We start from the raw sequence: 57,671 nt of genomic DNA on the forward strand, positions 1-57,671 counted from the left end.
AATTCCTGCCAGGTCAGGGCGTCGACCTGGGCCATGGACAACTCGCGCGCCCGGGCCCGGACGTCAGTGATATTGGAGGTAGATTTCCGGTGAATGGCACAAAGCCATCGGAGATGGCCGAATACCGCATACAGGAACGGCTCGCGTCGCCCAGGCCGTCGAATCCGGGCACACAGTGAGTTGGCCGGAGTCGGGGTCGTACGACACGGCGGCGTGCCCGGCGAGTTCGGGGGTGACAGCCGCCCACCGATCCCGCAGCGTCGCGCCGGCGGCCGGGAGCTCCCAGGCCCGCTCGGTGACCAGCGCGCCGAGCCCGAGCGGCTCGCGCCCGTCACGACGTACGGAGGTGCCGGTGCGCCGCTTGGGCTTCTTCGTCTGGAGGGCGCCGTTCTTCTCCGCCGCCTCCCGGGCCGCGATGAGAGCCTGGCAGGCGAGGTCGACGCCGCTCAGCTCGGTGCTTATGCGATCACCGCCCCGGCCGCGTCGCCGTCCAGCGGACGCGCGGCGAGCCGGTCCGGCTACGGTGCGGGGTACTTTCTCGAATCGGTTCACATGTAGGGGACTTGCGCTGCTGATCATGATTGCAGCCGACTGCCCCGCTCCGGAGGAGCGGATCGCGCCGCGCCACCCGCCGGTGTTCGCGCAGGCCTACTGTATGAAGGGGTACCGCCCTCCGTCCGACACGCAAGGAGCATCAGGCCGTGAAGGTCGAGATCCAGCCGGACGTACGTGACACCGCAGCCCGCCTCGGGACAGACGTTTCCTACGCGCTGAAGGCCCTTGCAGGTCAGCTGGCCGGCGATCCTGATATGGGCCGGCCCTCAGGACTGCCCGGCATCCTGACTGTCATGATCGACGATGACATGTTCGATGACTGCCCCGACCTGTCCGTCGGCTACATCCGCGAGCCGGACCGGATCGAGATCCGGTTCCTGAAGGCGCTGCCCGCTGCCGTCGAGCCCTCCGGGAACATCCATGGCCAGGAGCAGGCACAGGGTCAGAGCGGGGATCGGCCCGGCGGCCCTGCTGCTGCCACCGCGGTCACTGTGCGGGAGGTCACCGATGCCTGGCGGCGCATTACCGGCCGGCTGGAGCATCATGCCCCCGTTTCCTATGCTGCCCTCCGCCCCGGCGCCGGCCCTGCTTCCATCGCCGCCCTGGAAGACGCTCTCGGCATCCCGGTACCCGTCGAGCTGCACGTCCTGTGGCTGCTGACCGCAGGCGATGAGGGGGGCAACGGCTGGGGATGTCTTCCAGGCAACAAGGCTCTGATGACCCTGGAGGCCGTGGCGGCCGCCTACCGGCTGAAGATGGACGCTCAGGCCCACGAGGACACCCTCAACGCCGGCCGCCCCGAAGAGGAGCAGATCACTGTGTGGAAGGCCACCTGGATCCCGGTGGTTTCCCTGGGCCCGGCCGACAGCACCTCGGGGCTGTATCTGGACGTGGAGAGCGGCCACCTGGGCCGGTGGTCCCGCTACAACGAAGGTCCTGGTGAAGTGCTCGACACGTTGGTCACCTACCTGGAAGAGGCCGCCGACCTGCTCGAAGCCCCCGACCTGGCGACGGGAGACAGACCTGGCCTGATCGATGGGGCACTGGTGTGGCTCAGCAGCATCGACCCGGCGCAGGAAGACCGGTGGCGGCCCTGGACCGGCTGACCGCACGCGGGAAAGGAGGACCGGCCAGCTCCGCGGCCGGTCCTCCCTTCCCCGGTTCGGTTTTCAGGTGTCGGTGCTCAGGGCCATGTCAGCCGATCTTGCGCCAGGTGCAGGTAGCGGTGGTTGACGTGCAGTGCTCGAACCCTGGAAGGGTGACGAAGAACCCGTCACCGTCCAACATCCACCACGCCGGTACCGGGAACCCGTTGAACGCCCGCTGGTTCTGCGTGCTCGAAATGGCTGCGCGTCCGTACCGCTCGGACCGTTCGTTGCGGCGCGCGTGTCTGCGAGGAGGCCGAAGTTCGCTGAGCCGTCGCCCATCTTGTCGGTGAGAACTGGGCGCATTTGGTGCCTGATGTCACAAGGTTGACGCTCTTGGGGTAGCCGCCGGACTCATGGGTGTGCGACTGCCACAGCTCCAGTGCTCGCTCCAGGTCGAACCGGCCGCCGCTCTCACGGTGCCGGTCGGCCAGCACCCGCGGCACTTCGTCCCACACGTGAACCGGGATCAGGCACCGCACCGTCCCGGCCCGCGCCCCGGCGACGAACGACGACGGTTCCCGCCGCGTGGTGGCCGCGATGACGTCCGAGGTCAGTACAGAGGTGTCCAATAGCGCGCGGCGCAGCGGCCCGCGCTGGTACAGGGTGCGCCGTCCGGCCGGCACCAGTTCACTCATCCGCGCATCGTGGTGCGGGCGTTGACCGGCTTGTGCGGAATTCCGGTGCTGTGCGGGGACTGCACCGACCGCGCTCGACTTCTACCTAGAACCTGCTGCTGAAGAAGGCATACCAGGCGTTCTCCGTCGGCGCTCTCCCCACCACCCGTATTTCGCTCGCGACGTCCGCCCTGGCGCATCTACGGTTTCAGCATGTCCGCTGCAACAGCGCTGCCGCCGGCGATGGCCGAGGAACTCCTGTATCCCGTCCTTCCCGCTGCGTCCGTCGGGGAGATCGTTCTGCGTACTGGTGGGGAGCTGAGCACGATCTTCGAGGTCCGGTTCGTCGGGGCGGCCGAGCCGGTCGTAATCAAGATCTATGACGATCAATGGCGCTGGAAACAGGAGAAGGAGATCTACGTCTACCAGCTGCTTCAGCAGCACGGTGTCGGGCCGGTGCCGGCCGTGTTGCACCATGGGGACGCCGACAACGCGCTCGGGCGCTGCTACACGGTGATGACGATGCTCAGGGGCCAGCCGTTGTCCGCCGTCAGCCACGCCCTCGACAGGGCATCGCTGCGGGAGATCTACCGCCAGATCGGGGGCTGCATGGCTGCGGTCCACCAGATCCCGCAGGGCGCCTACGGATACCTCACCACGCGGGTTTTGGATCCCGAGCCGACGAACACCGCCTATATGACAAGGCAGTTCCACAAGAAGCTCAGGGAGTACGCCGATCACAGGGGCGATGCGGCGCTCGCGACGGCCATCGAAGCGAAGGTCGCTCGGCAGGCTGACCTGCTCGGCGCGTGCCGGCATGCCGTGTTGTGCCACAACGACTTCCACGAGGGCAACGTCCTGGTCGCCGAGGAGGGCAGCGGATGGCAGGTCAGCGGCTTCATCGACGTGGAGAACGCGATCGCCGCGGATCCGCTGATGGACGTGGCCAAGACCGACTACTACTCCGTCCACGACGACCAGGACAAGCGCGAAGCGCTCTGCGACGGCTACGGCACGCTGCCCGCCGACTGGAGCGAACGGGTCAGCCTCTACCGCCTCTACCACGCTCTGGAGCTGTGGGACTGGTTCGCCTCCATCGGCAACACGGCGCCGTTGGAGAGCATCACCGACGACATCCGGCGGATGACGGCCTGATCTTGAGTACCGAATACAGGTGGTGAACCACCGGCACCTCGCCGAAGAAAACGACACCTTGCCGGCGACGCCCTACCTGAACACCCAACGGCGGGGCGTCGCCGTCGGAGTCCATGGGCATCGTGAACGTCGCCTTCGTCGGCATTTTCAACACCGGGCACGAAACTGGTCGGTGACCTCACCTGCATCCCCACCGGCGAGGGCTGGCTGTGTCTGGCGACCCGCGAGATCGTCGGCTACTCGATGGCCGACCACCACCGTGCCTCCCTGGTGGTCGACGCACTGACGATGGCCGCCGGCCGCAGCGACCTCCAGCCCGGCTGCGTCGTGCACTCGGACCGCGGAGCGGAGTACACCGCTGACGAACTCCGCCGGGAAGCAGGCCGGTTGGGGCTGCGGCAGAGCATGGGACGAACTGGCGCGTGCTACGACAATGCCGCCGCGGAGAGCTTCTTCGCGCTGCTGAAAGCGGAGATCGGCACCCGCCGCTGGCCCGACCGGATTACCGACCGCGCTGAGATCTTCACCTCCATCGAGACCTTCTACAACCGCAAGCGGCTGCGGAGGCATCCAGTCTGGGGCTACCTCACCCCGCTGGAGACCCGGCAGCGACACGAGCAAGAACACGCCCTCGTAACGTAAGCATCGAGTGTCCAACATCACGGGGAAACTTCAGAGAGGGGCACGTCACGTCATGCGTTTGGCCGGGAAATAGATCGGCACCGGTGCTTCTCGGGGTACGGCCGTTGGGCTGAGTAAGGGCTCGCGGTGGCGCGCCCTCATCTCGGCTGTGGCGAAAGTGCGTTGACGTTCCTCGGACGGTGGTCAATCATCGTTACTCATGCTTCAAAGTGAGATTTGGGATGACCAGGCCGCTCAGGGCTATGACTCCCCTGGGACCGGCATGTTCGCACCGGAGGTGCTGGGGCCGACGGTGGACCGCCTGGTGGAGTTGACCGAGGGTGGGAGGGCGCTGGAGTTCGCCATCGGGACCGGCCGGGTGGCAGTGCCGCTCGCGAAGCGGGGAGTCCCGGTCAGTGGCATCGAACTGTCGAAGCCGATGATAGATCAGCTCCGCACCAAAGCAGACGAGGCGACCATCCCGGTTGTTGTCGGAGACATGGCCACTGCGCGAGTCCCGGGTGAGTTCCAACTCGTCTACCTCGTCTACAACACCATCTCGAACCTGCTCACGCAGGCCGAGCAGGTCGCTTGTTTCCGAAACGCCGCACGCCACCTCGCGCCAGGCGGGCGGTTCGTCGTCGAGCTGTGGGTACCCGAGGTTCGCAAGTTGCCTCCGGGCCAGCAGGCCGTGGTCTGGGAGTCGGCCACGGGCTATATCGGGCTCCACACCTACGACGTCCTGCGCCAGCAGGTCGTCTCGCACCATTTCCGGTTCGACGCCGAGGCCGGCCGTGAGGCCCGGCTGTTCCGCAGCCCACACCGTTACATCTGGCCGAGCGAACTTGACCTGATGGCCGAGCTGGCCGGAATGACGCTGGAGTCCAGGCACGCCGACTGGACCGGGGAGGAATTCACAGCAGAGTCGCGTTCTCACGTCTCCGTCTACCGGACGGCCGCCTCGCTCTGACCGGGCAAGTCTGCGATGTCAGCGGCTCGTGACTGTCAGGTCACGCGCGTGTATCGGGCTGTACTGACTGAGGGTGCGGGTGAGGTCTTTGATCCAGATCATCGAAGCGCGCAGGTACAGCCCTGCGAGGTAGCTGCGAGGAGTCTTGTCGTACCAGGGGGGCGATGCCCCGCCAGACTTTGAGCTTGTTGATCAGGCGCTCGACGGTGTTCCTCTCTTCGTAGAGCTCAGCATCGTGGCCGACGGGGCGACCGCCTCTGGAATCTGTCTTCTTCCGGTTGGCGGCCTGGTCCTTCTTCTCCGGGATGACCGCCTTGATGCCGCGTTGCCGCAGGTGGGCCCGGTTGCCGCGCGATGAGTGGGCTTTGTCCCCGGCGGCCGCGTCCGGCCGGGTGAGGGGGCGGCCGACGGGCCCGCGGACTCTGATCTTCCTCAGTACGGGGATGAACTGTGGGCTGTCCGCGGCCTGCCCCGCGGTCAGGACGGACGCCAGCGGGCGACACTTGCAGTCGGCAGCGAGGTGGACCTTGCTGGTCTGCCCACCCCTGGAGCGTCCCAGGAGGGCGGCCTTCAGTCGGAGCTTCCGCCGCCGCCGGATCCGCCGTCGCTCCTTCCGCTCGGGATCGCTCTCAACGGCCTGCCCGTTATGTTCTTCGAGGCCACTCCGTTTGGCCTGGCCTTCTCCTCCTCGGCGCCGGCTTTCCCCAGGGTGATGAGGACGTCCTCGTCCAGATGCATCCCGGCAGCGTCGTGGTGAGCCCGCACGGTGGTGGAGTCGATACTGACCAACGACAGGTCCATCTCGCCCCGCATCCCGGCTTCGGCGATCAGCTTGCCATTCATGGTCTGAGTTGTTCTCGTTCAGTGATGCTCTCGGGTCGTCGCACGGTCTTTCCCACGTCGTAGCGGGTGGCGGGCCGCTGGTTCTTCGAGCCAAGTGGCCTGCCGGGACCGGGTGTTGATGGTTCCGGTGCACGGGCCGGACAGCGCAGGTGCGGACGGAGGTTCCGAAACCCCCGGCGGACTCGGGCCGGGGTGAGTCGGCCAGGCACTGCGGGCTTCTCCCACGGTCTCCGTAAATCGGCGGCGGCCTCTCGCAGGAGGCGGATCTGGGTATGCGCGGCGATGATCATCCAGGTCCAGCGTTCGCCGGCCTCGGGGGTCCGCAGCTTCGGACGGGTCCACCCGAGGGTCTGTTCCATCAGCCTGAAGAGGTGCTCGATGTCGAATCTCCTCAGGAACGCCTGCCAGCGCACGTCGACGTCCTCGCTGCTTAGACCGGTGGCGGACGACCAGAGCCAGAGCGGGAGCGGCTCGCCCCCGCTGGGCAGACGGTCGGCCTGGAGGCGGATCAGCGTGCCCTCGATGATGAGGAGTTCACCGACATGGTCGATCCAGGCGGAACGGGTGGTCGGGCGGGGGTGGAGGCGGTCCCAGGACATCGCGCGGGCGGTGCCGTACCGGTCGGTGACCTGCACGGTGGCCTCGTCCGGCTCGCCCCAGGTGTCCGGCTTGGCGAAGCGGAACTCTTTGCCGTGCTTCGGCCGTCGACCGCCCTGGGGATAGGCCAGGGCGTACTCCTTGAGCGTGGGTGTCGGCCGTCGCATGACGCGGTCGGAGCGCATCCGTCCGAGTACTTCGACCGGGAGGCCGGTCAGGAGGTGGGCCATGCGCGGTGCGTCGTAGCCGGCATCGAAGACGACGAGGATGTCGCGGTCGCCGACGTGCCAGCGGCCCATCTCGATCAGGTCCGTGACCACTCGCCGGAGCTGGGCGGCGGTCACTGCGGCGACATCGTCCTCGGGCCCGAGACGGACGGCGTCGAGAAACTGGCACCAGGACGTCCGGCCCGACTCCAGGACGGCGACGAAGGAGTACGGCCAGCCGGCGATCACGGTTCCGCAATGTCGAGGGTGACCTTCGACAGGGGGCAGCTCACGCACGTCAGGATATAGCCGTCGGCTTGCTGCTCTGGCGTGAGGCAGTTTGGCTCGTTCTGCGCGACTTCTCCGCTGCGAAGTCGCACCATGCAGTCGCCGCAGTTCCCGACCGTGCAGGAGTACGGCATCGGCAGCCCCGCGTCGAGTCCCGCGTCAAGCAGTGTCTGGCCGGGCTCGACCACCACCGTGCCGACGGCGTGCCCGCCCTCTTCGACGGTCATCTCCCACGGCGCCGTCACCGCGGTCCCGGTGCCCGCTCCACCGGCGAAGCGCTCCTGGTGCACCAGCTCGACCGGGACTCCCAGTCCGGTCACGACGCTCTGGACGGCATCCATCAGCGGTTCGGGACCGCAGGTGTAGTAGTGAGCGTCCCTGGCCGGGACCAGGCCGGTGATCCAGCGGCGTATGCCGTCGGCGTCGAGCCGCCCGTCGCGGCGGGTCAGGACGTGGGTGACCTTGAGCCGGTCGGGATGGTCCTTCGCCAGCCGGGTCAGCTCATCGGCGAAGATGATCTCGTCCGTGCTGCGGCTGCTGTAGAGGAGCGCGATCCGGTCGCGGCCCTGCCGGTCGGCGAGCCGGGTGCGGATCATGCTCATCATCGGTGTCACGCCGCTGCCCGCCGCGACGAGCACGATCTCGTCCGGGGGCTGTGGCTCGGTGTGGAAGGACCCCGACGGGCCGCGCACCGCGAGGCGGTCCCCGGCCCGCAGGCTCCGGTGTACGTGGGTGGAGAACCGGCCGCCGTCGATGTGCTTGACGGTGACCTCCAGTTGAGACGCCCCGGGTGCCGACGAGGCCGAATAGGCCCGTCGTACCGGGCGTCCGTCGATGTCGGCGACAAGGGTGAAGAACTGGCCGGGCCGGAAGTCGAACGATCCCGGGTTCCGGTCGGCGTCCTCAAGCACGAGGGTGACCGCGGTCGGTGTCTCTGTGCGCACCTCGGTAACGCGCACCTCCCGCAGCGAGCTCCCCGTCCCTGCGTTCTTCGTCCCGCCGTCGTCGGCGGGACGTCGGCGCAGGAAGCCACGGCGCCGCCCTTCCTTGCTGGGCTCGACGTCCTCGTAGCCCTCCTTGCGCAGCCCCGAGCGGTAGAGGCGGTTTGTCGCCAGCCGTAGCAGCCGGGCCACCCCGGGGATCGCCCCGACGAGCTTCAGCAGCAAGGCAGGTGGACCGTCCTCGGCGTTGGCCGAACCGACGGCGAGGTGTTCTCCCGCAAGCGCTATCAGATCCGGCGTCGTGCTCCGGTCGAGGTGCGCGCCGGGGGTCCACAGCCGTGAGCGGGCCACGGCGTCGTTGCCGGTCACCTCGGCGTGCTCGACGTCGATGAGCAGCGCCAGGTGCGGGGGCATCCCGCGCAGCGCCATCGTCTCCAGCAGCGCGGGATCGTCCGTGATCGCGCCACGGCCGCGGACGTGCAGCACACCGCTGCGCCCCGGTACGAGCGCGGCGAACGAGAGCCGGTCGTCCTGCAACAGGTTGTGGAGCGTGTCGGCGCGTTTGTTGCCCTTGCGGTCCGGGATGACGAGCGTGCGGCTGTCCAGGATCCGCGCCACCGTCTGCCGGTCCCCGCGCGGACTCGTGTCGCTCCCACCGGAGCGGTCCCACGTGGACAACGCGAGGAACGGTGCTGCGGCCAGGAACTCGACGACGCCGGGCCGGCACAGGGGACCGTCTTCCGCGATCTCGGTGGCCGGCCCGGCCGGGGCGGGCGGCTGCCACAGGCGGGACCGGAGTACCGCCTGCGCGCAGTGCACGTACGCCTCCGCGATGTCGACGGTCGTCTCCGCACCCTTCCGCGCGGCCACCGAGCCGTTGACACGCAGGATCTCCCCGATGCCCGGCAGGAGGAAGAAGAAGGAGACAGGCCCGTGCGGGTCGCCGGGCCCGGGCAGGGAGAACGAGATCCGCTTGGGCGAGTGGACGCGTACGAAGCCCGGCGTGCCGCCGATGAAGGTCGTCCTGCTGGTGCCGTCGGCATCCCGGTAACCGAGGGCCGCGACCGGGCACAGGGCGAGGACGGTCCGGCAGCCCTCGTCGAGGGCACTGATCTGCTTGAGCAGGACCGCCGACGCCGGGCGGCCGACGGTGGCCTCGACCTCGTCCACCGTCGTCAGCCGACCCAGGATGCTCAACTGGTTTTCTTGCTGCACAAGGGTTCCTTTCAGCCGGGGGTCGACCGGCCCAGGCGCCAGTAGCCGATGAACGAGATGTCCCGCTTGGGCACGCCACGGTCGTTGACCAGATGCCGCCGCACCGTCGTGGCCAGCCGGGACTCGCCCGCGACCCAGGTGTAGAAGCGCCCGGACGGCAGCGACGCGCGGCGCACCGCGTCCAGCGCCAGGGTGCCGGGCCGCAGGTCTTCGTCGTCGCGGCTGAGCCAGTGGACGCGGACGCCGGCGGGAGCGTCGACGGACCGGATGTCGGCCGCGGCCGCCACTTCCAGGTAGACCTCCGTGGCCAGCGAGGGCGGTGTTCCGTCGAGGATCGACAGGACAGCGGGCAGCGCGGTCTCGTCGCCGACCAGCAGCTGCCCCTCCGCGTGCTCCGGCAGCCGGTACACGGTGCCGATGTCGAAGATGCCCGCCGGGTCGCCCGGCTCGGCCCGGCGCACCCAGGACGACATGGGCGAGTCACCGTGCACGGCGAACTCGATGTCGATCTCGGCAGCCGCAGGACGCGCGCGCCGGATCGTCAGGTTGCGGACCCACGGACGCACGGACTTCGGCAGCAGCATCAGCTGGGCGATCCATGCCTCGTTCGAGACGGTCGGCATCCGCAACGCGGTCTGCCCCTCGCGTGGGAAGAACAGGCGAACCGCCTGGTCGTTTCCGGCGACGACCAGGTCCCGTACGGCCGGGCCGCCGAGGGTGAGGCTCGCGAAGCCCGGCGTGAGGAACTCACGGCGGCGCACCTCCAGCGTGATCATCGTGCGTGACTCGGGCAGGTACACCTTAGGGATCACGGCCTGCCCTCCACGTCTGGCATGGCCTTGTTTTCGCAGCTCATGGCACTATTGTGAGTAATAGCTCAGCTGTTTGGCTACTCGCTTTCCGCGCCTTGAGGAGGCCCCCGGATGCCGTCAACCGACCGCCGTCTTCAGCCACGTCGCAAGCCCCGTCAGGTGCGCGCAGAACTCACTCGCGACCGCGTCCTCACCGCGGCTGCTCACGTTTTCGCCGAGCACGGTTACGCCTCGGGGACCACCAACCGCATCGCCGAGCGCGCCCGTATCTCCATCGGCTCGCTCTACCAGTACTTCCCGAACAAGGACGCCATCCTGGCCGAGCTGCTGGTGCGGCACATCGACCGCGGCACGTGGACGCAGGCCGAGCAGCTCGACCTCTCCCCCGGGAGCCTGGAGGCCACGGTGCGGGCCCTGGTCGGCGACGCGATCGCCAACCACCGCGACGATCCGCAGCTGCTGCGGATCATGATCGAGGAGGCGCCGGTCTCGCAGGAACTGCTCGACACGATCGCCCGACACGAAAGGAAGCGCGTCGATCAGGTGCGCGACCTCCTCGCCCGCCATCCCGACGTCCACATACAAGACCTCGACCCCGCTGCCGAGTTGATCGTGTTCACCGTGGAGACGAACACGCACAAGCTCATGGCCTACCCGCGGACCACCCCGGTCGAGACGTTCGAGAACGAACTGGTGGCCATGGTCACTCGCTATCTGCGCGGCGATCAGTAGCCGATCACGCGCAGCGCCGACGAGGTCAAGGGAGAGCCAAAGCGGTCCCGGCAACAAGCATCTGCTGTCGAGACCCCGCGCTCTTCAGAACACTCGCCGAACGGGAACCCGTAGCTCTTGCGCCCTGTACGGGTACCACCCGGATCCTTGGCCTTGTCCAAGATTCCCGACAGCGTCAGGCACTAATTGGGTTTCAACAAGCAGCCCGATCTGCTCCGGATGCCCGCCTTTCGGTCTGGCGACGGTATGCCCGGAGCGCAGGCGCACGCAGTCCGAACGGGTACCGCCGCCGACACCGTTCGGACGAGGTGCACCCGGGCGCGCTGCGGTCTTGGCCATGGCGGACAGCAGCCCGTCGGCCGGGGGCGGACATGTGGCGGGTGACGTACGGATGGCCGCTGAGATCGACGGTGCCCGTGTGCCGCAGCACGTTGTCGCCGGCTCGTGGAAGACATGCTCAACCGCCAGGCAGACCCGGTCGGTCATGGTCGTCACCGCAGCGAGCGCGGCGGGACGCGGGAGGGGCCGTCCCCGGGCAACTCGGTCCGCTCCCTGTCGCACGGCACAAGAGTGTCAGTGGTGCAGTACTGGCCGAGGGTGCGGTTGTAGGCGCTCCTTGAGTTCGGACAGGGCACCACGGTCGCTCTGACAGGACGTTCAGCTGCCCCCGGGTGCGCCGACGAAGGTGGCGCCGGTCTCCACCATCCGCTCGACTGCGTAGGCGGGGTCGAGCAGCGACTCAGGGGTGTGGATGCCGGGCGGGGCGGCTTTGCCGCGCAGACCGAGCAGGCGCTCTACACCGAGGGCGATGGAGAGCGCGGTCAGGGGGCGCTGCCCTGCCGGGTGGACCAGGTAGCGACTCGTGCTGAGCGGCGCACCTTCTGGACCCACTCCTTCGAGGTCGATCCGGACCTCGAAGGAGGCAGGTCCGCCGCGGTGCCGACCCGTGGATTCACCGACGGCGAAGTCGAAGCGGACATTCGGTGCCCCCGTCGCGAGGGCGAGACTCGGTACGTCGAGGACGGCGATGCTCCGGCCGGGCAGGACGGTGCCGTTGGCACCGGACACATCCGCCTGCGCGTCGGGGCCTGTGACCCAGGCGAAGACGCCGTCACGGCGAACAAGACCCGCCGAGGTGGCGGTGGACCAGCGTTCCAGATCCGCTGTTCCGGCGGGCCCGCCGATGTCCTGCTCGTCCAGTACGGCGCCGATCCGGACGGCATCGATCCGGTCGAACTCCCGGGCCGAGTGCAGGACCGAGAGGACGACGGCACCGGCGCAGAAGTGGCTGGCCACCAAGACCGGTGAGGCACTCGCCCGCTGGGCGCTCGCGATGACCTCCGGTGCGATCTCCACCAGGCCGCTGGAGATGCTGAGGTACGGCACCGCGTGGTCCTGCGCGTATCGCAGCCCGTGCAGTCGGTCGTCCCACAGTGCGGCGACCACCGCCGAGTAGCCGTGACCGGCCGGCAGGCCGAGATCGTTGCGTCCCAGATCGACGGTCACGGCCGTTGCGGCGCCGAGCTCGTCGGCCACCCGCTGTGCGCGGTCGATGTCGCGCCCCGCGATCGTCAGCGGCAGCGCCGGATGCCATCGGCGCAGGAAGGCGGCGGTCCCCGCGCCCGCCTGGCCCGAGCCGCCCAAGATCAGTACTGATTCCGGCTGTCCCACGATGGGTTCTCCTCACATCCATGAAGCTACATTTTGTAGCCTACTTTTTGTAGCCTAAACTGCGATGTGACACAAGGGAGGACCATGGCCACCACATCGACCCGCCTGTCCAAGCAGGCCAGGCGGGAGCAGCTGCTCGACACCGCCGTCGCGCTCGTGCGCACCCGGGGCGCCGACGGTCTGACTCTGGTCACCCTCGCGGAGGCGGCCGGGGTGAGCAGGCCGATCGCGTACGACCACTTCGGCACGCGTCCCGGCCTGCTGCTCGCGCTCTACCGACGGCTCGACGAACGCCACCGGGCCGCGATCGCACAGACGTTGCAGGATGCCGCACCCACCGCCGGCGAGGTCGCCCGCGCCATCAGCACCGCATACTTCGCCTGCGCCACCGATATGCCGGAACTCAACGCCGTTTCCGGCGCGTTGAAGGGAAATCCGGAGATGGAGACGGTCCAGCACGAGCTGATGGACAGCTACACGGACCTGATGACCGCCGCGCTGCTGCCGTACTCCCGCCTCTCCCCCGAAGCCCTGCGGCTGCGCTGTGCCGGTGTGCTGGGGGCGGCCGAGGCAATCGCCGTCCAGTTGAACCGGGAGCGGGCGACCGCCGACGACTCGGTCGCCGCACTGACCGACCTGATCGTGGGCAGCCTGGCCGCCACTGCCGACCGCTAGTGTGGCGCGCCTGAAATCATGAGCTTAAGTCTGTCGCTGGTCATCGGTGGCTGGAGGGGTGACCTTGGTGAGGTAGTCGGCGAGGGATTCGAGGATCCCGTCGGCGGTCTTGGTCCAGGTGAAGGGCCTGGGGTTCTCGTTCCACGAGGCGATCCAAGCCCTTATGTCATCCCATCCTCCAGCGCCTTCACCGAGGTGTGGACGCCGCGGCGGATGAGCTTGTCGGTCAGCAGGCCGAACCATGTCCGGGACGTCCTGGACAGCTCCCTCGACGACGTGATCCATATCAGCCCCAGGACTCTGGAGGAGTCCCAGGCCATATTGCAGCACCGGGTCCCCGGGCTGTCCGTGCCGTTCATCGCGCTGGCGCACTGCCTGTCGGGAGGCATCACCAGGGATCTGATCCGCTATACACGCCGCATCGTCATGGTTCCCGGCGTCACAGGGTGGCGGCTGCGTGAGCTGGCCCGGGAACTGCTGTTACAGGAACTGCAGGAGACTCTCTCGGGCTTCCGGGTGCGGCTCAGCGAAACTCGCACAGACCACCGCCTGGAGGAACTCCGTTCCGCTGTGTCCCAGCTGAGGGAGCGCCGTGAGGGCGGCCAGACCCCGCTCCTGTACGAGACCGTGCAACACCTGCTCGACATCACGACTATGCCCCCGGGCACCCCCAGAAGCACATGCGGAAAACACCCGGCGGACGTGGAACGAGCTGGGCGCCTACACCGACTTCGTCCTGACTCTCCTTGCGTTCTTCGCTGACAAGGAAACCTTTCCGGCCCCGCGCATGTTCACCGAGGTGGGATACGACGGAATGCTGCAACGGCTAACTGAGGCACGTCTCGAACCGGCCGTCTCACCGGCAGGGGCCCAACTGTTGCTCAACCGGTTGCACCGCCTGGGACCTGCCGCCCCGCATCTCCCGCGACACCACCGCGTGACTCCCTCGCAGTAGCGCGCCGTGCTGGTGACCGAAGCCGCCGCCATGGTGCAGCGACAGTTCAGACGGCTGGAGCTGGGCGACCGCGGCTGCGACCACGACAAGTACCGCCGCATGGTCCGCAGCCTCGGAGTGAAGCCACTGATCGCTCGACGCGGCACCGAGCACGGCTCCGGAGTGGGCACCCAGCGCCGGGGCGTCGAGCGCGCCTTCGCCCGCCTGCACGGCTTCCGACGCCTGCGCATCCGCTGGGAGATACGCGACGACATCCACGAAACGTTCCTCACCCTCGGATGCGCGCTCATCTGCTGGCGAGGGAGTGTCCGATAGACGGCGGATCCGATGATCAAGGAGACGCCTGAAATGAGTTCGTGGATGCGATCAACGTGAAGATCCGTGATGGCAAGGTCGCCAACCGGCCCGTCTGCGTCGTGATGGCCGTCACCGTCGAGGGTACCTGCGACATCTTCGGCATCTGGGCCGGTGATGTCGGTGAGGGCGCCGAACACTGGCTCCAGGTCTTCACCGAGCTGAAGAATCGCGGGATTGAGGACGTCTCCTCATGCTCGTCCGCGACGCACTGAAGGGCCTGCCCGACGCCGTCGGGACAGTCTGGCCCCGAACTGTCGCCCAGACATGCATCGTTCACCTGATTCGCAACAGCATCCGCTACTGCGCCCGCCAGGACCGGGACAAGGTCTCCAAGAACCTCAAGCCCGTCTGCACCGCGCCGGGCGAGGCCGCCGCGACCGAACGGTTCCTGGAGTTCTCCAAGAAGTGGGGAGCCAAGTATCCGGCCGTGATCAAGCCGTGGTCGGACGCCTGGGCCGAGATGGTGCCCTTCCTCTCCTTCGACGTCGAGATCCGCAAGGTCATCTGCAGCACGAACGCGATCGAGAGCGTGAACGCCCGCATCCGCAAGGCGGTCCGAGCACGCGGGCACTTCCCGAACGAGGCCGCCGCGTTGAAGTGCGTCTACATGGCGCTGACGAGCCTGGACCCGACCGGCAAGGGCCCGCGCCGCTGGACGATGCGCTGGAAGGCGCCACTGAACACCTTCCAGATCGCCTTCGAAGGACGCCTCACCCCCACCACCAGCCACTGACCCCCAACAACCAAGATCAGCCATTGACTGGACACACCCCTTTCACGCAAACCCCGGAGCCCTTGAACGTGACATCGCGGAAGGTCCGGAAAGGGCGTAGCGGGCCCTGCTCGTCGCGTCGGACACTTTCGTAGTCGCCACGGAGGCGGCGGCCGGGACTGCCACCGCAGCGGAGGGTGTCTCTGTTGCGTGACAGGGGGCTGTGGTGCTGCGCATACATTTCACTGCGGAGGATCTGGCCCGCACCAGGGTGGCCGCTACCCTCGGGGCCGCCGCGGAGACGTATTACGGCCTGGAGATGCTGTGCCTGCGTTCTCTCCCGCTGCCCTTTCAGCGGTGGCGCTCCAGCGTGACTGGTCGGCTGAGCAAGGACGCCGGGCCCCTCACAGCACTGCTGCCAATCCGGGGCCCGGGTCTTGACCTGCTGGCGCTGGCCGGCGACTCGCCTGACATCGACCACGCCGTGGAGGCTCTGCTGCGAGCACCTCGCGTCCTTGTGCGCCGCGAGCTGGAATCTGTCACTGTCGATCCCGCCCACATGCCATGGGCGCGGGCCGTCGCCGACGGGGACAGCGACGCCCGGCGGTTGTTGGCAGCCGGTCTCGTAGCCTGTCATCAAGCGATGGTCGCACCGTACTGGGCGGCCTCTCGGGCGCGGCTGGACGCCGTGCGCGCGCAGTACGCCCGCACGTTCCTGGAAGGGGGAGTCGACGCTCTGCTGGCCTCCCTGAGCCCTCAGCTGGTGCGCTGGCGCCCACCCGTGCTGGAAGTGCGCTACCCCCGCCCGGTTGAGGTCCACCTGGGTGGTAAAGGACTGATCCTGGCGCCAACCCTCTTCCTCTGGCGCCAATTCAGCTTGCTGCACGACCCGTACGATGACGCAGCGGTGCCGCGGCTGACCGTCCCCGCGGTAACCGACCCGTCCAGCAGCACTGCGCTGTGGCACCCCCGGGGCATAAGGGCTGACGAGGCCCTGGGGGCCCTGCTCGGACATACCCGGGCTGCAGCGCTGCGTGCGGCAGCCGACGGCTGCAGCACCACCGAACTGGCCGCGCGACTCGGCATCTCCCCGCCCGCCGCCAGCCAGCACACCAAGGCGCTGCGCGACGCGCTCCTGATCACCACCAGCCGGCGCGGTAGTTCCGTACTGCACACAGCCACCACCCTGGGCCGGGAACTGCTGGACGGAACCGGCGGCGCAGCGTGACCGCGGCCCCTTAAGCCCTGACTTAAAGGGATGGCTGCCCGTGCCCGCAGCCCGGAGCATTCCTAGCATTCGGCATGTCCGGGGATGCCTGGTGCCGGACTCTCAAAGGCAGGCCACCTGCGGCACGAGGGACGCGTATGACCGCTTCACCCATCTCAACGAGATCACCAGGTACAAATTTCGTCCCCACCCCTTCGCACGTCCAGTTCTTGCCATATCTCAAGTGCCCTCTGCAGCGGGTGCCGGCGATGTTGGGCTCCGCGGGGGCAGGGCCATACAGCCGAGCCGACTTCCACCTTGCGCCGATCGCGGCGGATGCTGCCGTCCGGCCGGGCAGCGGGTGACTGCGCGAGCGGCTACCTGAGGGTGCCGTCTTGCTGGCACCGCTCCTCTCGGTAGCCGAACGATGACCATGCAGCCAGACCAACAAGCGCTTCTCGCCGATGTGGCGAAGGCTCATCCCATCGAAAGACAGCTATCACCATGGGGTCCAGCTTTACTCAGTGCAACCGATCAGAGGGGAATCGCATGATCTACGCATCTCAGGAAGTACGAACGGCGTCACCTGCGCGGCGACGGCTGGCGGCGACCGCGGTCGGCCTCGCCGGGATTCTCGCCGCAGGGCTGGTCACCGCAGCACCGGCCAGCGCTGCAGTGAAGTCCACGTGCGGTAGCCACATCTGCGTGGCGACCGCCTATCAGGGCACCCGCTATGTCCAGGACATCACTGTCTGGACCAGGGATGGGCTGCCGGGAACGCTGCGGGCCTTCGCGGGCAGTTTCAGTGACCGGCGGCCGAACGATGACAGCCACCGGTTCGTGGTCAACCGCGAGCTCGGGCAGCCTGGGAGTGGGCGTCTGGCCGTCTGTGGCGGGCTGGACCGCAGTGGCAGGGTCATCGAGAATCACTGCGTTCTGATCCCTTGATCCGACCGCCCCGTTCTCTCGCAGTGCGCCGGGGCAGGCGCGCGACCATCACACAGCCGACCGGCTGCCGCCGAGGGGAATAGCGACATCGGACTGTAGACGGTGTCCCGTAAATGGGATGCGTCATGCGGGTTGACCTGTTTGTTTGCCTGTCATCCGGTGAGGGTGGGGTTGTGCAGGCGGGCGATGCCGAGCATGGCGTGGTGGACGCCGTCGCCTCTGAGGCGGCAGTCGCGCAGGATCTTCCGGCTCTTCATGCGGGCGAAGGTGTGCTCGATGCGGGCGCGGACCTTGCGGTGGGAGGCGTTGTGCTCCCCCTTCCAGGGCGGCAGTTTCTCGTCCTTGTGCCGGTGGTGGTGCGGGATGGTCAGGCCGGTGCCCCGGTAGCCGCCGTCGGCGATCACCGTGGGGGTGGTGCAGATGGCGGCCTTCGTGCCGGGGTCCTCCCGGGCCCGGCAGTCGTTGCGGTTGCCGGGCAAGGCTTGCCGACAGCGACGGCCAGGCGGGAGTCGGCGTCGATGACGTCCTGATGAGTCGTGGAGTGGCGGTAGTTCTTGCTGGAGGCGGCCACGGCCCGGTCGCGGGTGGGTACCGGCGTGCCGTCCACGATCAGCACGGTGGCCTTGCGGAACCTGCGCCGGGGCTGGAGGGCGAGAGCCGGCCCGAGGTGGCCGACGATCCGGTCGGCCGCCGCCTTCGAGACGCCGAACAGCGGGACGAGCCGGCGCAGGGTGAGGTTGGTGCGCCAGTACGCGGCCACCAGCAGCACCCGGTCCTCAAGCGGCAGCGACCACGGCCGGCCTTTGCGCACCGGATCGGCTCCCTCACGCCGCAGCGCAGTGATCAGCTTGTTGAACTGCCACGGGCTCAGCCCGGTGAACGGGGGTTGTCCAGGAAGGCTCTGACGCCGTGATCACATCAGCCACGGCGAGATCATCTCACCTCTGACCAGCAGTTACGGGACAACCTCTAGGGGGCACCGGTCCGGGTCCGCCACCGTATGCCGTCCATGAGCTGCCGCCGCGTCCACACCGGCGGACGGCCCGGCTTGATGCCTTGCGGCAGCAACGGCTCCATCTGGGCCCACTGGCCGTTCGTCAGATCGCCACGTCCCACAGGACGTGATCATCAACGAACAAGATCCACTTTCGCAACAGGCCCTACTGAGGTTTTCGTCAGTTCTGTGGGTGCAGGGGCTTGGGTGGTGTGAGGATCCGGCTGTGCCTTTGCAGTCCGAGTCTGAGGCTTGTGCAGGAGCCGTTTCGCCGTTGACGCGGCCGCAGTTGGCCGAGGCGCGTCGTATGCGTGCGGCCGAGATGTTCGAGCGGGGGTGTACGCAGCCCGAGGTCGCGCGGGCGGTGGGGGTCTGTCTGGAGAGCGTGCGGCGGTGGAGACGCGTGTGGGAGCAGGAGGGAACTGCAGCTCTGCGGCGGCGCCCGGCCGGTGGTCGGCCGCCCAAGCTGGATGACGCGCAGGCCGCTGCGGTCCGCCAGGCTTTGGAGCAGGGCGCCCAGGCGCACGGGTTCGAGGCGGACCTGTGGACCCTGGAACGGGTGGGCGTGGTGGTTGAGCGGGTGAGCGGGGTGACGTTGGCGCGGGCATCGGTATGGCGTCTGCTGACCGGCCGGCCGGCTGGGGTGGAGTCTGCAGCGGCCCCGGCGTCAGGCCGCCGAAGGGGACGAGTGTGAGATCGCCCGGTGGGTCGCCCACGAGTGGCCGCGCATCAAAAAAAGGGGCGGTGAACAAACGTGCCTGGATCGTGTTCTTCGACGAATCGGGCGTGTCGCTGCTGCCTCAGGTGCGCCGCACCTACGCGCCCCGCGGGCGCACTCCCCTCCTGCGGCACCGGCTGAACCGGAAACGAGCCGGAATGGCCGCCGCGCTGGGCTACCACTGCGCCGACAGTGGACGCGGCCCGCGGCTGTGCTTCCACCTCAAGCCGGGCAGCTACGACACCACTTCCTTGATCACGGTGCTGGAGCAGATCAAGATCTTCTACGCCGGTGAACCGGTGGTGTTGGTGTGGGACGGGCTGTCGGCCCACTGGAGCCGGGGCATGCGGGCCTGGGTGGCCAGGCAGGACTGGCCACCCTGGAGCGGCTGCCGGCCTATGCACCCGAACCCAACCCGGTGGAAGGACTGTGGTCGGCCATCAAGACCCGCGAGTTGGCCAACCTCGCCGGCGACCACCTCGCCGATGTCGCCGACGCCGCCGAACGCGGCGTCCGCCGGGTCTGCTCCAGCGAGCAACTCCCGTACTCCTTCCTCACCCACACCGGACCGACAATAAGCCCCCAAACACCACAGAACTAACGAAAACCTCAGTAGCGACTCGGCTCGGAACGTTGGACGACCTCCAGGAGGGTTCACGTGCTCGGAGTGTGCTCAGTTCGGCAGCTTCGCTGCGTAGATCCAATCGAAGCCGTCGTATCCAGCGCCGTCGAGGTGTTCTGCCCGGGTCAGGCCGGCACGTACCGCCACGCGCTGGGAGGCAGCGTTGGCCGGCCGGACTCGGGCAATCAGCGGGAGGTCGGGAACGTGCCGAGACGCCCAGCTGGTGACTGCGATCGCGGCCTCGCCGGCGAAGCCCTNCAGCTGGTGACTGCGATCGCGGCCTCGCCGGCGAAGCCCTGGCCCCATGCCGAGGTGGCGAAACGGTAGAAGAGGTTGAGAACCTTCATCCCATTCAGTTCCATGGGCTTGACCCCGCAGAACCCCAGTTGCAGTGCAGAGTCATGGCGTCGGACAACCCAGTACCCGTATCCGCAGCTCTGCCACTGCTTGTTCCAGCGCTGATAGAGCTCCCTGGCTTCTTCGGGCCGGGCGAGGGCGTCGGAGGAATTGTGCAGACAGGTTGCGGGGTCACTGTGGATCGCAAAGATCGCATCGATGTCGGCTTCGGTCGGACGCCGCAGTGACAGTCGGGCGGTCAGCAGCTCTTCGCCTGCCAGGCTCCCATCGCTCATACGAAGATCGTAGAGCTGTATCAGGGGGCCCTGGCGGGGTATTCGGTCCACTGACGGACGGGTGAGTCGGGCGCAAAGTTGGTTTTCGGTTCGGCACGGGCGTTGCGCCAGTGCAGGTAGGCGCCGACGGCGGCGTTCTGCCGGTTACGGCCTTCAGGCCGGCGTCGGCCAGCAGGGCGTCGAAGGCGGCTGTGAACTTCGCGTCTCGGTCCCGGATCAGGAACCTGGCCCTGCTGCCCGCGTCCTCCAGGTCCATGGCGAGGTTGCGGCCGAGCTGCACGATCCACTGTGCGGTCGGGTGCGCGGTTGCGCGGTTGCGCGGTTGCGCGGTTGCGCCCAGGATCCGGACGCGCCGGCTGGAGTGCTCGATGACGGCGAAGACGTACAAGGCGCGCCCCGGTCAGTGTGCGGGTCTCGAAGAGGTCGCAGGCCAGCAGCACGTCGGCCCGCTCCCGGTGCGTGCGGCAGCTGACCGCCCTGATCACCACCGGCGGGGTGCCGCACCCGCACTTCCGGCAGCTGGCCGGCACGGGCGAGGGTCCGGCCGCCCAGATGGCCTGGCAGCGGGCCCTCGCAGACGTCCACGCCGCCTACCGGCCCAGCCCTCCCCCACCCGGCGCCCGGCGCCCGGCGCCCGGCCGCACGGAATCAGCCCATGGGCGGGCGCCCGCCCATGGGCTCGATCTTTCCCGGGCGCCGTGTGGGGGCCGGTAAGGTGGCGATCTTCGGGCGGCTCGACTCCCGGAGTCCCGGAGACGGCTGCCTGCCGCCGACTTCCTGCGCGGACGCCGGGCCTTGTGGTGGAGTGTGGGGCCTGTCGGTGAGCTTACGGTCCTGCTGGTTCACCGGCGCTTCCTTCGCCGCAGCCGCTACCCCAGGGGGTGGCTCGGGTTGAGGCCGGACCTGCCGTTCACCGCTGAGTTGGTCATCATCAAGGGCCACGAGGAACAGCGCATCGCGGTGAAGGACATCCAGATGTGGCCCTCCCATCTGGCCCTGCTGCCGGATCGCAGGTTCTTGCTGGTGAGCAGCCGCACCTCCCGAAGTGCGGCCGAGGATCTGTGGAAGCCCAATACGGTGCTGTTCTCCCCTTCGGGTACCCCTGAGGCCGAGTTCTGCGTCGGTGATGACATTCCCGCCCTGGTCACCGACTCCGGCGGGAGCATCTGAACGGCCTAGCCTGGCTGCGCGCCGATCTCACCCGGATGCCCGGGGCCGTCGAGGAGTTCCTGCGCTACGACTCCCCCATCTGTATGGCCACCACCCGCTTCACCACCGAGCCGGTGGACGTCGGCGGGGTGGAGATCCCGCAGGACGAGCTCGTGCTGCTGTCCCTCGGCGCGGCCAACCGCGACCCGGCGCGCTTCCAGGACCCCGACCGCCTCATCCTCGACCGCCGGGACGCCGGCCATCTCGCCTTCGGCGGTGGCATCCACCGCTGCCTCGGGGCCCTGCTCGGCAAGCTGGAGACCGAGATCGCGCTCACCGCGCTCCTCACCCGCTTCCCCGGAACGACCCTGGCCTGCCAGGAGCGCGACCTGCGCTGGCGCAACACGATGATGCTGCGCGGCTTGGAGGCGCTGCCCCTCACCCTGCGCCGCTGACCCCCGCCCTGACCGTGCCGCCCTCACCGCCTCCCGCACCGTCGTGGCCTGGGCCGAGCGGTCAAGGAGAACGGGACACGGGGTGCGCAGGGTGGAACCGCGCCAGACGTACGACAGGCGAACGGGCCGCCGACCGACGCCGATCCGCCGGTCCGCCGGTCAGGCGCCCGCCCGGGACCGTGAGATCGGGTGCCCTGGGGGTGGGGTGAATATGGTGAAGCGGCGCCCTGGCACCACGCCGACGCTGGAGGAAGTGGCCGCGCTTGCCGGGGTGGGGCGGGGCACGGTCTCCCGCGTCATCAACAACGCGACCGGTGTCAAGGAGTCGACCCGGCGTGCGGTGCAGCAGGCCATCGCCGAGCTGGGCTACGTGCCCGACCTGGCGGCCCGTTCACCGGCGGGGCGGCGCGCGGACGCCGTGGCGCTGGCGATCACCGAGAAGGACTGGCGCAAGTTCGGGGAGCCGTTCTTCTCGGAGGTGGTGCGCACGGTCGGCGACGCGCTGGCGGACACCTCGGTACAGCTGCTGCTCACCCTGGTCCGCTCGGACGCCGAGCGGACCAGGTTCGTCGAGTACGCGCGCGGCGGCCGGATCGACGGGGTGCTGCTGATGTCCGTGCACGCCGAGGACCCGCGGCCCGACATGCTCGCCGACGCCGGGCTGCCCACGGTGTGCTCGGCCGCCGGATACGGCCGCGGCTTCGGCGAGTCGTTCCCGTGGCAGCGGGCGTGACGTCGGCGCCGGTGCCGGGGCGGCGTTGTGGCGGACCTGTTGCCGCCCCGGCACCGGACCGGGCTCAAGAGACCCGTCTGACGGTCCAGGCGTTGTTGTTCAGGCTGGGCACCGAGGAGTAGCGGCAGCTCTGGCTGTAGTACTCGCGGATCTGGATCCAACCCGCCGGCTGGAACGTCGAGGCGCAGATCGCGACCTCGGTGCCGATCGGGTAGCCGTCCAGCTGCTTGATCTGCTTGCGGTTGGGCTCGAAGCCGCCGCACTGGGAACTGCTCGACCACGAGACGTCGGCCCAGCCGCTCGGCGTGAGCTGGCTGTGACAGATGCTCAGAGTGTCACCCGGGGCGGCTGACGCGGGTGCCGCGGTCAGGGTGACAGCGGCACCGGCCGCGGCAAGGGCCATCAGGATGTTCCGTGCAGCACTCATGAGGTCTCCCAGTGATGATGATCGGCGATCATGGCCGTGCGGACATCATTCTCGCGTGGCATGAACGCGTCGAACAGTGACTTTCGGGTCGGCGCATATCACCGAAAAACGGCGTTTGCCGGTGTCCACCCCGCTCTCGGCCGCCCCCGCGCACCGGATCCTCCGTACAGCGGGTCGCCGCCGGGTGCGGGCGGAGGTGCCGTCGTTCTCCTCGGGCACACCGGCCGCACACCACTGCGGCAGTGGTCATCGACCCGCACAGGGCGGACGCGGTCGCGCAGCACCGGCATCGCCTACGAAGCGGTACCTCGGACAACACCGATCACGTCGGCCTCAGCCACAGCCACACAACCCGCTCCGAGGGCGAGGACCCCGGCGGCGCGGGCCCCGGTCATGTCGGCGGGGCTGTCACCGACGAGTACCGCGTGCTGCGGGCCGACGCTCAGCTGGTTCAGGGCGAGGTGCAGTCCGTCGGGAGCCGGTTTGGGTGGAGCGTCCTGCCGGGTGACGACGACCTCCAGCAGCTCGGACAGGGCCTACGGCAGCAGCCACCGCAGACGGCCGGGGTCCTGGAGCGTGACCACGCCGGTGGCCACGCCCTGAGCGCGCAGGGCCAGCAGGCCGGAGAGCACCCCGGGAAACAGCTGGACGGGAGTGGCGGACAGGGCGCCGTCCCACTAGCGGTTGCACGCGTCGTACCCGGTCAGCCGACTGCCTTGCAGACAGGCGGCCGCCGGCCGCGGGAGGCCGCACCAACGGCATCCGGAAGGTGGATGCGGTCCGCTGGGCTGCCGGCACAGCGTGCAGGGCACGCCGTCGGTGCGGTCGGTGGTGGAACGCCGTGGGTCGACGGCAGCTCCTTTGCGGAGAGGGCAGCGCAAGGGGGACACCTGGGATGAGGGGGGCGGACTGCGGCGGCGGATGGTTCTGCAGATGGACCGGCCGCCCTGCGCTTCACCCCGACCAACGCCTCCTGGGCCAACCCGACCGAGGACCCCGGTCAGCAGCCGGACCTCCAGGTCTACCCGATGTGGCGCACCCCGGTCGCGGGCGTCTGCGCCGAGCTGGACCACTGCACCCGGGGCGGGCCGGTCCCGGTCCCGAGGACGCTGCTGCGCCGTGCCTACACCTACGACGTCTTCGGCGCCCTCCGCAAAGGCCGGCACCGGGGTACGCCATGTCCTCCTGCACGCCGACTCCGACACCATCCGGGCCCTCATCGAGAGCAGCATGGAGTTCGCCGACGGTGTCGTGCCGACCGGCGAGGGCGTTCGCACGTCCGGCCCCGTGCCCTCGTCCGCGGGCTCCCCGGACTTCGTCCCGCAGAGGGGGTGAAACCGGATCAGGCGTAGGTGCACCCGCGCATCTGCACCGCGGTGTCGGACAGCCAAGCCTCGGCGCAAGTGATTGTCTGATCGTAGTAATACCTGGGGAACATACCTCCCGAAGGAGGGACAGAAATAGGGTCAACGATCAGGACGCGGACGTGAAACACGTAAGGGCCGCCGTCGTCGATGAAGGGCGTGCAGTTCTCCACCGAGCCGAGAAAAGAAGCAGGAGGGGTGGGCGGCCTGTTCAGAACCTGCGTTCTGATCTTGTCGCAGGTGATGTCGGTCGCGGCGTGGACTTCCGGGGTAGTGGTTCCGAGAGTGCCGGCCGCAGCCGCAGTCACAGCCGCAGTGGTCAGAAGGCGACGTAAACAGACTCGCATGGTCCTCCTTGCGTGAACCCGGGACGGGCTTGTGTGAACCTGGGAGGCGGCATGGTGCGGTAGCGCGTCTGGAGTCTCTTTGCCTGCCGCCGCCCGCGCCAGGCAGGAATGAGGCAACTTCCGAAGGCTGACATACCTGCTCAGCGCTCTGACGACCCTCAACGACCCCGACCTGCACCACATCGTCCTGGGCCCCAACACCCGAACCGTCTGGTGGGCCTACGACAACAGTGTCGCCGACGAGGACGGCTGGACCATCCTCCACCTCTCCCCTGGGGCCGCCGCCGAGATGGCCTCGGACCAGCCCCACCTGATCCAGGACCGCATGGACAACCCGGAGTGGTACGCCGAGGGCAACGGCGACGTCGACACGGACCAGGAAGCGCTGGACGAGTGCACGGCCATCTTGCGACTGTCCCTGCCAGAGGAGCCGGACCGGGCCGCCTCGGGGATCGAGGCCAAGCGGCGGGCGCTCGGTATGGAGGGTGCGCTGTGGCAGCGGGCGTACGCCAGCCCGGCGCGGGACCTCGTCGGCAGTGAGCGCAGGAGGGAAGACCCGTGCCACCCGCCAGTTCGGCGTGACCGACGTACGGATTGGACGGATCATCCGCGAGGACGACCAGCGCCCAACAGCCAAGCAGACCACCGAAGGCAACAAGACAGTCCGCAAGGTGCCACACGACCAGCCCGGCTCCCTCGCGATGCTCCTCGACGCGAAAGTGGGCAGCGACGACCTCTTCTTCGACCTGCTCCGGTTCTTGAGCATGAAGGGTCTGGAGCGAGATCCCGCCCGGCTCGGTGGACTGGCGCAATCCTTTACAGAACAGGTCAGGACTCAGACTGGCTGAACCTGTCGCCTCCTGTTCCCGTCCCTGGCACGCGGACGGGAACAGGCGGGAGGCCCGACCGCCGCGATTTTGGCCTGTACCCCGGGGCGCCGACCGCGTTGCGCGCCGAGTGCCAGTGCACCTGGCATGGTTCCTCCCGTCCTGTCGGCGACAGCCCGGCGGCGGCTGCAGCCGCCGTGAAGGCCGACTGGGACAAGCACATCGCGGCAGAGACCGGGGCGACGTACCCGGTGGACGTAGCCAACGCACTGGACGACCTGTTCGCCCGGCTGCACGCGCTGGCCCAGGAGCACCCGCGCGCCGCCTTGGCCGCGCCGCGCGAGCCGGAGGAGCGAACCGAGGCGTTGAGGGTGTTCGCTGTGGCTCGCGCCCGGCACCGGAAGGTGCCCTGGCAGAAGGTCGCCGACGCGCTCGGAGTCACCCGCCAGTCCGCTCAGTGTCGATGCGCCCGAGGTCGAAGCCGCCGTACAACCCGCCGTGCCCACGCCGGTGTTCGGGCAACAGTGTCAGGTCGACAGGCGACTTCACCGGACCGCCCGCGCACAACACCGCGTCACACAACTCGAACAGCTCATCGCGCCGGGCGGTCAGACACGCATAGAACTCGCGTCTGAAGCGTGACGCTTGCGCGAACGCCTCCCGCCGGGGCCCGGATAGGAGCAGACCCATCTCCACGCCCTTCGTGCTGATCAGATACCTGAACCGATACGGCACACGATGGCGCGAAGGCCGCCCGCAAGACCGGTGAACAGCACGGACCCGCCTCAAGTACGAGCCACGTTCGAGGGCCTCGGACCACGGGGTAAATCGGTGAGGTCGCAGCTCTTCCCAGATGAGATCTCCGTGACTGTGCTCGTTGGTTGATCAGCCCGGCTACATGTCGACGTCTGCGCCTTGCGTCACAGCAAGCCCTTAGTCTGCCGGGAAGAGATGACCGCGATACCGGAGGGGTGCGGATGTCGGGCCCGGACTGGATGTACGGGGCAGACTTGCCGTTGCTGAGCATCACGTTCGCGCGCGATATCACTGCGCGGGAGCTCTTGGAGCGGATGGGCGCGCACCGCGATGACATCGCCGTGCGCAGCCAGGAGGACTTCGACGAGGAGTTCGGTGACCTTGTCTTCGATGACGAGGGCTACGTGGTCAGCGCCGGCCGGTACGGCGAGTGGGCCTGGGCCTGGGAGCACAGCAGCCGGTGGTGTATGGAGTCCGAGCAGTTGGTCTGTGACGTCTCGGCGGGGACGGCGGCCCTGGTGCTGCACGCCAACGAAAAGCCCATGGTGGAGATCCGTTATGCCGAGCAGGGACATCTGGTGACCGGCGTCAGTACACTCTTCGGCCTGGCGCCGGACGGGCGCGCCGGATCGACCCCCTGGCAGTTCGACCCGGTGCTGCAGTCTTTTGGAGCAGATCCCGCGAATAACGAGTACGGTCCGCTGGGCCTTCGAGGGCTGTTCTTTCGCCTCGCTGAAGAACTCGGGATCGGTCTGCCCCACGCCGATCTCATGGAGCGTCCGGTTCTCTGCACACAGTTAAATCCCCTCGGTCGCGAGTGAACGCGAGCACCAGCACCTCGCCGGCAGGAATACGGCCTCACCGCCTGATCACGACAATCACTCCAGCGGAACCACATCCACCCGAGATTTTAACCCTACGTAACCATGGAAGAAAAAGAACAAGCTGAACTTGCCATTTAACATCCGACACCGAGCGCGTTTCATCTATGGCATATTCAGCGACGCTGAAGTGCCAGGTCACAGGTTGGTTCGAGGGTGGGCAAAGGCTTGGACCTCGGGTACTGCAACGTGATCGAATAGGGGATGACATCGTTCTGGACGGGCAAGCGGGTACGTCTGCGCGGCATCGAGCCCGACGACTGGACCGCGTTCATGCGCTTCGCTGTGGACGAGGAGCGGTTGGGAGATCTACTGCAACCGCCCCGGTCCGCCGAGGACTTCCGCGCCTGGGCGAAGGGACAGGCTGTCGCCCGGTCCGATGCAGACTGCTTCGTGTTGGCTGTCGAGGCGCTCGATACGGGGGAGACAGTCGGCAGTATCGGCTCGCACCACGCTGATCCGCGTGCGGGCTGGTTCGAGTACGGCGTCACGACAGGCGCCGATCATCGGGGCAAGGGATATGCCGCGGAAGCAGTGGTGATGCTGCTGCGCTTCATGTTTGCCGAGCGGCGCTACCACAAGTGCCAAGCGCGGATCTTCGCCCACAACGAGGCGTCGCTGGCCCTTCACCGTCGGCTCGGCTTCGTGGAGGAGGGGCGCCTTCGCGACCACGTGTTCTTCGCCGGCCGTTACCACGATCTCGTCATGACGAGCATGCTCGCTGACGAATTCGCGCAGCTGCACTCGATGAACGAGCATCTGGATTTCGCCTCGAATGCATCTCGGACTTGACCTGCATTCTTTCAGCTCAGCGGACGCGAAGGTCGAACTGGATAAATGACTTCCCAATGAAAATGTCAGGCAGCCGCCGTGACTGATGGTGCAGCCTGACAGCACGCTCCGTCGCGGATCACCGTCCACAGGACGTTGGTTCTGCGCCGGGCGAGGGACAGCACGGCCTGTTTGTGCCTCTTCCCCTCCGCACGCTTTCGCTCGTAGTACGCCCGCGACGCGGGACACGACCGCAGGCCGGCCATGGACGAGAGGTAGAAGTCCCGCAGGAGGCCGCGGTGATAGCGGCGGGATCGACGCATGTTGCCGCTGACGCGTCCGCAGTCGCGTGGAACGGGTGACAGGTCGGCGAAGGCGGCAAGCCGGTCGGCCGTGCCGAAGGGCTGCATGCCGCCACCGGTCGCGGCGACGGAGGTGGCCCCGAGCACGGCGCCCATGCCGGGCAGGCAGCGGATCACCTCGGCGTGCGGGTGTTCGTGAAACCGGGCCTCGATGCGCCTGACGCCGCTGCGGCGGATCGCGGCCGGCGTCTGGTAACCGGTCGGCAGCAGAATCGGCCCCTTGTTGGTCGGGCTGAGCGAACGCTCCAGGACCGGGAAGATCTCCAGGAGCTGCTCCCGAAGCCGGTTGATCTGGCGGGTGCGGTCGTTGACGAGGTCGGTGCGACGTCTGACCAGAATCTTGAGGTCGACGGCTATCTCGTCGCCTGGCCGGAGCACACCGAGGTCCTTGCGCATGCGGGCCCGGTCGGCGACGACGAACGCGTCCTTGGCATCGGTCTTGCCCTGAGGCATCGGTCTTGCCCTGACCTCGGTAGGCAGTCGATGCCTGGTGAACGGCGAGTCCGGTCAGACAGACCATCGGCCGGCCATGACCTACCGGCAAACCGATGAGCAAGGCGGCTCCGCCGTGGTTGATGTCCACGGCCCAGAACACGTCCTGGGACAGTGCGAGTACGTCGCCGATCAGCTCCGGCAGCGCAGTCTCGGGGGGACTTGTGTCCTACGCCACGTCACGGAGGTGAACCGGCGGTGGCGCGGCTCCGTTGCTCCGGGTGGACCGGGTGAGCACCGGGTGAGCACCGGGTTGGACAGCCAGGCGGCGAGCCCGGTCCGCCCATCGTCCCCACAGACCCGTCGGCCCGTGCGCCGGGGCGTCCGCGTGCCGCCGACACGCACCTCCTCATCCGACCGTCATCCCCCCGAGCGAGCCCGGAGTCGCCCATGTCCACGAGGCCGTCCCCTCCCCTCCTTCGCCGCGTCGTCGTCACCGGTGCCGGGGCGACCACGCCCTTGGCCGGCGACGCGCAGTCGACCTGGAAGCAACTGCTCGCGGGACGGTCGGGAGTCATCGCCCTGGAGCACGAGTGGGCCACCGGCCTGCCGGTGCGGATCGCGGCGCCGGCCGCGGTGGACCCCTCGGACGTGCTGCCCCGGCATGTGGCCCGCCGACTGGACCGGGCAAGCCAGTTCGCGTTGATCGCCGCCCGCGAGGCATGGACGGACGCCGGATTCTCGGGCGCGGCCGGCGGGACGGGTCCGGGCGCGGTGCGGGCCGACCGGCTGGCGGTGGTGATGGGCACCGGCGTCGGCGGCGTGTCCACCCTGCTGGACCAGCATGACGTGCTGCGTGAGCGGGGGGCGCGGGGGGTGTCGCCACTGACCGTGCCGATGCTGATGCCGAACAGTCCGGCGGCGCAGATCGGTCTGGACCTCGGTGCGCAGGCGGGTGTGCACACCTTGGTGAGCGCCTGCGCGTCGGGCGCGGAGGCCGTCGGCCACGCCATCGACATGGTGCGTACGGGCCGCGCGGACGTCGTCGTCGCCGGCGGCACGGAGGCGTGCGTCGTGCCGCTGAACCTCGCCGCGTTCGGGAACATGAGGGCGATGTCGCGGCGCAACGACGATCCGGCGACCGCGTCGCGCCCCTACGACAAGGGCCGGGACGGCTTCGTCCTCGGCGAAGGCGCCGGCGTGGTCGTGGTGGAGAGCGTGGAGCACGCCGAGCGGCGCGGTGCGCGGGCGTACTGCGAGGCGCTCGGTCAGGGCCTGTCCTCCGACAGCCACCACATCGCCCAGCCGGAGCCGACCGGGCGGGGTGTCGCCGCCGCGCTCCGGCAGTTGCTGGTGAGCGGCGGCATCTCGCCGTCCGAGGTGGTCCACGTCAACGCCCACGCGACGTCGACACCGCAGGGCGACCTGGCCGAGATCAGGGCGCTGGAGCAGGTGCTGGGCCGACATCTGCAGCAGGTCGCCGTGTCCGCGACGAAGTCCATGACGGGGCACCTGCTGGGCGGGGCGGGTGGTGTGGAGACGGTGGCCACCGTGTTCGCGCTGCACCACCGCACCGCGCCGCCGACCATCAACGTCACCGACCTGGAGGACGGCATCGACCCCGGTCTCCTGTCCGCGTCGCCGCGCGCCCTGCCCGACGGCCCGGTCGTCGCGCTGAACAACTCCTTCGGTTTCGGCGGCCACAACGTGGTCCTGGGCTTCCGCGCCCTCGGCGAGGTCGCGCGGGGCCCGTACCCGGCGCAGGGCGTCGAGGACTTCCTGCGCGACATCATGACCTCCACGCCCGACACCCCGCCGCCCGCCACCCCGGCACCCGACGCACCCCCGGCGCCCCCGCGACGGGCTTTCCCGCAGCAGTCCGAGAACGGAACGGATCACGCCGTGATGCGCTGAACCCGAGCGGGGAAGCGGCCGTGGAGAAGCAGCGGCGGCCTGGGCCCGACAAGCCGTGGAGAAGCAGCGGCGGTCTGGGCCCGGCAACCCGAATCCCGGGCGAAGGGGGTAGGTATACGGGCTTCTCCGAGCTGGAGACCCCGCCCCGGGCGGCACAGGGGTGCGACCGGGGCGAGCAGTCAAGTACGGCGCCGTCTTCCACCGACCGTTCGGGGAGATAGGCCATGAACAGCTTCGGCGCCCTCTCCCCCGCGCCCGGGGCGGCCGGCGCCCCCGGGCGGCGCCTGATCGTCCTGGCACTCGTGGTCCTCCTCTTCCCGTCACGGACGCCTGCCGCAGCCTGGCCGACGCCTTCCGCGCCACCGCCTCGGACGGCCCCGACCTCGCGGGACTCGCTCCCACCATGCGCCACTGGGCGCTCGAAGACTCCCGGGCCGTCGCCCGCCGACCGAGCGCCACGCGCACGGCGAGCAGGTCGCTCGCGCTCCGGTGCGTGACCGGCAGCATGCTGACGGTGCCGGACACCCCGCGCGGGCTTGCTTCCCGCGCCGCCGGTCGAGGAGCAGTTGGTCGTCACTCGCCCGTTGCCGGGCGCGGGTCCCTCTGCCCGGTGAGGTCTCAACCGCAGAAGGCGGTGTCCACGGCGGACATGACTGCCTTCGACGCCTTGGCCGCGTCACCGAAGGTTCCCGGCTGCGCGGTCACGGCGAGTCCGACGGAACGGCCGTCGTCGGTGGCACCCCCGCGGGTCTCGAAGCCGTCGATGTCTCCGCCGTGCCCCCAGTACACCCCTCCGCAGCTCAGCGGAAAGCTGACGATGCCCAGCCCGTACCGCCATCCGGGCATGACGGGCACGTCGACCGTCCTGCGCATCTCGGTGAGCTGGCCGGGCGGCAGCAACCGGCCCTCGACGAGGGCACGGCTGAACTTCGCGAGGTCGCTCGGTGTCGAGATCAACTGACCGGCGGCCCCGCCCCAGGACGGATCCATCGTGGTCGCGTCGATGACGTTGCCCTCCTCGGCATTGCCGATCGCATACCCGTGCGGGTGAGGACCCCGGATGGTCTGGTCTCCCGGCTGGGGCCAGTACGTGTGGCGCAGCCCGGCCTTCTCGATCACACGGTCGGTGATCTGCTCCTGTACCGGGCGCTCGGTCACGCGCTCGATCAGCAAGCCGGCCAACAGGTAGTTGGTGTTGCTGTACGCCCACTCGCTACCGGGCGCGAAGTCCGCAGGGTGGGCCAGCGCCGCGGAGAGCAGGTCGTGGGGCTGGAAGAACTTGTGCTGGACGTCCTCGAACTTGTCCATCCCGATATGCGCGACATAATCGGGGAGACCGCTGGTGTGCTGCAACAAGTGCCGTACGGTTATCGCCCGTGCGTCGATTCCCTCACCGCGTACCAGTCCGGGCAGGTACCTCTCGACGGGCGCGTCCAGCTCGACCTCACCCTCGGCCACCAACTGCAGCACCACGACCGCGGTGAACGTCTTCGTGTTGCTCCCCGCCCGGACCATGCCGTCATGAGGGACAGGAACCTGGGCATGAAGCCGGGACGAGCCGGCGACCAGCGACGTCGTCTCGCCGTCCTTGTGCACCCAGGCCATGGCCGCCGGGAACTTCTGCTGCGCCACCAACGCGTCGACACTCCGCTGGAGTGCCCCCTTCGCGGGCTGGTCCGCCAGTGCTCCAGTGGTCAGTACGGAACCCACCAGCCCCGCGGCCGTGAGCAGCACCGCGCTTCGGCGCGTCGTCGACCTGGTCTTGCTACGCATCGGTTCTCCTTCGTCCAGAGCAGCACCTTCAATGATGTGCAAACTCCGTGCGCAGGTCAGGGGTGGTAGCTGCCCGGTCTCGGGTAGGGCCAGCCACAGCACCGGGTGATCGGTGGAGCACCGATCCGGCGCCTGAGGACGCGGCGGCGCGGCGGCAGCCGGGGTTGCTGCCGCGCCGATGTCCGGTCACGGTTCCGGGCGGCCTCGCAGGCCCGGCTCATCGCGGCGTGCCCGATGTGCCGGGAATCGTCCTCGGTCGCGGCCCGTGCCACCAGGTCGTCGGCGCTGAGGTGAGTACGGCTGAGGTAAGTACGGTTGAGCGCCGCCATCTGGGGTGGCAGGCAGCCGGCGCGGGTGGGCCGGACACCCAGCGGGTCCACCAGGCAGGGCACCTCGACCACGCCGTGCGAGGGCAGGTCGTCGATACCCGCCCCGCGGGCCGGATCGAGGCTCCACCGTGGTCTGCCTCGACGCCAAGAAGTCGACACTGGACCCCGACGGCGGTGCAGCGGTCGCCCGGCCCGTCTCCGAAATCGAGTAGCGCCTGAGCCTCGCGGGTACGTGGCAACGCTGCCGACGCCCCGACGGAAGCCAGGGTTCCGTGGTCCAGGACGCCGCAGCGGGGCCGACGGCGGACGCTCCCTCCGGGCTTCGGTGAGCCGGCCGCCTCAACGGGCCGGAAGGCCGGTCGCCCGGCGGGGGCACCACAGGTTCGCTGTTTGGCCTGGCCGGCAGCGGTCGCCTCGCTTCGCAGGTGCCCGGCCGGACGGTCAGACGCGTACCACGCGCCACCGGTTGTCGGGGGTGCCGTTGTCCGAGTCCTGGACCGCGAGCGCGCCGACGGCGGTGGAGCCGCCCGCCACGGCGAGCAGCTTGCCGCTGTGCACGTTGCGGATCTTGACGGTTCCGTCCCCCTGGTCCAGCAGCGTCCATCTGTGGTCCGCGGTGCCGTTGTCGGACCACTGGAGGACGGGCGCGCTGTCCGCCGTGGACATGTCCTGCACGCCGAGCACCTTGCCGCTGTGGGCGTTGCGGAAGCGGACCGCGGAGCCGTCCTCGACCACCTCCCATAGGTGGTCGGCGGTGCCGGAGTCGTTCCATTGCAGGGCCCGGCCGCCGTCGGCCGTGGACATGTCCTGGATCCCCAGCACGAGGCCGCTGCCCGCGTTGACGAGGCGGACCCGGGCAACGCCGCCGGTGGTCCAGTAGACGGTGTAGTTGTGTCCGTGCGCGTCGTGGAACGGTCCCAGAGGGACGGTCGAGCCGCCCGCGGTGACGGTGAAGGCCAGTGGGCCGCCGCCGGTCCTCGTGACGGAGGAGGTGTCCAGCGTCGGCAGGGACGTCAGGGAGGTGTTGCCGTAGTTGCCGGACAGGACCACGGGTCCGTAGGTGACCGCGACGACGTTCGCGTTGTCGGGCGCCGCCCGTATGACGATCCGCATGGGCAGACGCACGGTGACCGTGTCGCCGGCGGCCCAGGTACGGGTGAGGACCGCGTAACTGCCCGGAGTCGTGGCGATGTCCTGCGCCGTGCCGTTGACGCTCACGGTGGCCCCGCTGGTCCAGCCGGGAATGCGGATGCGCAGGGTCCAGGTGCCGGCGGCGGCCCCGGTGATCCGGAGGTTCGTGGTGTCCCCCGCCGGGAACGACGTGGTCTGCGTGACCGTGATCCCGCGCTGCGACCAGTCGAGCACCGAGGGCACGAACAGGTTCACGGTCAGGGTGCTGCCGTTGTGGAAGTAGACGGAGTCCATCAGCCTGGTGTGCATCTCCAGACCGGTGCCCTGGCAGCACCAGAAGGTGCCGTAGTCGGTGCTCCAGGTGCCCCCGCCCCACGCCGGGCCCACTCCACGCCGGCCTCCGGGGTTGAGCGGGGTGAAGTAGGTGACGTGGCCGTGGGTGTCGGCCGGGTTCTGCTGGCCGATCATATGGTTCAGCCATGCCTGCTCGTAGAAGTCGAACAGGGCCGCCCGGTCCGGGGTGAGCGCGAACAGTTCACGGGTGAGGGTGAGCATGTTGAAGGTGTTGCAGCTTTCGCACGTGTCCTGTTTCAGGTGGGCTGCGATGGCGTTGGGTGCGCGGAAGTGCTCCGCCTGGCTGTTGCCGCCGATCGCATAGGTGTGCGCGCCCACGCAGATGTTCCAGGCGTTGGTGGCGATGTCCCGGTAGCGGGTGGTCCCGGTGGCCTTGTACTCCCGGACCGCCCCGATCCACTTCGGGACCTGCGTGTTGGCGTGGAGTCCGCTGAGCCGGTCCTGGCCCGCGGCCAGGGGGTCGAACACCGCGGCGTGGTCGAAGCGCCGGGCGGCGGTGAGCCACCGTGCGTCGTTCGTCTGCTGGTAGAGGTCGGTCAGGACGGTGTTCATGCCGCCGAACTCGGTTCCCAGCATGGTCTGCAGTTGCTGCTCGGTCAGCCGGCCGGTACGCCGGTCCACCCAGCCGGCCAGGGCCAGCAGCACGTCCCGGGCCTGGGTGCTCCCGATGAGCCGCCACACGTCCAACAGGCCCGCGAGGGTCTTGTGGATGGTGTAGTACGGCACGTTGCCGTTGGTCAGGGTCCGTTGTTCGAGGGCGGTGAACTCCGACTCCGGGTAGCCCGAGAGGTACCCGGCGCTGAATCCCGCGGCACTGTTGTTGGCCTGGCACCGGGCCAGTTCCGCGACCATGTAGGTGGCCTTGTCCCTGCACGTGGTGTCCCCGGTGACGGCGTACACCTGTGCCCACGCGGTGAGGAAATGGCCCTGGACATGCGTACGGAAGGGGAAGTCGGGCGCGTCCCAGCCGCCGTTGGCCGCGGCCCCGCCGGTCGGCAGCCTGTGGTTGGCGCGGAAGTTGCGCAGCAGCCGGTCGGTGTCGACGAACCGGAGGTAGTTGGCCGTGCGGTTCTGGTTGTCCAGCCACCGGCTCGCGGTGAGCCGGACCTGGCCCGCGTCGAAGGGATGGGCGGACACCCCGATGTCGGCCCGGGCCGGGGGAACGGCGGCGCGGGCGGGCGACGCGCCGGTCAGGGGACCGGTGGCGGAGACGACCGCTGTGGCACCGGCGAGCTGGAGGAGGCGCCGTCTGTTGACCGAGGAGGACATGGTGCGGCCCTTTCTGTGACCGGACGGCGCCCGCCTTCTGGTCGGCACCGCAAGTGATCCGTTCGCCGGAGGGGCCGGCGCTCCGCCCGCCTCCCTTGATCCACCTTGGTTCGCAATATCGAACATAGTCCCGTACGTCGAACACGGAGAAAGCTAGAAGGGGCATGACAAGTCGTCAACCCCTTGTGCCGGATGCGTTCGGTGGGGCGGGAATCCCTCGCGCCCCGGTGGGCGACCGGCGTCGGCTCACGGGCCGTCCCGGACGGATTTCCGAACGACCCCGGCTATGTGCGCGAATCTGCCAGAGGTAGCAGAACAGGTGGAATGGTCACCACCGAGGAGCACCGCCGGTTTCCGCCGGGCGTGGGCGGTCGCAAGTGCCGGAGAACTCAGGGTGCTCCCACGAGGGCCCCACCCCTCCTCCCCCGTCGGCGGGGCCGCCTCGCGCTCGAACGCCGTGCCCCGCACGGGCAGCCAGGACCGACTCCGGCCGTCCTGCGTTCCGCAATCCGCAAACTCGCCGCCTGTCAGCGGTCGGCCTTCCCTGGCGAAGGCCCGTTGGAGGGTACGCGGGGAGACGTTCAGCTCCCGGGCGAGAGCCGAGGGGGACAGGTCGGGGCCGGTGAGCCGGCGATCGGCCAGGTCCCGCGCGCCTTGGGCCAGGGCCGACGACAACAGGGGCTCCACGCCGTCCGGGACGTGGACGAGTTCGCCAGGGCGGAAGCGTTCACAAGGGTGGATGACCTGTCCGGTGGGTGGCGGTACAGCGTGCCAGCGTCCACAGGCCGGCGGGCCCCAGGTCGTCGACCGTGTGCTGGATGCAGCGGGCGACCGCGTCCGACAGGGGCGGGCGGGACGTGGGCGTTCAGGAGGCCGGCGCGCACCTCGGTGGCCGCGCTCACGTCGCCCGGTTGCAGCGCGCCCAGCGGCAGCGAGGTCGCTGCGTGAAGTACGCGCCCGTAGACGCGCCGTGCCGGATGAGGACCGGAGGGCGGTGCAGGGCGCCCCGACAGGGAGCACAAGGCGTCCAGCAGCTTCACCGGCGCAACCCTCAGGTTGACGCATGCCCTCGACAGGCGATCATCCATCGCGTCCCCCTCCTCTTTCAGGGATGGAGGCCGGTCTGGCGCGGCCCCGGGGACCGCGCCAGACCGGCCTTGCCCTGTAGCCGAGTCAGTCGTCCAGGACTGCCAGGGCGTCGATCTCCACGAGCAGTCCCGGAGGGAGCTGCATGTAGACGGTGGTGCGGGCGGGGAACGGTTCGCCGACGGCCGCCGCGTACGCCTCGTTCAGCTCGGGCAGGTGGGCGGGGTCGGTGAGGTGAGCGCGGAGCCCATGACGTCCTCCGGTCCGGCGCCGGCCGCCTTGAGTACGGCGGTGACGTTGCGCAGGGCCTGCGTGGTCTGCTCGGCGACCGTGGTGCCGGCGACCGCGCCGGGGGCCGGGTCGAACGGGAGTTGCCCGGAGACCTGAAGGATCGGGCCCTTGCGGATGCCCCGGGACGGCGGGGCTGCCGGAGTGGGTGCGTTCTCGGTGGTGACGGCGGTTTTCATGGTGTGTCCTTGACGGAAGGGCGCACAGAGCGATCCGTACGACGGGGTCAGGCCCAGGCATGTCGTTCCTGGCTGCGGGGGTCGTCGACCTGGGTCCACTCGGCGTCGATGTGCATCGTGGTCCGGCGTGTGGTGTCGTACTGGCCCCAGCCGGGGTTGCCGGTCCTGGCGAAGCGGATCCATGCCTCGTGCGTGCGGGTGGCGAGGTCCCCGGGGGGCTTGTCGGGGCCGAGCAGGGCGCTCTCACCCGCCAGCTGCGGGAGTTCGGCGATGTCGAAGACGAAGGGGAGCTCCATCGTGTGGGTGGCGCCGAGGTCTCCGCTCAGGGCCTGGGAGCGCCAGGCGAACTCGTAGCTGAACGTGGCGGACCGGGGGTGGGCGGCGTGGGCGCCGACCAGGGCCCAGCTGCCTGCTCCGAACAGCGCGTCGCCCATGATGGCCGACCGCAGCTCACCGAAGGACGCCTCGGGGCGGGTGGTGCGGTACGTCTCCACGAGCTGCGCGGGCTTCGGGTGCGAGCGCGCCGCCGTGTCGTCGACATCGTCGGCGGTCGAGGCGGCGTACTTGTCCACCGGGACCAGGTAGAGGTTTCCCTCCTCGGCGTTGGTCCCGATGAGCAGGTCGACATCAGCGCTCAGGCCGGCGCCGACGGAGACGGCAGGCTGTGTGTCGAGCACCAGGCTGAAGGGGCTGAGGCCGATCAGCGGATCGTGGTGTGTCTCGGTCTGCAGGTCGATGCCCGCGAGCCGGGAGGCGGCCTCCACCAGGCGCTCGTCGGAGATGTCCGCGAAGGCGTCGGTGTGCGGCTCGATGCCCAGTTCCTCGGCCGCGGCCTTGGTGACACGGGCGGCCTGCTCGGAGGTGAACGCCCCCAGACCGCTGCCGCTCTGCACGATCGCCCGGCGGAACAGGCCTGCGGCCTCAGGGGTGGCGAGGATACCGCCGACGACGGTCGCCCCGGCCGACTGGCCGAAGAGGGTGACGTCGTCCGGGTCACCGCCGAAGGCGGCGATGTTCTCCCGCACCCAGCGCAGCGCCGCGACGACATCGAGCAGGCCGCGGTTGGCGGGCGCCCCGGGGATGTCGAGGAACCCGGCGATGCCCAGCCGGTAGTTGAGTGTGACCAGGACGACGCCGTCGCGGGCGAAGGCGGAACCGTCGTACAGAGCGGACCGCGTCGATCCGGCGACGAAGCCGCCGCCGTGGACGAACACCATCACGGGCAGGCCGCTGTCCGCGGTGGTGGGCTGGAAGACGTTGACGGTGAGGTAGTCCTCGCCACGGCTCCAGCCGGCGCCGAAGTAGGGGGCCATGTCGATGCTGCCGAGCTTCCGCTCGGACTGCGGGGCGTTGGGGCCGGGCACGGTGGCGTCCCGCACGCCGTCCCAGGGCTCGTGCGGCTGCGGCGGGGCGAACCGGCCGGCGCCCATCGGAGGAGCGGCGTAGGGGATGTTCAGGAAGGTGGCGGTGCCGTTGTCCTGACGGAGACCGCGGACGGCTCCCTGGGCGGTGGTGACGACGGGCTCGGGGTCGTGGCTCACAGCTATGCCTTTCCGGGGCGTCGGCCCTGCTCGGGGTACGGGGCGAAGGGCGCCCAGCCCTTGATGTCGAACGTGTTGCCGTTACGCGCGATTTCGGCGGCACCGTGACCGCCCAGGTGCGCAGGGATCAGGAGCGCGTTGTTGTCGGCCGCCCAGCCCAGCACCTTGCGGCGGGTGGCGCGGGCGCCCGCGGGGTCCTCGCAGAAGCAGCTGTTGGCGTCCGGTTCGACGATCTGCACCGGGTTGTGCAGCAGGTCACCGACGAACACCGCGCGGTCCGTCCCGGAGCTGAGGGTCAGCACGGAGGAGCCGGGAGTGTGTCCGGGAGCCGCGTCCAGGCGCAGGTCGGCGTCGATTTGATGGCTGTTCTCCCACAGCAGCGTCTGGCCGGCCCGGTGCACCGGGGCCACGCTGTCCTCGAAGACGTTCTGGTTGCCGCGGCCGGGCAGCGGCTCGTGGCCGTTCGCCGGGTTCCAGAAGTCGAAGTCGTCCTTCGGCATCAGATAGGTGGCGTTGGGAAAGGTGGGAACCCAACTCCGCCCGTCCAGGTACGTGTTCCAGCCGACGTGATCGATGTGCAGATGCGTGTTGATCACGATGTCCACGTCCTCGGGCTGGACACCTGCCCGGGCGAGGTTGGCCAGGAAGTCCGTCTCCAGGTGGCTCCAGACCGGCGCGTACGGGCGCTCCTTGTGATTGCCCACACCGGTGTCGACGAGTATGGTCTTGCCTCCGCTGCGCAGCAGCCAGGTCTGGATCGCGGAATTCACGATGTTGGTCTCGGAGTCCAGGAAATACGGGGCCAGCCAGTGGACACCGTCCTTCCAGACTTCCTGCGAGCTTTCCGGAAAGAAGGCGTGGGGCTCCATTTCGACGGACCCGTAATACTCCCAGACGCGGGTGATGGAGACGTTGCCGAGCGTGATCTGTTCCATGTTATTTCCTTGGAGTTCGCAGGGTTCATCCAACCGTACTAGCGGCTTCAGCGGGCTCGGTATCCGTCATGCGACTGCACCGGCGTGTACGGCTCCGGACAGGGGCTTTTCCTCCTGCAGGCCAATTGAAAGGCGAGGCGGCTCCCCGTTTCCAGTTCCGTTCCCGGATGCCTCATGGATGAGCGCGTGGCCACCTTGCCGCGTTCACGAGACGGCAACCGGATCCGTATGCCCGCTTGTCGGCCGTGTCGTGTGCGGCGGCTGTCCCTGCCTTTCACGCCGACGGCTTTGATGCCTGCAAACCAGCAAAATGCAGGGGGTTGCGGTCACCCCGTGATGCGTTCTGGCGGGTGTCAGACGACTTGGGCGTTGCATTGGTCCTGGAGATCGACGCAGCGCACCGCGGCAACCGGGGCCGGCCCGTGCGGCGACGGGATGTCAACGCTCTCGGGCGGGACCATGGTGGTGCGGCCGGGGTCCGGGACGAGCGGGTCCGCAGCTCGCACCAGCGCGGTCAGGGTCGCGTCGAGACGACTGATGTGCTGCTGCGGGCGACACTCCGGCGACGGCCCGCTGCGGCTTACGCGCGGCTCCTACGAGAGCAGGGACAGTGCCCTGACGACTCTGGGGCGTGCCGTGTGCGAGGAGAATCCCGGTCGATGGCCGGTGACGCGGATCAGGTGGGCCACGGTCTCGTGTGCACGGTCGGCCGCGACAGTGCGGCGGGAGGCGCGTTCCGAAGCATGGCCCGCTGGGGGACGCTCGGCCGTGGCGGCCAGGCTCCGTGCGTGGTACGCGCCGGCCTCAAGGAGTTCCAGCAGGTGGCGGGTGTGGTGCCGTCGGCCGCGCTGCGGGTTGAGCGGATGGGTGAGAGACAGGCATGCCTTGCGGAAGGACTCCGGTGACTGGTCGAGGTCGTGTGCCGCGCGTACCCGGTTCGCCGGGGTTTCCGCGTCCGTGCTTCCTGACGCGATGGCCTGAAGGAGGCGGTCGAGGACGCGCAGGAAACCGACCAACTCCTCGTCACCGGCCCGGCGGACCGTGGCGGGAAGGACGAGGGCGGCGGCGAGGATTCCGCAGGTCACTCCCAGTGCGGTCTCCTGGACACGCAGAAGCAGCACGTGCGTCGAGAAGGTGCCATCAGCGCGAGCAGCATGCCGAGTGTGCCGGTGATGAGGAGCGTCACGGCCCAATAGGCCCATGACGGGGTACAGAAGATCCCGAACATGCACGGCAGGAGCAGGATCAGGAGGACTGGACCGTCTCCGCCGACCAGGGCGGCGAGGCCGTAGCCGGGAATCACGCCGACGACAGTGCCCGCCGGCCGCCGGGCACTTTGCAGCAGCGGTTCCCACTCGATCGCACATCGTTACTGTTCAGGCACTACTGCGTCCACTCGTACGCGTGATCAGAGACGAATTCGGCAAAGGCGCGTGGCGGACGGCCGGTCAGTTCGAGCACCGCAGTGCTGATCTGGTCTTCGCGTCCCTCATTGATTCCGCGCTCGACGGCGGCAAGGGCGTCAGCGAACTCGGTTGGCATTCCTGAGGCACGGTAGGCGTCGGCCTGTTCCTTCTCCGTAATGTGCTCCACCCGAACTTGCCTGCCGGTCTGCGCGGTGATGATCTGCGCGGCCTGTCGATAGCTCATCCCGTGCGGCCCGGTGATCAGGTAGTCGCTTCGAGCGTTCACCTCCAGGTCAGCCAGCAGCGCGGCAGCACTGGCCGCGATGTCCCGCGCATCGACCCACCCCAGTTCGCCGTCACCGGCTGCGGTGCGGATCTCACCGAGTCGATGGATGTGCTCGGCCAGTGGGTGCGGGCGCAGGAAATTTTGCATGAAGCCGGACGCGCGGAGTACGACACCTCCGGGCTGAGCCCGAACCTGAGCGGCCATCTCCACAGCGCTGGGCGCGTTCGGCAGCACGATGGCGGAGCCGAGCATCACGAGACGCCGGATACCGGCCCGCTGCGCTTGGCGCAGGAAGGGCTCGACCAGCGGCAGCGGGTCCACACTCTCCACCGGCGGAAGCAGGAAGACCCGGTCCGTCCCGTCGAGCGCAGGTCCATATGTGGTCGGGTCGTTCCAGTCGAAGCGGATCGCCTCAGGATCGGCTGCGGCCGGGTTCCGGCTGGCGACCCGAGCCTGCACATCAGCGTTACGGAGCACTTGCACCAGCGTCTTGCCGGTCTTGCCGGTCCCTCCGGTCACGAGCACTCCGGACATCAGGCGTCCTTCCTTTCGAGGGAGTCGATCAGTCCGGCGAGACCCCCGGCAGCGGCGGCGGCCGACAGCGGGCTCCAGTAATCCCGGAACAGAGCGATCAGCCCGTCGCGGACCGTGAGAACCACGATGTAGTCCAGGCGGTAGGGCTGGGAGGTGGCCACGGTGCGGCCGGTGGCCGTCCACTCAACCACGACGGTGTCCGTTTGATCCGTGGGCCGCACGGTAAGCGTGGCCACCTCCTTCATGTCCATCAGCTCCGGATAGTGAGCGAGGTAGGCGCGTACCTCCTCACGTCCGTGGAGAACGCGAGGGGAGCTCCCGGCTGCGAAAGGGAATTCCGCAATCCCGTCAGGCGCCCACAGATCTGCCACGGCATTCATGTCTTTGGCCAGCATCAGGTCGATCATGCGGCGAAAAGTTTCCTCAGGCGTGCTGGACACCATTTCTCCTCGTAGTCAACAAACCGGCCAGACCACCATGCACAGCAGATTTGTGGGCACGGAAGGGACAGCTGAGCCCCGGACCAACAGTGCGAGGCTTAGCTGTCCCTCCTATGACAGCATGGAGAAGTGAGCAGCCAGGAACTCGCAGACTTTCTCCGCCGCCGCCGCGAGGACCTGCGACCAGAAGACGTGCCGGCCGAAGCGACGCTTCCACCAAGCCAGCGCGCCCGTCGCACACCCGGACTGCGCCGCGAAGAGGTGGCCGCCCTGGCACAGGTGTCGGTGAGCTACTACGAACGACTGGAACAGGCACGGGCACCCAGGCCCTCACCGCAGGTACTGTCTGCACTGGCGACGGCTCTTCAGCTCACTGAAGCAGAACGTGACCATCTGGCCCGCCTGGCCGGACAGGTGCTGCCGGCAGAGAACGACGGCACGCCAGAGCACGTACCCGAGGATGCCCAACAGCTGCTCGGCAGACTTGACGGCATCCCCGCCTACATCGTCAACCACCGGCAGGACATCGTCGCCTGGAACGCAGCAGCCGCAGCTCTGATTACGGACTTCTCTCGTCTCACACCTGACGAGCGCAACCTCACGCGCATCTCGACGAGATTCCGTGACACCCTCTGCACCGGCGCGCCCGGCTCGGAGTCCGATTTCTCTCAGCAGGCAGCCGCTGAATTGCGCGCAGCCAGCGTTCGGCACCCCACAGATAACGTGCTCGCAGAGCTAATCAACGAGTTCGCAACCCGCGATCCAGATTTTGCGAGCAGCTGGTGCAACCACGCTGTGCGCCCCGTGCCCAGCATGCGAAAAAACCTGCACCACCCCACACTGGGCGAGCTGGAAATCGACCGGCACACCCTCAGCCTGCCCGGCTCAGGTTTCTCCTTGGTGATGTACACGGCAGAAGCCGGCAGCTCCAGCGCCGCTGCACTGAAGAGCCTTTGACCGCCGCCGCCACGGAAGCCACCGCGTCCGCCGACGTTGGGTCGCGCGGGTGGAACGTAGCCTCGGGACGGAGAACTGCCCACTCCGGAGCTTCACGCGCATGTTCCGAGTAAGCCCAGGGCAGCCGTGTGCCGGTGCCGCGCCACGCTGGCGCGACCCGATCAACGTGCTGCACCCGCGCAGGTCCATGCCTTCTCCACGGTGGAACGTACCCCCTTGCCGTCCGCGGCCCGAGGACCGGGAACGGTCGCCGCGGTGAGGCCGAGGCGGGTGTCCGTGTCGAGGTTCACCTCACCGTAGGGCCGGACCTGCGACACGGGACTCCACTGGTGAAGGCTCGACGATGTGGACGCCGACCGGGCGGCTGCCACCACCGTCTCCAGAGCGCCGTTGGGCAGCGGCTCGTCGGTGAACGCGCGCACTGAGCGGTGCGCGAGCAGCGCTTCGATCTGCTCGTTCCAGATGATGTTCTCCGGCGTCGCCTGCTGCCCGTAGCGGGCTTCCAGGAGTGCGTCCCGCTGCCACGAGTCGGTCGTGGCTGTCCTTCCGTCATCCGAGTCAGATTCGGTTTCGGCAATCACCAGCCGGCCCGGTTCATTCCCCGCTGTGGTGGCCTGTCGGCAAGAAGCTGGACAGGGCCCTGGGCCAAGAGCTGCGTACGGCTTCCGTCGAGGTGGAGGGGAGCCGTCGGACGAGTAGGTGAGCAGCCGGTGCCGGCGGAGTCGTCGGCCCGGGCCCGGGCGATCCGGAGCCGCGTGATCCACAGCTGCCAGAGCATTTCGCGGGTGGTGTCATGGCTGGTGGCGTCCGAGGGTGTCACCGTGGTCGTCACCAGGAGTCCGAGGCGGCGACCGCGATGTGTCTCTTGCGGCCGTTGATTCCCTTTCCGGCGTCGAAGCCGCAGGCTCTGGAGTCGCAGGGGCATCGTCGCGGCCGGTACGGACCCGTCGGCGGAGCTGGTCGGCCGACAGGTATCTGCAATCAGCCGTGACTTCACAGCCGCCGCCCCGGGGCGGAATCTGGTCGGTGTCGTCACCGACATCCCCACCGACGAGGGCTGGCTGTATCTGGCGACGTGGCTGGACCCGGCGACCCGCGAGATCGTCGGCTACTTGACGGCCAGCCCCCACCGTGCATCCCCCGTGGCCGACGCACTGACGATGGCACCGGCCGCAGAGGCATCCAGCCCGGCTGCATCGCGCACTCGGGTATTACGAGGAAACCGCACTCAGCCCTGGACGCCAGTACCCGACAGGATGCCTTCGACCACGTCGCGGAGTTGTGAGCGGGCGGTGATGCCCAGCTTGGGGAACACCCGGTAGAGGTGAGAACCGACCGTGCGCGGTGAGAGGAACAGCTTTTCCCCGATCTCACGATTCGTCAGGCCACGGGCCGCCAGCTGGACGATCTGCTGCTGCTGGGGGCTGAGTTCGGCGAAGGCAGTGGGTACGACGCCGCCGACCTCGATGCCGGCGGCGCGAAGTTCTGCCCGTGCCCGCTCGCCCCACGGCCGCGCGCCAAGCCGCTGGAAGGTTTCGAGGGCGGCGCTCAGCAGCGGACGGGCCTCGGTGATACGGCGCTGCCGCCGAAGCCATTCCCCGTAGTCGAGCTGTGTCTGCGCCCGTTCGAACGGCCACTGCTCACCTGCGGGTTCCTTGAGCGCGGCGCGGAAGAACAGCTCCGCGTGCTCGGGTTCCGCCAGCAGGGCGCGGCCCCGGTCGATCAGTGTCCTCACCCGTGCAGACATGCCCGTACCGAGGCGCCGCGCCGACCGCTCCAGTAGCTCTGCGGCGTCCTCCTGTCGTCCTCGGCGGACGGCCGCCGCCGCCAGTTCGGCCAGGAGGGTGTAGGAGACGTGGTAGTGGACCGGATCGCCGTCATCGGTGAACGCGGAGCGGAACTGCGTGTACGCGGTGTCGTAGTCGCCCTCGGCCACGGCCGCCATCCCCAGGGCCCGACGCGCGAAGACCGCGACGGAGCGGCTCTCCAGCGGATCGACGAGAGCCAGGGCTCGTTCGACGAGCCGACGTGCGGTGGCCGGGTCGCCCAGCAGAGCGACCACCGTGGCATCGAGTGCGTGAGCACACGCCTCGGCATGGTCGAGTCCGGCCGACGATGCCATGGCCGCGATGTCAGTCGCCACCGAGCGGGCCTCGGCCCATCGGCCCTGCTCCAGGCGGGTCCAGCCGGCCGCGCACCCCAGTCCGTCCGGCAGCCGTCCACGGGCCTGCCACTGGTCGGACGCCTCGTCGAAGGTCCTGGCGGCGAGGGTGGTCTGGTCGAGCAGCCAGGCGGCGACGGCCAGCGCGGTCAGGCGACCGGCGTCGCCCTTGGCCTTGGCGATGAGCCCGGGCAGGGCCGGTGTGAGGAAGGCTCCTGCGCTGCTGGGGTCGGAGACGGCCAGGACCCAGGCGCGCAGCGCCGCTGCGGCGGCATCGTCGGGCATGCGGGAGAGCAGGCTCTGGATCTGTCGCTGCTGGGACTCCTCGCCCGAGTAGTAACGGACCACCGCCGCCGCGGCCAGCGCGTCGAGAACGAGGGGCGACCGGGCGTCCGTCGCCTCGTCGGCGACACGCATGAGCAGAGCGAAGGCTGCTGTGTGATGGGAGCCCAGGGACATGAGCTGTCCGGTGGCCAGCGCGGCTTTGCCCAGCAGTGCCTGGTCGTCGGTGCATTGGCGGACTGCGGCGGCCAGTTGTTCCACCCAGCCGAGTTGACCGGTGAAGACGGCGGTGGTGGCGGCTTCGGTCAGAAGACGCGCCCGGTCCTCGCGGCGCGGGCTGAGTTCCGCGGCGCGCTCCTGGGCCGCGGCCGCGGCCGCGAAGCCACCCCGGCGCCGGGCCCGGTCTGCCGTCTGCTGCAGTGCGGCCGACACGTCCTGGTCGGGGCGTACGGTCGCGGCGGCGAGGTGCCAGGCGCGGCGGTCGGGCTCCTCGCGCAGCAACTCCGCGAGAGCGAGGTGGGCCCGGCGGCGTTCCTCGAACGACGCGGCATGGTAGATGGCGGAGCGGATGAGCGGGTGACGGAAGGAGATTCGGGATCCGTCCTGGCGTACGAGACCGGCCCGGTCCGCGGGTACCCATGCCTCGTCGTCCGCCTCGGGAAGTCCCACGGCCGCCGCCGGAGCGTCCGCCGCGTCGGCGGCCGCGAGCAGCAGCAGGATGCGGCGGGTCGGTTCCGGCAGGTCCGCCGTGTGCCCCGCGAAGATCCGCTCCAGTCGGTCGGTGACCGGCAGCGGGCCCTGCACGCCACTGCCCTCGGGGTGCCGGATCGCGGTGACGTGGGTCAGTTCCACCAGGGCCAGTGGGTTGCCGGCCGCCTCCTGGAGGATCCGCACCCGGGCTCGGCCGGTGGGCGGCGTGGGTTGCCGGTCCAGCAGTAGGTTGGCCGCCGCAGCGTCCAGCGGGCCGAGTTCGAGGCGCTCGTATCCCTTGTCGAATCCGGGCAGGGCGGCCGCGGTGCGGACTCCGACCAGCAGCGTGACAGGCTCGCTGTCCATGCGTCGCGCCACGAACGCGAGAACGTCCAGTGACGCGCGGTCGATCCACTGGGCGTCGTCGACCACCACCAGCAGCGGGGCGGTTTCCGCCAGGTCCGACAACAAGGTCAGGACCGCCAGACCGACGAGCATTGCGTCGGGAGTCTCCGCACGCTCTTCGAGCCCCAGGACGGCTCGGAGCGCGGAGCGCTGCCGCGACGGCAGTCCCTGCGTTTCAGCGAGTACCGGGCGCAACAGCTGGTGAAGACCGGCGAATCCGAGGTGCGCCTCGGATCCGCTCCCCACCGCCCGCAGCACTCGGCCACCCGCGCCCCGTGCGCGATCGGCCGCGAGGTCGAGCAGCGTGCTTTTTCCGGCACCGGGGTCACCCGTGACGATCAGAACGTCGCTGTGGGACCGGTCAGTGCCCACACGCCGGATGATTTCTGCGGTCTCGGCCTCTCGGCTCACCAGCGCCGGACCGGAATCACGCGTCGAGCGCTGGTCCCCACGAGCCCTTCCATCGTTCGAAAGGCGACACTCCGGTCGATCTCGGCATCCGGAATCCCTTGCTTGAGTCATATTTCCCGAAAGGGCTTGAGGTCGCGGTGTGGAACACGCAGCCCGTGTCCCTCGACGAAGTACCGAGCTCGCCGGCTCAAGCCTTCAGGCGCCTGAGGAATCACCGGCACCCGGGGGTCTGCCGTCACGGTTGCCGCCTCTCGTACGGAGAGGTTGGTACGGCCGGGCGCGGCGGTGCGGACGGCTGCGGAGCGCGGGACCAACGGACGGGGTCGCCGCCGGCGCCGCCGGTGAGCCAGGAGCCGTCGCCCAGGGGCACCAGCTCGTACGGGTTGCTCGCCTCGACGGTGAACTCGGCGCTGAGGGTGCCCGTGCGTACGTCGACCAGGTGGTGCCGGAACCACTCCTCCTCGTCCAGACTCCCACCACCCAGGGTGACGATGGCCGTGTCCTCGGTCAGGTAGCCGCCGCTCCATTCCACGAAGGACTCCTGCGGGTCGTACCCGAAGGCTTCGACGGGGAGGGTGAAGAGCACGTCCCCGTTGGGGTGGTCGTGGAAGGCGACGTCCGCCTGCCCGTGGTCCACGGTCATGAACTGGCGCCCGGACGGCGCCAGGCCGATCAGGCAGCGGTCCTGCCACGGGTACGTCACGAACTCCGGCTCGCTGCCCGCCCCGACCGTGCCCCGGAGAATGACGGAGCCGTCCTGGCCCTCACCGATGTCGAGGTAGACGCTGCCGTCCACGGGATGCAGGTGGTGGAAGGCGCCGTGCCCGACCGTCTCCAGCTCGCGGCGGGCGACGACCACGCCGCTGTCTGCGCCGTGCACGACCCACTGGTCCCCGCCCCCGCGGCCCGCCATCGCGTCCGGCCGGTAGACCCACACCGTCCGCCCGTCCAAAGACAGCGCACAGCCGGGCCGGTGGCCATGGCGTACGTCAGAGTGCGGTTCGAAGTCCGAGGCCCACAACAGGTCGCCGGCACGTGTGAGGCAGACGACTGCGTTCAGCGTCGTGTACACGACCCGCTCCAGATCCTGCCGGACCACCGACGCCACGACCTCCTCGCCGTCCCGCGGCTGGAACACCGCTGCGGGCTCCAGCGTCCCGTGGACGCCGGCGCCCACGACGTAGGCGTGGATCCGCCCGCCGCGGAGACGCGTGATGACCTTCGGTGGCGTCTCAGGAATCATCCGCTGAGGCTAACCCTCAGCTCGGGCCGCTCAGGAGCCGGGGCCGTGTGCGCCTGAGCAGGGAGTGTCCAATAGACGGCGGATCCGATGATCAGGGAGACGCCTGAAGTGAGCGAGACCATCAGCGAGCACGAGTCGGTGGAGGAGCCGGTCGTCGAGTCGGCCGCGGAGGCGGTGTCGGACGAGCAGTTGATCTCGATGCTGGTCGACCCGGTCCGTTCCGACGGGCTGCAGCTGACCGGCGAGGGAGGGCTGCTGCAGCAGTTGACCGAGCGGGTGCTGGAGTCCGCCCTGGAGGGCGGGATCACCGACCACGTCGGCTGTGACAAGTACGACGCAGCCGGCCGGAACAGCGGCAGCTCCCGTAACGGCACCCGTTCGAAGACCGTGCTGACCGACGTCGGCCCGGTCGGGGTGAAGGTGCCCCGCGACACGGCCGGCACCTTCGAGCCGCAGCTCGTGAAGAAGCGGCAGCGCCGACTGACCGGCGTGGACGAGATGGTGCTGTCGCTGTCCGCGAAGGGCCTCACACACGGAGAGATATCGGCTCATCTCGCCGAGGTGTACGGCGCGGAGGTGTCCAAGCAGACCATCTCCACGATCACCGACTCGGTGATGGAGGGCATGGCGCAATGGCAGGCCCGACCGCTCGATCGCGTCTGTCCGGTCGTCTTCGTGGACGCGGTCAACGTGAAGATTCGCGATGGCAAGGTCGCCAACCGGCCCGTCTGCGTCGCGATGGCCGTCACCGGCGAGGGCACCCGCGACATCCTCGGCATCTGGGCCGGTGACGGCTGCGAGGGCGCCAAGCACTGGCTCCAGGTCTTCACCGAGCTGAAGAATCGCGGGATTGAGGACGTCCTCATACTCGTCCGCGACGGACTGAAGGGCCTGCCCGACGCCGTCGGGACAGTCTGGCCCCGAACTGTCGTCCAGACATGCATCGTTCACCTGAGACGATGCGCTGGAAGGCGCCACTGAACGCCTTCCACATCGCCTTCGAAGGACGCCTCACCCCCACCACCAGCCACTGACCCCCAACAACCAAGATCAGCCGTTGACTGGACACACCCCCGCCAACGACTGTGGGTGCCCGGTCGGGTCGTCCGGCGCTGCGGCCAAGGCCGCGACGGAGCCCTGTGGCTGCGTGCCGGCAACACCTGGCTGCGCATCGAAGCACGAGCACCCGCCGTTCCCTCGCCGGTCGATGTTCAAGTCACTCGGCAGTGGTGGTGCCGGCCGGCGGCGCGGCCGGGCTTTCCTGCAGGATCTGTGACAGCAGTTGTGTCTGTGTCCGGGCCGGTACCCCGTTTCCCCCCAGCTCGTTCTGCCCGCTGACCGGAAAGCGCGGGGCGGGGTGACGCGCCTCCCTACGATGCCCTCGTGTGGTTCGTGAGTCGGCGGACCGTCATACGCCGGTGGTGAGTTGGAGGGCACGTGAACGCTCGGGACGCGCGAGCCGGCGCCGTGGCGCCGGGGAAGGGCCCCGGCGCCGCGACGCGTCCGGCGCACCAGCTCGGAGCCACCGCGATCGGCGCCGGGGCAGTGCTGCTGTGGGCGTCTCTGGCCCTGTTCACCACGCTGACCGGGCGGATCCCGCCTTTCCAGCTCACCGCGATGGCGTTCGCAGTCGGCGGCGTCCTCGGACTGCCCCGGGCGCTGCGCGGCGGCGGGGCGCTCGTGCGCGCCGTGCCCCGCGGGGCCTGGGTGCTCGGTGTCGGCGGTCTGTTCGGCTACCACTTCTTCTACTTCCTTGCCCTGCGCAACGCCCCCGCGGCTGACGCCGGTCTCATCGCCTATCTGTGGCCGCTGCTGATCGTCATGTTCTCCGCGCTGCTGCCGGGTGAACGGCTGCGCTGGTGGCACGCGGCGGGCGCGGCGCTGGGACTCGGCGGCACTTTCCTCCTGGTCACGGGCGGGCAGGGCGTCCAGTTGCGCGGGGAGTACCTGCTCGGATACGCGGCAGCGGCCGTATGCGCGGTGGTGTGGTCGGCGTACTCGGTGGTCAACCGGCGGTACCCGCAGGTCCCGACGGACATGGTGGCGTTCTTCTGCCTGGCCACCGCGGTGCTGGCGGTTGTCTGCCATCTGCTGTTCGAGGACACTGTCCGGCCCGACGGCGGCCAGTGGCTGGCGGTGCTCGTGCTGGGCCTCGGTCCGGTCGGCGGCGCGTTCTACGTCTGGGACCACGGCACCAAGCACGGCGACATCCGCCTCCTGGGCACCCTGTCGTATTTCGCCCCGCTGCTGTCCACCGCCCTGCTGATCGCAACGGGACGGGCCGATGCGAGCTGGCCCGTCGCCGCTGCCTGCGTGCTGATCACAGGTGGCGCCATGCTCGCCTCGGCGGACGCGCTGCGTACGGCGCGCCGCCGGGGCTGAGCAGGGCGACACCGCCGTGCGAACCGGTCAGGCGTCCACGGGCCAGGTGCCGCGGCGGACCATTTCGGTCACCTTGTCGGCGCCGTTGGCGCGCACCAGCAGTTCCAGCCGCATGCGTTCGATGTCCTCGGCGCTCCATTTCTCCGTCGCCATGGTCGCCTTCTCGTGCGACCAGCCGTTGTCGTAGTGGCGCACGACATAGTCCTTCTGGAAGTCCCACATCTTGGTGCCCGGCAGCGGGGTGACGATGAAGGGGTTCGCGTACGCCATCCCGTGCCCCATGAGCGTGACCGCGTAGTCGATGGTCTTCTCGATCTGCTCCAGCGACTCGACGTACGGTTCGGCCCCGGGCCGCTCGGGCGGGTTGACGAAACCGAGCATGAAACCGCCGGTGACCTGGATGCCGTACTCCGTGAACATCTCCACGATCTCACCCGTGGCCTTCTGGAAGGCGTTGAGACGGGGCTTGCCGGACTGCTCGAGGCTGTCCTCGTTGGCGCTCTCCACGGCCAGGTAGACGCTGTAGCAGCCTCCGTCGGCCATCGCCCTGATCAGGTCGCGGCAGGTCAGTCCGGAACGCATCGCGGCGAGGATGTTGCGGAAGTTGGGATTGCGCCGCTCGGCGTCGTCCATGCTGTTCGCGAACTTCTCGCCCAGATGCAGCAGAACGAGGTTGAACAGGCTCAGGCCGCCCTCCTCCACCCACGGCAGGTCGTGCTTGCGCAGCAGTTCGAAGACGCGCATCGCGTACAGCGGATCGTGCAGCAGATGGTCGTCCTCGATGAGCACCTCGGTCACACCCTGCTTGGTGATCTCGGCGAGGTGCAGATCGAACCAGTCGATGCCCAGCGCCCGCCAGGGACCGTTCACCATCGGGATGTAGCAGAAGTCGCAGCCCACGTTGCAGCCGATGGTCGAGAAGATCTGCGCCCAGGAGCCGTGGTCACGCACCCGCTTTCCCGACGAGTGGTATGCCTGCTGGTACTGGCGCATGTCCAGCATCCCGAAGTCGGGCAGCGGCATCATGGCGAGCCGCTGGTCCAACCCCTGCCGCTTCGGCAGGATACGCATGTACGGCGACTTGGCGGTGGTCCGCACCACGGCGAGGTCGGCCCGCCTGTAGGCGACGCCGGGCACCGCGTCGATGTCGCCACCCTCCTCGGTCAGCGACTGCAACAGCGCGGTGAAGGTCTGGTCGGCCTCGTTGATGACGACGTGGTCGAAGGGGGAGTCGGGTACGGCGTACCGCCAGTCCCCGCTGGGATGGGCGCCGCCCGTGACCGTCACGATCGCCGGGTCGATGTCCTTGACCAGGTCGGCCAGGGCACGCGCGTTGCCCCACTGGACCGTGTAGATGCACTGGACACCGACGACGTCCGGCTCGAACTCCTCGATGACCGCACGCAGTTGTGAGTCCTCGAGGCCGTAGCGGACCAGGCTGCTGCCCCCGCCGATGTCGACGAGCCGGCGTTCCTGCTCCCAGCCGGCGAAAGGCGAGTCGAGGATACGGACGTCGAAGCCGGCGAGGCGGGCGTTGGCCGCGATGCGCAGAAGCCCGATCGGGGTGCCGGCCCGCTTCATGACCTCGAAAGTGTCCAGGCCGAGCGCCCGGAAACTGCTGCGCTCGGGGGAGGGTTCCACGACCCGCGTGTACGAGGGCACGACGAGCAGGACACGGGGCGCCTCACCGCGGGCGCGCCGCCGGGCGCCGGAGACCGAAGTGCGTAGGGAGGGCCTGCCCAGGTGCCGCAAGGGCGGGCGCTGCGGGGCGCTGGAGAACTTGACGACCGGATTCTCGACGACCACAGGTAAAGAGGGCACGGTTTGTGTCACGAGTGCTCCTTCTGACCGGTTGACCAACAGACCGATGCGAACGGGAGTTCGCCCGCCATCGTCGCCCGCCTTATACCGCCCCGAGCGATGTTTCCTGAAAAATGGCGCGAACCGGATCCTCGGGCTGAACGGGCAGGACTCGGCAGCAGGCCCGACCGGGCCCCTCGGCTTTCCATGCGCAGCGTGGCATGCGGTCTCCCACGGATCGTCGGCGAGCGGTCCGGCGGCCACTCCCCCGGTCCGGGATCGATCCGGGCAAAGACCGTCGGCCAGGCCGCCCGTCGGCGCAAGGGCTCACGCGGCGGACAGCCACCCCCACGAGGAAACCACCGGATGAACGTGGAGCGGTTCGAGGGCGCCGAGCTGCACCTCCATGTGACGGGATCCATCAGTGCAGCGCTGGTGCCCTGGTGGATCCACCGGCTGCGGCAACTGCATCCCGAACTGGTCGTCAATGTCTCGGCGGCCCGGTCCGCCACGCGTTTCGTGACGGTCCGGGCGTTGCGCCACCTGGCCGGCGGGCAGGTGTGGGTCGATTCCTGGGACGATCCGCACCTGCCTTCCGAGGCCGACTCGGGGCGGACCGGCGCCTCCGAGTGCTTCATCGTGTTTCCCGCGACCCTGGACACCCTGATGCGTCTGGCACAGGGCCGGGCGGACTCACCCGCCCTGATGATGCTCCAGGTGACGGACCGTCCCATCGTGATCGCCGACACGCTTCCCGGGTCCAACGAGATCGTGGAGAGCAATCCGAAGACCCTGCGGCTGCGCTCGAATGTCGGATTCGCACCCCGGGTGACCGGTGCGCGCGCCAACAGCCGTACGGAGGCGAAGGTCGGATTCAATCTGCCCGGCGCCATCGCCGTTGCCAACGCCATCGCCGTTGCCAACGAGATGGTGAGGAAAGGTCTTTCCCATGAGTGAACCGACTGTCTACGACGCGGCGGCCATCGGCGCCTACGACCTGATCTCGTCGATGCTCCCCCCCGGGTCGGGACTCGCGGCATGGGTGTCCTCCCAGCGGCCGCTGACCGGACGGTCCGTCCTGGACCTGGGCGCCGGAACCGGTGTGTCGTCGTTCGCCCTCGCCGACGCCGGCGCACAGGTCGTCACCGTCGACGCCTCACGCCCCTCGCTGGACCGGCTGGGGAGCAAGCGCGGTGACCGCAAGGTCGACGCGGTCGAAGCCGACTTCCGGGATCTTCGGCTCGACTCCACGTCCGACGTCGTCACTCTGTCCAGGAACACGTTCTTCCTGGCCCAGAGCCACGACGAGAAAATCGGTCTCCTCCGTACCGTCGGACGGCACCTGAAGCCGGGCGGCGCGGCCTTCCTCGACTGCACCGACCCCGCCGAATACCTCCGTGCGGACGGGGACGCCACCTCCGTCACCTATCCCCTGGGCCGCGAACACCTGGTGACGACCACTCAGAACGCCGATCGTGCGGCCCAGGCCGTCATGAGCGTCTTCATGGTCCAGAGCGCCTCGGCCCTCACCGCGTTCCACGAGGTGGCCACACGGGCGACACTGCCGGAGATCCGGCTTCTGGCGCGGATCGCCGGCTTGGAGGTGACGGCCGTCAACGGGTCCTACGCGGGCGACGACTACACTGCTCGCTCACGGGAGATGCTCGTGGTTCTGGAGGCGAAGTGGCCCCTGTTCCTGTCCTTGAGGCCGAGGGCGCGACCGTCACGCTGGGCGACACCACGCTGCTGGAGCCGACGTCCTTCTCGGTGATGCCGGGCGAGGTCTGGTGCGTCACCGGCGGCAACGGCTCGGGGAAGACGACGCTCCTGCGGACCTTCCTGGGCAGCCGGAGTCTCACCGCCGGCTCGTGTTCGATCAAGGGCGAGCGCGCCGACATGGCGAAGCCGCTGCACCGGCGTCTCGTGGCTTCCCTGGTCGACGCGATCCCGTTCGCCCGTGACATGACACTGCGCGAGCAGGTGACCCTGGTCGCCGCCTCCTGGTACGGCAACAGGGCGGAGACCGCCGAAACCGCCGAACGGATCATCGAGCGGCTGGGGCTGTCCCCGCTGGGCGAGCGGTTTCCCCATCAGGTCTCGTCCGGGCAGCTGCAACTCTTCAGTCTGGCCCTGACGTTGGTGCGCCCCGCTGACGTGGTGCTGCTCGACGAGCCCGAGCGACACCTCGACAGCGATCGCGTCGATCTGCTGGCCACCCTGCTCACCGAGCGCGCGCGGGAAGGGACGGCCTTCCTGATCGCCACCCATGAGCCCGCCCTGGTGGAGGCGCGGGACGGCCGTGTGAAGCTGGGATGACGACGGACACCCTCGTGGCGCCCGGGCACGACGCCGCGAACCGCGTCCGCGCCGTACGGCAGCGTCACGCCCGCCGCGGTGACCGCGGCACGGTGCGCGGGCACGCGTACACCCTCTACCTCGTCGCTCTGTTCGCCGTCTTCTACCTGGTGCCGGTCGTGCACGCCCGGAGCACCTCACCGGCACTGGTCTCCGTGGGGCCCCTCGCGGAGACGGTTCCCCCGGCCTGTGCGCTCGCGGTGGCGGTGTGCTGGGGGGCCCAGGTCACCGGTCGGTTCTGGGGGCCGCTGGTGGTCCAGCCGTTCCTGCTGCACGTCCTCATGTCCACGGACATCTCCCCGACGCTCTACCTCGGCACGATCGCCCGGCGCCGGCTGACGTACGCAGGCACGGCCGGGCTGCTGTCGGTCTGTGCGGCGGCGTATCTCGCGACCGACCTCTTCGATGACCTCGACACCGCGGTGCAGGGTCTCGTGTCCGTGCTGGGGCTCAGCGCCCTCGCCGCGTTCGCGTGGCTCTGGGGTCAGGTGCGGGCGCTGCGCGACAATCTGGTGCTCGCCTGCGCGGTCGGCGGCGCGGCACTCGTGGTGGCCGGCGTGAGCCGGGCGGCCCCGGACGGCGCAGTGGGGCTGTGGCTCCTCGCCGGAGTACTGGCGACCACCGCGGCGGCCCTCGGGCGGGCGGCCCTCGGGTCGATCCGCAGCGCCGACCTCGCCCGGCTCGCCCGTGATTCGGCCCGCGCATCCCAGGCCCAGGCATACGCCTGGACCGGGACGCTCCACCACGCGCTGGACCTGTACCGGCCGGAGCCGCACGGTTTCACCTCGGCCCTGATCCATCCGGACGGACGGCTTCGAGGACATCTCTCGCAGGGTGCGATCCGGGCGCTGCGCACGCCCGGCCGCGCGAGCGCGGGCGTGGCACTCCTGCTGATCGGCGGCGCCGTGCTGACGCACGGGGCGGCCGGGCGGGAGAGCGAGCCGGCGTTGTGGCTGTGGGTACTGGGATCGATCTGTGTGTACCTGGGATCCGGGTGGGTGGGCGAGACATGGCGCGGACTGCGCGACGAGCTGACCCTGGCCCCGTTGTTCGGTGGGTGGTGGGGCGGCGTCCTCGCCCGCACGCTGGTCTGGCCCGTCGTCACGGTGACGTCCGGCACCCTCCTGGGCGGCGGCCTCGCAGTCGTCGTCCGGTGGGAGCACCACAGCGGACGTACGGGCGGCACGGTCCTCCTGGTCGCCGGGTCGGTGGTGCTGGTGCTCGGCGCCAGGTTCCTGCGCGAGATGAAGCTGCATCTTCCGCTCGAACTGCTCCTCCCGATCGTCACACCACTCGGCGACCTCTCCGGACTGCGCCTCGTGGCCTGGCAGTTCGACGGGTTCGTCGTCGTGGCGATCGGCATCGCCGTGATGGGCGCCCTACCGTCCGCGGCCGGTGCGACGGCGCTGGCGATCGGTGTCGCCGCCTGCTGTGTCTGGACAGGTCTGCGCCGCACGGGCTGGGCACACCGGGGACTGCTCTCCCGCCTCGGTCGGGTGTAGCACCGCTGGCGGGGCGGCCCCGGGAAGCGGGTCCGCCCCGCGAGCGGGCGTGCCACCCAGGTCCTCGGCATCCTTCCCCTACGCGTACGCGTGCTCGGATCCTCGTCGCCCGGGCCGGCGCGGGTCGTGTCCGGACACGCGCCTGCGAACCCGGGCGGCACCGCGCCAAGCTCACGCTTTCGTCTCGTCGACGGCCGGACCTGGACGTGGCCGACCGGCTGGACCGTCGGATGCGGCGCGCCGATGACGGCCTCAGGGAACCGCTGCCCGAACTGCCGGCCTCCCTTCGCGCATCAGCGAGACTCGCACCGGACCGGGTTCTCCAGGACGGAACGGAAATGGCACCCGGCTGGGTGGACAGCGCCGCCGCCGACCGCCGACCAGTGGCGCCAGGAAGTGCGACAGATCCTCCAAGCACTCGAAACACCCACTGATCACTGATCGTGGCCGTTTCACGGAAGTCGTGACCAGAACCAAGCCGGGCTCTGGTCCACTTCATGTGGTCGCGTACGCAGGATGACTGTTGACCTTCGGCCGAAGGCGGTTGAGTTCGCCCGAAAATCGCTCGGCTGGATGGCGGTGTGGTCGACAGTCCTTCGCTGTGAACGAAATGCTGCCGCGGCTGGACGAGCTGCTGTTCTCCTCGGTCGAGGGCGTGTTGGTGGAATCGGTCGAGACGACCGACACGGTCGTCAGGGTTGCTGCCCGTGTGAACCGGGGTGCAGTGATCACATCGATGAATTTTGATGTCGACAGCGTGTGCGATCGCGGGTTGCGGGGTCTGCTTCATAATCCAGATGTGGACATATCCGATGAGGGACAGCCGCTCGATCCCGTCTGGCTTGAGACCAACAACAACGTGTGTGGTGGCCTGGCAGGAGGCCCGAGTGCATCGTTGGTGGCCAAGCGGTTCACTGGGGCTGGCTGGAGTTCCAGACCAGGCTCGTCGTGGGAATCGTATGAGGTCGAGACCAGCTGGTGCCGCATCGAGGTCGACCCGACCGACGGGGACACGCTTCTGAACGGCGTTGTCGATCCTCAACGGTTCGAGCATCTGGCTGCGCTGCTGACCCGGTTCGGTCTGCGGTTCGGTCTTGAGCTCTATGACGATGACGGGGAACCACTGCGGGAGCTCGGAGCCGGAACCGCGTCAGGGCCTCATGACGCAGCTCCGCGAAGGGTGTCAGCGGCCGGTGTCACTGATGCCGGCGGCGAGCTGCCCGGCCATGTCGGCAACCCACTGCCCGAACGCCGTCGGGGCGACCAGCACACCGAAGACCAGCACGATGAGCACGGTCAGCTGTTCATCGGAGCGCTTACGCGCCT

At 69.0% G+C, this 57,671-nt stretch carries 46 protein-coding genes and 14 pseudogenes (1 of these 60 running past the window's edge); 30 read left to right on the forward strand and 30 right to left on the reverse strand.

Translation table 11 applies throughout. The features are described 5' to 3' along the window. Positions 1–63: 63 nt before the first annotated feature. Entirely contained in the window at positions 64–579 is a 516-nt protein-coding gene (locus KM933_RS20455; RefSeq protein WP_221354251.1) for a DciA family protein, read from the reverse strand. 122 nt (positions 580–701) lie between these two features. Between KM933_RS20455 and KM933_RS20460 the strand changes: the two genes are divergently transcribed. After that, positions 702–1,661, forward strand: coding sequence for an SMI1/KNR4 family protein (locus tag KM933_RS20460; protein WP_221354254.1), 960 nt, complete (start codon positions 702–704; stop codon positions 1,659–1,661). A 167-nt stretch (positions 1,662–1,828) separates the two neighbouring features. On the opposite strand, the gene KM933_RS20465 is transcribed toward KM933_RS20460, so the two are convergent. Further along, positions 1,829–2,338 carry a PIN domain-containing protein gene (locus KM933_RS20465; RefSeq protein ID WP_221354256.1) on the reverse strand — a complete coding sequence of 170 codons (510 nt, stop codon included), beginning with the start codon at positions 2,336–2,338 and terminating at the stop codon, positions 1,829–1,831. A gap of 192 nt (positions 2,339–2,530) precedes the next feature. Between KM933_RS20465 and KM933_RS20470 the strand changes: the two genes are divergently transcribed. The 3 genes from KM933_RS20470 (at position 2,531) to KM933_RS20480 (ending at position 5,063) form a co-directional block, all read left to right on the forward strand. After that, on the forward strand, positions 2,531–3,472 hold the full coding sequence (locus KM933_RS20470; protein ID WP_221354258.1) for a phosphotransferase family protein: 942 nt from the start codon (positions 2,531–2,533) through the stop codon (positions 3,470–3,472). A gap of 165 nt (positions 3,473–3,637) precedes the next feature. After that, a complete protein-coding gene (locus KM933_RS20475; protein ID WP_221354401.1) occupies positions 3,638–4,114 on the forward strand; it encodes a DDE-type integrase/transposase/recombinase in 477 nt (158 codons plus the stop codon). 199 nt (positions 4,115–4,313) lie between these two features. After that, positions 4,314–5,063 carry a class I SAM-dependent methyltransferase gene (locus tag KM933_RS20480; protein ID WP_221354260.1) on the forward strand — a complete coding sequence of 250 codons (750 nt, stop codon included), beginning with the start codon at positions 4,314–4,316 and terminating at the stop codon, positions 5,061–5,063. A gap of 18 nt (positions 5,064–5,081) precedes the next feature. Here KM933_RS20480 and KM933_RS20485 read toward each other — a convergent pair. From KM933_RS20485 to KM933_RS20500, 4 genes and pseudogenes are all read right to left on the reverse strand, one after another. Beyond that, a pseudogene (locus tag KM933_RS20485) lies at positions 5,082–5,894 on the reverse strand (IS5 family transposase); the annotation flags it as partial. An 8-nt stretch (positions 5,895–5,902) separates the two neighbouring features. Further along, positions 5,903–6,955, reverse strand: a pseudogene (locus tag KM933_RS20490) (transposase); the annotation flags it as partial. Continuing rightward, positions 6,955–9,135 (reverse strand): 2Fe-2S iron-sulfur cluster-binding protein, encoded by a 2,181-nt coding sequence (locus tag KM933_RS20495; RefSeq protein ID WP_260333872.1) that lies wholly within the window; start codon positions 9,133–9,135, stop codon positions 6,955–6,957. The gene KM933_RS20495 and the pseudogene KM933_RS20490, both read right to left, overlap by 1 nt. A 29-nt stretch (positions 9,136–9,164) precedes the next feature. After that, positions 9,165–9,929 (reverse strand): siderophore-interacting protein, encoded by a 765-nt coding sequence (locus KM933_RS20500; protein ID WP_221354403.1) that lies wholly within the window; start codon positions 9,927–9,929, stop codon positions 9,165–9,167. A gap of 147 nt (positions 9,930–10,076) precedes the next feature. Between KM933_RS20500 and KM933_RS20505 the strand changes: the two genes are divergently transcribed. Continuing rightward, on the forward strand, positions 10,077–10,697 hold the full coding sequence (locus KM933_RS20505) for a TetR/AcrR family transcriptional regulator (RefSeq protein WP_221354264.1): 621 nt from the start codon (positions 10,077–10,079) through the stop codon (positions 10,695–10,697). Positions 10,698–11,354: 657 nt separating this feature from the next. On the opposite strand, the gene KM933_RS20510 is transcribed toward KM933_RS20505, so the two are convergent. Beyond that, complete coding sequence (locus KM933_RS20510; RefSeq protein WP_221354266.1) at positions 11,355–12,368, reverse strand: saccharopine dehydrogenase family protein; 1,014 nt, start codon at positions 12,366–12,368, stop codon at positions 11,355–11,357. An 84-nt stretch (positions 12,369–12,452) separates the two neighbouring features. Between KM933_RS20510 and KM933_RS20515 the strand changes: the two genes are divergently transcribed. The 6 genes and pseudogenes from KM933_RS20515 to KM933_RS20540 all read left to right on the forward strand — a co-directional run bounded on the left by KM933_RS20515 (position 12,453) and on the right by KM933_RS20540 (position 17,222). Then, a complete protein-coding gene (locus tag KM933_RS20515; protein ID WP_221354268.1) occupies positions 12,453–13,043 on the forward strand; it encodes a TetR/AcrR family transcriptional regulator in 591 nt (196 codons plus the stop codon). An 18-nt stretch (positions 13,044–13,061) separates the two neighbouring features. Further along, entirely contained in the window at positions 13,062–13,805 is a 744-nt protein-coding gene (locus tag KM933_RS40610; RefSeq protein WP_221354270.1) for a hypothetical protein, read from the forward strand. A 259-nt stretch (positions 13,806–14,064) separates the two neighbouring features. Then, positions 14,065–14,313: pseudogene (locus KM933_RS20525) on the forward strand (IS5/IS1182 family transposase); the annotation flags it as partial. Positions 14,314–14,351: 38 nt separating this feature from the next. Further along, positions 14,352–15,088 (forward strand): annotated as a pseudogene (locus tag KM933_RS20530) (IS256 family transposase); the annotation flags it as partial. A 202-nt stretch (positions 15,089–15,290) separates the two neighbouring features. Further along, positions 15,291–16,295: a helix-turn-helix domain-containing protein gene (locus tag KM933_RS20535; RefSeq protein ID WP_308013474.1), complete on the forward strand. Its 1,005-nt coding sequence runs from the start codon at positions 15,291–15,293 to the stop codon at positions 16,293–16,295. A 528-nt stretch (positions 16,296–16,823) separates the two neighbouring features. After that, a complete protein-coding gene (locus KM933_RS20540; protein ID WP_260333873.1) occupies positions 16,824–17,222 on the forward strand; it encodes a hypothetical protein in 399 nt (132 codons plus the stop codon). Positions 17,223–17,374: 152 nt separating this feature from the next. On the opposite strand, the pseudogene KM933_RS20545 reads toward KM933_RS20540, so the two are convergent. Both KM933_RS20545 and KM933_RS20550 read right to left on the reverse strand, forming a co-directional pair. Next, positions 17,375–18,148: pseudogene (locus KM933_RS20545) on the reverse strand (transposase). Between the two features lie 43 nt (positions 18,149–18,191). Further along, complete coding sequence (locus KM933_RS20550) at positions 18,192–18,338, reverse strand: transposase (RefSeq protein WP_308013475.1); 147 nt, start codon at positions 18,336–18,338, stop codon at positions 18,192–18,194. A gap of 185 nt (positions 18,339–18,523) precedes the next feature. On the opposite strand from KM933_RS20550, the gene KM933_RS40615 reads away from it, so the two are divergent. The 3 genes and pseudogenes from KM933_RS40615 (at position 18,524) to KM933_RS40305 (ending at position 19,535) form a co-directional block, all read left to right on the forward strand. Then, positions 18,524–18,910: a helix-turn-helix domain-containing protein gene (locus KM933_RS40615; RefSeq protein WP_488269384.1), complete on the forward strand. Its 387-nt coding sequence runs from the start codon at positions 18,524–18,526 to the stop codon at positions 18,908–18,910. Then, a pseudogene (locus KM933_RS40300) lies at positions 18,829–19,242 on the forward strand (hypothetical protein); the annotation flags it as partial. The gene KM933_RS40615 and the pseudogene KM933_RS40300, both read left to right, overlap by 82 nt. A gap of 2 nt (positions 19,243–19,244) precedes the next feature. Beyond that, a complete protein-coding gene (locus KM933_RS40305) occupies positions 19,245–19,535 on the forward strand; it encodes a transposase (protein ID WP_308013487.1) in 291 nt (96 codons plus the stop codon). 72 nt (positions 19,536–19,607) lie between these two features. On the opposite strand, the gene KM933_RS40490 is transcribed toward KM933_RS40305, so the two are convergent. The 3 genes and pseudogenes from KM933_RS40490 to KM933_RS39455 all read right to left on the reverse strand — a co-directional run. Next, positions 19,608–19,817, reverse strand: coding sequence for a GNAT family N-acetyltransferase (locus KM933_RS40490; protein WP_347355172.1), 210 nt, complete (start codon positions 19,815–19,817; stop codon positions 19,608–19,610). Next, positions 19,742–20,188, reverse strand: a complete 447-nt coding sequence (locus KM933_RS20565) for a GNAT family N-acetyltransferase (RefSeq protein ID WP_260333888.1) — start codon at positions 20,186–20,188, stop codon at positions 19,742–19,744. The genes KM933_RS40490 and KM933_RS20565 overlap by 76 nt, the downstream gene beginning before the upstream one ends. Positions 20,189–20,330: 142 nt before the next feature. Next, positions 20,331–20,643: pseudogene (locus KM933_RS39455) on the reverse strand (integrase); the annotation flags it as partial. A 436-nt stretch (positions 20,644–21,079) separates the two neighbouring features. Here KM933_RS39455 and KM933_RS20570 point away from each other — a divergent pair. From KM933_RS20570 to KM933_RS20580, 3 genes and pseudogenes are all read left to right on the forward strand, one after another. After that, the gene (locus KM933_RS20570; RefSeq protein ID WP_221354276.1) at positions 21,080–21,358 is read left to right on the forward strand and encodes a hypothetical protein; all 279 of its coding nucleotides are present in this window, start codon (positions 21,080–21,082) and stop codon (positions 21,356–21,358) included. A gap of 35 nt (positions 21,359–21,393) precedes the next feature. Beyond that, positions 21,394–21,792, forward strand: coding sequence for a cytochrome P450 (locus KM933_RS20575; RefSeq protein WP_221354278.1), 399 nt, complete (start codon positions 21,394–21,396; stop codon positions 21,790–21,792). A gap of 211 nt (positions 21,793–22,003) precedes the next feature. Continuing rightward, positions 22,004–22,501 (forward strand): annotated as a pseudogene (locus KM933_RS20580) (LacI family DNA-binding transcriptional regulator); the annotation flags it as partial. An 88-nt stretch (positions 22,502–22,589) separates the two neighbouring features. Here the strand turns inward: KM933_RS20580 and KM933_RS20585 are convergent. Further along, the gene (locus KM933_RS20585) at positions 22,590–22,952 is read right to left on the reverse strand and encodes a hypothetical protein (protein ID WP_221354280.1); all 363 of its coding nucleotides are present in this window, start codon (positions 22,950–22,952) and stop codon (positions 22,590–22,592) included. Between the two features lie 293 nt (positions 22,953–23,245). After that, the gene (locus KM933_RS40620; protein WP_221354408.1) at positions 23,246–23,485 is read right to left on the reverse strand and encodes an HAD family hydrolase; all 240 of its coding nucleotides are present in this window, start codon (positions 23,483–23,485) and stop codon (positions 23,246–23,248) included. A gap of 586 nt (positions 23,486–24,071) precedes the next feature. Here KM933_RS40620 and KM933_RS20595 point away from each other — a divergent pair. Beyond that, on the forward strand, positions 24,072–24,287 hold the full coding sequence (locus KM933_RS20595; RefSeq protein ID WP_221354283.1) for a hypothetical protein: 216 nt from the start codon (positions 24,072–24,074) through the stop codon (positions 24,285–24,287). 7 nt (positions 24,288–24,294) lie between these two features. Here the strand turns inward: KM933_RS20595 and KM933_RS20600 are convergent, their stop codons facing one another. Then, positions 24,295–24,624, reverse strand: coding sequence for a hypothetical protein (locus KM933_RS20600; RefSeq protein WP_221354284.1), 330 nt, complete (start codon positions 24,622–24,624; stop codon positions 24,295–24,297). A gap of 575 nt (positions 24,625–25,199) precedes the next feature. On the opposite strand from KM933_RS20600, the gene KM933_RS20605 reads away from it, so the two are divergent. Continuing rightward, entirely contained in the window at positions 25,200–25,511 is a 312-nt protein-coding gene (locus KM933_RS20605) for a hypothetical protein (RefSeq protein WP_221354286.1), read from the forward strand. A gap of 429 nt (positions 25,512–25,940) precedes the next feature. Here the strand turns inward: KM933_RS20605 and KM933_RS39460 are convergent. Then, positions 25,941–26,180, reverse strand: a pseudogene (locus KM933_RS39460) (transposase); the annotation flags it as partial. 287 nt (positions 26,181–26,467) lie between these two features. Here KM933_RS39460 and KM933_RS20610 point away from each other — a divergent pair. Further along, positions 26,468–27,067: a DUF6461 domain-containing protein gene (locus KM933_RS20610; protein ID WP_221354288.1), complete on the forward strand. Its 600-nt coding sequence runs from the start codon at positions 26,468–26,470 to the stop codon at positions 27,065–27,067. 264 nt (positions 27,068–27,331) lie between these two features. Then, complete coding sequence (locus KM933_RS20615; RefSeq protein ID WP_221354290.1) at positions 27,332–27,919, forward strand: GNAT family N-acetyltransferase; 588 nt, start codon at positions 27,332–27,334, stop codon at positions 27,917–27,919. Between the two features lie 65 nt (positions 27,920–27,984). Here the strand turns inward: KM933_RS20615 and KM933_RS20620 are convergent. Beyond that, positions 27,985–28,906 (reverse strand): annotated as a pseudogene (locus KM933_RS20620) (IS110 family transposase); the annotation flags it as partial. Between the two features lie 236 nt (positions 28,907–29,142). On the opposite strand from KM933_RS20620, the pseudogene KM933_RS20625 reads away from it, so the two are divergent. Then, positions 29,143–30,423: pseudogene (locus KM933_RS20625) on the forward strand (beta-ketoacyl-[acyl-carrier-protein] synthase family protein); the annotation flags it as partial. A gap of 801 nt (positions 30,424–31,224) precedes the next feature. Here KM933_RS20625 and KM933_RS20630 read toward each other — a convergent pair. From KM933_RS20630 to KM933_RS20670, 9 genes and pseudogenes are all read right to left on the reverse strand, one after another. Continuing rightward, on the reverse strand, positions 31,225–32,379 hold the full coding sequence (locus tag KM933_RS20630) for a serine hydrolase domain-containing protein (protein ID WP_221354294.1): 1,155 nt from the start codon (positions 32,377–32,379) through the stop codon (positions 31,225–31,227). A 197-nt stretch (positions 32,380–32,576) separates the two neighbouring features. Continuing rightward, positions 32,577–32,804, reverse strand: a pseudogene (locus tag KM933_RS39470) (family 4 glycosyl hydrolase); the annotation flags it as partial. A 345-nt stretch (positions 32,805–33,149) separates the two neighbouring features. Then, positions 33,150–35,462, reverse strand: a complete 2,313-nt coding sequence (locus tag KM933_RS20640) for a beta-L-arabinofuranosidase domain-containing protein (protein ID WP_221354296.1) — start codon at positions 35,460–35,462, stop codon at positions 33,150–33,152. Positions 35,463–36,635: 1,173 nt separating this feature from the next. After that, a pseudogene (locus tag KM933_RS20645) lies at positions 36,636–37,015 on the reverse strand (RidA family protein). Between the two features lie 47 nt (positions 37,016–37,062). Next, positions 37,063–38,556, reverse strand: coding sequence for a carboxylesterase/lipase family protein (locus KM933_RS20650; protein WP_221354298.1), 1,494 nt, complete (start codon positions 38,554–38,556; stop codon positions 37,063–37,065). A 2-nt stretch (positions 38,557–38,558) separates the two neighbouring features. Continuing rightward, positions 38,559–39,491: an MBL fold metallo-hydrolase gene (locus KM933_RS20655; protein WP_221354300.1), complete on the reverse strand. Its 933-nt coding sequence runs from the start codon at positions 39,489–39,491 to the stop codon at positions 38,559–38,561. Positions 39,492–40,084: 593 nt separating this feature from the next. Continuing rightward, entirely contained in the window at positions 40,085–40,612 is a 528-nt protein-coding gene (locus KM933_RS39475; protein ID WP_260333875.1) for an FUSC family protein, read from the reverse strand. A gap of 262 nt (positions 40,613–40,874) precedes the next feature. After that, the gene (locus KM933_RS20665) at positions 40,875–41,717 is read right to left on the reverse strand and encodes an NAD(P)H-binding protein (RefSeq protein ID WP_221354302.1); all 843 of its coding nucleotides are present in this window, start codon (positions 41,715–41,717) and stop codon (positions 40,875–40,877) included. Then, the gene (locus KM933_RS20670) at positions 41,717–42,160 is read right to left on the reverse strand and encodes a nuclear transport factor 2 family protein (RefSeq protein ID WP_221354304.1); all 444 of its coding nucleotides are present in this window, start codon (positions 42,158–42,160) and stop codon (positions 41,717–41,719) included. Before KM933_RS20670 ends, KM933_RS20665 begins: the two co-directional genes overlap by 1 nt. A 126-nt stretch (positions 42,161–42,286) precedes the next feature. Between KM933_RS20670 and KM933_RS20675 the strand changes: the two genes are divergently transcribed. Further along, positions 42,287–43,114 carry a helix-turn-helix transcriptional regulator gene (locus KM933_RS20675; RefSeq protein ID WP_221354306.1) on the forward strand — a complete coding sequence of 276 codons (828 nt, stop codon included), beginning with the start codon at positions 42,287–42,289 and terminating at the stop codon, positions 43,112–43,114. A gap of 161 nt (positions 43,115–43,275) precedes the next feature. Here KM933_RS20675 and KM933_RS39485 read toward each other — a convergent pair whose 3' ends face one another. The 3 genes from KM933_RS39485 to KM933_RS20690 all read right to left on the reverse strand — a co-directional run bounded on the left by KM933_RS39485 (position 43,276) and on the right by KM933_RS20690 (position 48,306). After that, on the reverse strand, positions 43,276–43,695 hold the full coding sequence (locus KM933_RS39485) for a nitroreductase family protein (protein WP_308013476.1): 420 nt from the start codon (positions 43,693–43,695) through the stop codon (positions 43,276–43,278). 647 nt (positions 43,696–44,342) lie between these two features. Continuing rightward, positions 44,343–47,174 (reverse strand): helix-turn-helix transcriptional regulator, encoded by a 2,832-nt coding sequence (locus KM933_RS20685; protein ID WP_221354308.1) that lies wholly within the window; start codon positions 47,172–47,174, stop codon positions 44,343–44,345. Between the two features lie 124 nt (positions 47,175–47,298). After that, complete coding sequence (locus KM933_RS20690) at positions 47,299–48,306, reverse strand: hypothetical protein (protein ID WP_221354310.1); 1,008 nt, start codon at positions 48,304–48,306, stop codon at positions 47,299–47,301. 198 nt (positions 48,307–48,504) lie between these two features. On the opposite strand from KM933_RS20690, the pseudogene KM933_RS20695 reads away from it, so the two are divergent. Both KM933_RS20695 and yddG read left to right on the forward strand, forming a co-directional pair. Then, positions 48,505–49,266 (forward strand): annotated as a pseudogene (locus KM933_RS20695) (IS256 family transposase); the annotation flags it as partial. Positions 49,267–49,743: 477 nt separating this feature from the next. After that, a complete protein-coding gene (gene yddG / locus KM933_RS20700) occupies positions 49,744–50,688 on the forward strand; it encodes an aromatic amino acid exporter YddG (protein WP_308013477.1) in 945 nt (314 codons plus the stop codon). Between the two features lie 27 nt (positions 50,689–50,715). On the opposite strand, the gene KM933_RS20705 is transcribed toward yddG, so the two are convergent. After that, positions 50,716–52,521, reverse strand: a complete 1,806-nt coding sequence (locus KM933_RS20705) for a B12-binding domain-containing radical SAM protein (protein ID WP_308013478.1) — start codon at positions 52,519–52,521, stop codon at positions 50,716–50,718. A gap of 333 nt (positions 52,522–52,854) precedes the next feature. Here KM933_RS20705 and KM933_RS20710 point away from each other — a divergent pair, with 333 nt between their 5' ends. The 5 genes from KM933_RS20710 to KM933_RS40310 all read left to right on the forward strand — a co-directional run. Beyond that, positions 52,855–53,445 carry a CypD family RiPP peptide-cysteine decarboxylase gene (locus tag KM933_RS20710; RefSeq protein ID WP_221354312.1) on the forward strand — a complete coding sequence of 197 codons (591 nt, stop codon included), beginning with the start codon at positions 52,855–52,857 and terminating at the stop codon, positions 53,443–53,445. Beyond that, positions 53,438–54,259, forward strand: coding sequence for a class I SAM-dependent methyltransferase (locus tag KM933_RS20715; protein ID WP_221354314.1), 822 nt, complete (start codon positions 53,438–53,440; stop codon positions 54,257–54,259). The genes KM933_RS20710 and KM933_RS20715 overlap by 8 nt, the downstream gene beginning before the upstream one ends. Then, complete coding sequence (locus KM933_RS20720) at positions 54,172–54,804, forward strand: ABC transporter ATP-binding protein (protein WP_221354316.1); 633 nt, start codon at positions 54,172–54,174, stop codon at positions 54,802–54,804. The genes KM933_RS20715 and KM933_RS20720 overlap by 88 nt, the downstream gene beginning before the upstream one ends. Then, positions 54,801–56,345, forward strand: a complete 1,545-nt coding sequence (locus tag KM933_RS20725; protein ID WP_221354318.1) for a hypothetical protein — start codon at positions 54,801–54,803, stop codon at positions 56,343–56,345. Before KM933_RS20720 ends, KM933_RS20725 begins: the two co-directional genes overlap by 4 nt. A gap of 601 nt (positions 56,346–56,946) precedes the next feature. Continuing rightward, positions 56,947–57,671 carry the 5' portion of a hypothetical protein gene (locus tag KM933_RS40310; RefSeq protein ID WP_221354320.1) on the forward strand. The gene runs 136 nt beyond the window's last position, so only the first 725 of its 861 coding nucleotides appear in the window; it begins with the start codon at positions 56,947–56,949; the stop codon falls past the right edge of the window.

This window comes from Streptomyces beigongshangae (assembly GCF_019710745.1).
Taxonomy (GTDB): Bacteria; Actinomycetota; Actinomycetes; order Streptomycetales; family Streptomycetaceae; genus Streptomyces; species Streptomyces beigongshangae.

Bases quoted from the DNA above. Each gene is read 5' to 3' on its own strand.
- KM933_RS20455 (WP_221354251.1), bottom strand. From the start codon at position 579: ATGATCAGCAGCGCAAGTCCCCTACATGTGAACCGATTCGAGAAAGTA.
- KM933_RS20465 (WP_221354256.1), bottom strand. From the start codon at position 2,338: ATGAGTGAACTGGTGCCGGCCGGACGGCGCACCCTGTACCAGCGCGGG.
- KM933_RS20470 (WP_221354258.1), top strand. From the start codon at position 2,531: ATGTCCGCTGCAACAGCGCTGCCGCCGGCGATGGCCGAGGAACTCCTG.
- KM933_RS20480 (WP_221354260.1), top strand. From the start codon at position 4,314: ATGCTTCAAAGTGAGATTTGGGATGACCAGGCCGCTCAGGGCTATGAC.
- KM933_RS20500 (WP_221354403.1), bottom strand. From the start codon at position 9,929: ATGATCACGCTGGAGGTGCGCCGCCGTGAGTTCCTCACGCCGGGCTTC.
- KM933_RS20505 (WP_221354264.1), top strand. From the start codon at position 10,077: ATGCCGTCAACCGACCGCCGTCTTCAGCCACGTCGCAAGCCCCGTCAG.
- KM933_RS20515 (WP_221354268.1), top strand. From the start codon at position 12,453: ATGGCCACCACATCGACCCGCCTGTCCAAGCAGGCCAGGCGGGAGCAG.
- KM933_RS40610 (WP_221354270.1), top strand. From the start codon at position 13,062: ATGAGCTTAAGTCTGTCGCTGGTCATCGGTGGCTGGAGGGGTGACCTT.
- KM933_RS20540 (WP_260333873.1), top strand. From the start codon at position 16,824: ATGATCTACGCATCTCAGGAAGTACGAACGGCGTCACCTGCGCGGCGA.
- KM933_RS40615 (WP_488269384.1), top strand. From the start codon at position 18,524: ATGCGTGCGGCCGAGATGTTCGAGCGGGGGTGTACGCAGCCCGAGGTC.
- KM933_RS20575 (WP_221354278.1), top strand. From the start codon at position 21,394: ATGCCCGGGGCCGTCGAGGAGTTCCTGCGCTACGACTCCCCCATCTGT.
- KM933_RS20585 (WP_221354280.1), bottom strand. From the start codon at position 22,952: ATGAGTGCTGCACGGAACATCCTGATGGCCCTTGCCGCGGCCGGTGCC.
- KM933_RS20610 (WP_221354288.1), top strand. From the start codon at position 26,468: ATGTCGGGCCCGGACTGGATGTACGGGGCAGACTTGCCGTTGCTGAGC.
- KM933_RS20615 (WP_221354290.1), top strand. From the start codon at position 27,332: ATGACATCGTTCTGGACGGGCAAGCGGGTACGTCTGCGCGGCATCGAG.
- KM933_RS20630 (WP_221354294.1), bottom strand. From the start codon at position 32,379: ATGCGTAGCAAGACCAGGTCGACGACGCGCCGAAGCGCGGTGCTGCTC.
- KM933_RS20640 (WP_221354296.1), bottom strand. From the start codon at position 35,462: ATGTCCTCCTCGGTCAACAGACGGCGCCTCCTCCAGCTCGCCGGTGCC.
- KM933_RS20655 (WP_221354300.1), bottom strand. From the start codon at position 39,491: ATGGAACAGATCACGCTCGGCAACGTCTCCATCACCCGCGTCTGGGAG.
- KM933_RS20665 (WP_221354302.1), bottom strand. From the start codon at position 41,717: ATGTCCGGAGTGCTCGTGACCGGAGGGACCGGCAAGACCGGCAAGACG.
- KM933_RS20670 (WP_221354304.1), bottom strand. From the start codon at position 42,160: ATGGTGTCCAGCACGCCTGAGGAAACTTTTCGCCGCATGATCGACCTG.
- KM933_RS20685 (WP_221354308.1), bottom strand. From the start codon at position 47,174: ATGACTCAAGCAAGGGATTCCGGATGCCGAGATCGACCGGAGTGTCGC.
- KM933_RS20690 (WP_221354310.1), bottom strand. From the start codon at position 48,306: ATGATTCCTGAGACGCCACCGAAGGTCATCACGCGTCTCCGCGGCGGG.
- KM933_RS20710 (WP_221354312.1), top strand. From the start codon at position 52,855: ATGAACGTGGAGCGGTTCGAGGGCGCCGAGCTGCACCTCCATGTGACG.
- KM933_RS20715 (WP_221354314.1), top strand. From the start codon at position 53,438: ATGAGTGAACCGACTGTCTACGACGCGGCGGCCATCGGCGCCTACGAC.
- KM933_RS20725 (WP_221354318.1), top strand. From the start codon at position 54,801: ATGACGACGGACACCCTCGTGGCGCCCGGGCACGACGCCGCGAACCGC.